At 72.4% G+C, this 54,798-nt stretch carries 56 protein-coding genes (2 of these 56 only partly in view); 23 read left to right on the top strand and 33 right to left on the bottom strand.

The window, feature by feature from the left end:
- The 5 genes from ACWEVS_RS09970 to ACWEVS_RS09950 form a co-directional block, all read left to right on the top strand.
- Nucleotides 1-497: the 3' portion of a response regulator transcription factor gene (locus ACWEVS_RS09970; RefSeq protein WP_452550888.1), read on the top strand. The gene continues 202 nt to the left of window position 1, outside the view; only the last 497 of its 699 coding nucleotides appear in the window; the start codon falls outside the window, past its left edge; it ends in the stop codon at nt 495-497.
- Nucleotides 494-1,861 (top strand): HAMP domain-containing sensor histidine kinase, encoded by a 1,368-nt coding sequence (locus ACWEVS_RS09965; RefSeq protein ID WP_449927366.1) that lies wholly within the window; start codon nt 494-496, stop codon nt 1,859-1,861. Before ACWEVS_RS09970 ends, ACWEVS_RS09965 begins: the two co-directional genes overlap by 4 nt.
- Before the next feature lie 45 nt (nt 1,862-1,906).
- The gene (locus ACWEVS_RS09960) at nt 1,907-2,218 is read left to right on the top strand and encodes a glycosyltransferase (RefSeq protein ID WP_452550885.1); all 312 of its coding nucleotides are present in this window, start codon (nt 1,907-1,909) and stop codon (nt 2,216-2,218) included.
- Nucleotides 2,219-2,411: 193 nt separating this feature from the next.
- Nucleotides 2,412-2,666, top strand: coding sequence for a hypothetical protein (locus ACWEVS_RS09955; protein ID WP_452550883.1), 255 nt, complete (start codon nt 2,412-2,414; stop codon nt 2,664-2,666).
- A 73-nt stretch (nt 2,667-2,739) separates the two neighbouring features.
- Nucleotides 2,740-3,381, top strand: coding sequence for a TetR/AcrR family transcriptional regulator (locus ACWEVS_RS09950; RefSeq protein ID WP_354907316.1), 642 nt, complete (start codon nt 2,740-2,742; stop codon nt 3,379-3,381).
- 60 nt (nt 3,382-3,441) lie between these two features.
- Here ACWEVS_RS09950 and ACWEVS_RS09945 read toward each other — a convergent pair whose 3' ends face one another.
- The 6 genes from ACWEVS_RS09945 to ACWEVS_RS09920 all read right to left on the bottom strand — a co-directional run bounded on the left by ACWEVS_RS09945 (nt 3,442) and on the right by ACWEVS_RS09920 (nt 8,466).
- Nucleotides 3,442-3,774: a hypothetical protein gene (locus ACWEVS_RS09945; RefSeq protein WP_449927375.1), complete on the bottom strand. Its 333-nt coding sequence runs from the start codon at nt 3,772-3,774 to the stop codon at nt 3,442-3,444.
- A 201-nt stretch (nt 3,775-3,975) separates the two neighbouring features.
- The gene (locus ACWEVS_RS09940) at nt 3,976-4,986 is read right to left on the bottom strand and encodes an AraC-like ligand-binding domain-containing protein (RefSeq protein ID WP_452413938.1); all 1,011 of its coding nucleotides are present in this window, start codon (nt 4,984-4,986) and stop codon (nt 3,976-3,978) included.
- A 245-nt stretch (nt 4,987-5,231) separates the two neighbouring features.
- Nucleotides 5,232-5,825, bottom strand: a complete 594-nt coding sequence (locus ACWEVS_RS09935; protein ID WP_452550881.1) for a TIGR03086 family metal-binding protein — start codon at nt 5,823-5,825, stop codon at nt 5,232-5,234.
- A 211-nt stretch (nt 5,826-6,036) separates the two neighbouring features.
- Nucleotides 6,037-6,483, bottom strand: coding sequence for an SRPBCC family protein (locus ACWEVS_RS09930; protein WP_449927384.1), 447 nt, complete (start codon nt 6,481-6,483; stop codon nt 6,037-6,039).
- Nucleotides 6,480-6,821 (bottom strand): ArsR/SmtB family transcription factor, encoded by a 342-nt coding sequence (locus tag ACWEVS_RS09925; protein ID WP_449927387.1) that lies wholly within the window; start codon nt 6,819-6,821, stop codon nt 6,480-6,482. The genes ACWEVS_RS09930 and ACWEVS_RS09925 overlap by 4 nt, the downstream gene beginning before the upstream one ends.
- 121 nt (nt 6,822-6,942) lie before the next feature.
- Nucleotides 6,943-8,466 carry an MFS transporter gene (locus tag ACWEVS_RS09920; RefSeq protein WP_452550879.1) on the bottom strand — a complete coding sequence of 508 codons (1,524 nt, stop codon included), beginning with the start codon at nt 8,464-8,466 and terminating at the stop codon, nt 6,943-6,945.
- Nucleotides 8,467-8,604: 138 nt separating this feature from the next.
- On the opposite strand from ACWEVS_RS09920, the gene ACWEVS_RS09915 reads away from it, so the two are divergent.
- Nucleotides 8,605-9,573, top strand: coding sequence for a LysR family transcriptional regulator (locus ACWEVS_RS09915; protein WP_452550877.1), 969 nt, complete (start codon nt 8,605-8,607; stop codon nt 9,571-9,573).
- A gap of 88 nt (nt 9,574-9,661) precedes the next feature.
- On the opposite strand, the gene ACWEVS_RS09910 is transcribed toward ACWEVS_RS09915, so the two are convergent.
- The 3 genes from ACWEVS_RS09910 to ACWEVS_RS09900 all read right to left on the bottom strand — a co-directional run bounded on the left by ACWEVS_RS09910 (nt 9,662) and on the right by ACWEVS_RS09900 (nt 14,059).
- On the bottom strand, nt 9,662-11,896 hold the full coding sequence (locus tag ACWEVS_RS09910; RefSeq protein WP_452550875.1) for a M9 family metallopeptidase: 2,235 nt from the start codon (nt 11,894-11,896) through the stop codon (nt 9,662-9,664).
- A 223-nt stretch (nt 11,897-12,119) separates the two neighbouring features.
- Complete coding sequence (locus ACWEVS_RS09905; protein WP_452550873.1) at nt 12,120-12,773, bottom strand: response regulator; 654 nt, start codon at nt 12,771-12,773, stop codon at nt 12,120-12,122.
- On the bottom strand, nt 12,770-14,059 hold the full coding sequence (locus tag ACWEVS_RS09900; protein WP_452550871.1) for a sensor histidine kinase: 1,290 nt from the start codon (nt 14,057-14,059) through the stop codon (nt 12,770-12,772). The genes ACWEVS_RS09905 and ACWEVS_RS09900 overlap by 4 nt, the downstream gene beginning before the upstream one ends.
- A gap of 141 nt (nt 14,060-14,200) precedes the next feature.
- Here ACWEVS_RS09900 and ACWEVS_RS09895 point away from each other — a divergent pair, with 141 nt between their 5' ends.
- Both ACWEVS_RS09895 and ACWEVS_RS09890 read left to right on the top strand, forming a co-directional pair.
- Nucleotides 14,201-15,709: an alpha/beta hydrolase gene (locus ACWEVS_RS09895; protein ID WP_452550869.1), complete on the top strand. Its 1,509-nt coding sequence runs from the start codon at nt 14,201-14,203 to the stop codon at nt 15,707-15,709.
- A gap of 147 nt (nt 15,710-15,856) precedes the next feature.
- Nucleotides 15,857-16,165, top strand: coding sequence for a DUF6355 family natural product biosynthesis protein (locus tag ACWEVS_RS09890; RefSeq protein WP_449927408.1), 309 nt, complete (start codon nt 15,857-15,859; stop codon nt 16,163-16,165).
- 55 nt (nt 16,166-16,220) lie between these two features.
- Here the strand turns inward: ACWEVS_RS09890 and ACWEVS_RS09885 are convergent, their stop codons facing one another.
- From ACWEVS_RS09885 to ACWEVS_RS09860, 6 genes are all read right to left on the bottom strand, one after another.
- A complete protein-coding gene (locus tag ACWEVS_RS09885) occupies nt 16,221-16,484 on the bottom strand; it encodes a hypothetical protein (RefSeq protein ID WP_354907301.1) in 264 nt (87 codons plus the stop codon).
- Nucleotides 16,485-16,577: 93 nt separating this feature from the next.
- A complete protein-coding gene (locus ACWEVS_RS09880; protein WP_354907300.1) occupies nt 16,578-17,408 on the bottom strand; it encodes a helix-turn-helix domain-containing protein in 831 nt (276 codons plus the stop codon).
- 67 nt (nt 17,409-17,475) lie between these two features.
- A complete protein-coding gene (locus ACWEVS_RS09875; RefSeq protein ID WP_354907299.1) occupies nt 17,476-17,679 on the bottom strand; it encodes a hypothetical protein in 204 nt (67 codons plus the stop codon).
- Between the two features lie 134 nt (nt 17,680-17,813).
- Complete coding sequence (locus ACWEVS_RS09870; protein WP_449927415.1) at nt 17,814-18,824, bottom strand: phosphotransferase family protein; 1,011 nt, start codon at nt 18,822-18,824, stop codon at nt 17,814-17,816.
- Nucleotides 18,825-18,855: 31 nt separating this feature from the next.
- Nucleotides 18,856-19,680 (bottom strand): GNAT family N-acetyltransferase, encoded by an 825-nt coding sequence (locus tag ACWEVS_RS09865; protein WP_452550867.1) that lies wholly within the window; start codon nt 19,678-19,680, stop codon nt 18,856-18,858.
- Between the two features lie 53 nt (nt 19,681-19,733).
- On the bottom strand, nt 19,734-20,567 hold the full coding sequence (locus ACWEVS_RS09860; protein ID WP_452550866.1) for a hypothetical protein: 834 nt from the start codon (nt 20,565-20,567) through the stop codon (nt 19,734-19,736).
- A gap of 34 nt (nt 20,568-20,601) precedes the next feature.
- On the opposite strand from ACWEVS_RS09860, the gene ACWEVS_RS09855 reads away from it, so the two are divergent.
- Complete coding sequence (locus tag ACWEVS_RS09855; protein ID WP_452550864.1) at nt 20,602-21,465, top strand: ROK family protein; 864 nt, start codon at nt 20,602-20,604, stop codon at nt 21,463-21,465.
- A gap of 223 nt (nt 21,466-21,688) precedes the next feature.
- Here ACWEVS_RS09855 and ACWEVS_RS09850 read toward each other — a convergent pair whose 3' ends face one another.
- The 7 genes from ACWEVS_RS09850 to ACWEVS_RS09820 form a co-directional block, all read right to left on the bottom strand.
- Nucleotides 21,689-23,545, bottom strand: coding sequence for an acyclic terpene utilization AtuA family protein (locus ACWEVS_RS09850; RefSeq protein ID WP_452550862.1), 1,857 nt, complete (start codon nt 23,543-23,545; stop codon nt 21,689-21,691).
- Nucleotides 23,536-24,309 (bottom strand): enoyl-CoA hydratase-related protein, encoded by a 774-nt coding sequence (locus ACWEVS_RS09845; protein ID WP_452413903.1) that lies wholly within the window; start codon nt 24,307-24,309, stop codon nt 23,536-23,538. Before ACWEVS_RS09845 ends, ACWEVS_RS09850 begins: the two co-directional genes overlap by 10 nt.
- Nucleotides 24,306-26,318 carry an ATP-binding protein gene (locus tag ACWEVS_RS09840; protein ID WP_452550860.1) on the bottom strand — a complete coding sequence of 671 codons (2,013 nt, stop codon included), beginning with the start codon at nt 26,316-26,318 and terminating at the stop codon, nt 24,306-24,308. The genes ACWEVS_RS09845 and ACWEVS_RS09840 overlap by 4 nt, the downstream gene beginning before the upstream one ends.
- Complete coding sequence (locus ACWEVS_RS09835; protein WP_452550858.1) at nt 26,315-27,937, bottom strand: acyl-CoA carboxylase subunit beta; 1,623 nt, start codon at nt 27,935-27,937, stop codon at nt 26,315-26,317. The genes ACWEVS_RS09840 and ACWEVS_RS09835 overlap by 4 nt, the downstream gene beginning before the upstream one ends.
- Entirely contained in the window at nt 27,901-28,764 is an 864-nt protein-coding gene (locus ACWEVS_RS09830) for a TetR family transcriptional regulator (protein ID WP_452550856.1), read from the bottom strand. Before ACWEVS_RS09830 ends, ACWEVS_RS09835 begins: the two co-directional genes overlap by 37 nt.
- 110 nt (nt 28,765-28,874) lie before the next feature.
- Nucleotides 28,875-30,977, bottom strand: coding sequence for a protein kinase domain-containing protein (locus ACWEVS_RS09825; protein ID WP_452550854.1), 2,103 nt, complete (start codon nt 30,975-30,977; stop codon nt 28,875-28,877).
- Between the two features lie 183 nt (nt 30,978-31,160).
- Nucleotides 31,161-32,516, bottom strand: a complete 1,356-nt coding sequence (locus ACWEVS_RS09820) for an FAD-binding oxidoreductase (RefSeq protein ID WP_354907289.1) — start codon at nt 32,514-32,516, stop codon at nt 31,161-31,163.
- A 57-nt stretch (nt 32,517-32,573) separates the two neighbouring features.
- Between ACWEVS_RS09820 and ACWEVS_RS09815 the strand changes: the two genes are divergently transcribed.
- Nucleotides 32,574-33,155, top strand: coding sequence for a hypothetical protein (locus ACWEVS_RS09815; protein WP_449927450.1), 582 nt, complete (start codon nt 32,574-32,576; stop codon nt 33,153-33,155).
- A 15-nt stretch (nt 33,156-33,170) separates the two neighbouring features.
- Here the strand turns inward: ACWEVS_RS09815 and ACWEVS_RS09810 are convergent, their stop codons facing one another.
- The 6 genes from ACWEVS_RS09810 to ACWEVS_RS09785 all read right to left on the bottom strand — a co-directional run bounded on the left by ACWEVS_RS09810 (nt 33,171) and on the right by ACWEVS_RS09785 (nt 39,954).
- A complete protein-coding gene (locus ACWEVS_RS09810) occupies nt 33,171-34,430 on the bottom strand; it encodes an aminotransferase class I/II-fold pyridoxal phosphate-dependent enzyme (RefSeq protein WP_452550851.1) in 1,260 nt (419 codons plus the stop codon).
- A 71-nt stretch (nt 34,431-34,501) separates the two neighbouring features.
- Nucleotides 34,502-35,590 (bottom strand): methyltransferase, encoded by a 1,089-nt coding sequence (locus tag ACWEVS_RS09805; RefSeq protein WP_452550849.1) that lies wholly within the window; start codon nt 35,588-35,590, stop codon nt 34,502-34,504.
- 169 nt (nt 35,591-35,759) lie between these two features.
- A complete protein-coding gene (locus ACWEVS_RS09800) occupies nt 35,760-37,169 on the bottom strand; it encodes an MFS transporter (protein ID WP_452550847.1) in 1,410 nt (469 codons plus the stop codon).
- Between the two features lie 82 nt (nt 37,170-37,251).
- Entirely contained in the window at nt 37,252-38,031 is a 780-nt protein-coding gene (locus ACWEVS_RS09795) for a TetR/AcrR family transcriptional regulator (RefSeq protein WP_452550845.1), read from the bottom strand.
- Nucleotides 38,032-38,350: 319 nt separating this feature from the next.
- Complete coding sequence (locus ACWEVS_RS09790) at nt 38,351-39,184, bottom strand: SMP-30/gluconolactonase/LRE family protein (protein WP_449927464.1); 834 nt, start codon at nt 39,182-39,184, stop codon at nt 38,351-38,353.
- Nucleotides 39,181-39,954, bottom strand: a complete 774-nt coding sequence (locus tag ACWEVS_RS09785) for an IclR family transcriptional regulator (protein WP_449927467.1) — start codon at nt 39,952-39,954, stop codon at nt 39,181-39,183. Before ACWEVS_RS09785 ends, ACWEVS_RS09790 begins: the two co-directional genes overlap by 4 nt.
- A gap of 283 nt (nt 39,955-40,237) precedes the next feature.
- On the opposite strand from ACWEVS_RS09785, the gene ctaD reads away from it, so the two are divergent.
- The 7 genes from ctaD (at nt 40,238) to ACWEVS_RS09750 (ending at nt 46,793) form a co-directional block, all read left to right on the top strand.
- The gene (gene ctaD / locus ACWEVS_RS09780; RefSeq protein ID WP_449927741.1) at nt 40,238-41,923 is read left to right on the top strand and encodes an aa3-type cytochrome oxidase subunit I; all 1,686 of its coding nucleotides are present in this window, start codon (nt 40,238-40,240) and stop codon (nt 41,921-41,923) included.
- A gap of 91 nt (nt 41,924-42,014) precedes the next feature.
- The gene (locus tag ACWEVS_RS09775; protein WP_449927470.1) at nt 42,015-42,248 is read left to right on the top strand and encodes a hypothetical protein; all 234 of its coding nucleotides are present in this window, start codon (nt 42,015-42,017) and stop codon (nt 42,246-42,248) included.
- A 3-nt stretch (nt 42,249-42,251) separates the two neighbouring features.
- Nucleotides 42,252-43,985, top strand: a complete 1,734-nt coding sequence (frdA, locus tag ACWEVS_RS09770; protein ID WP_449927473.1) for a fumarate reductase (quinol) flavoprotein subunit — start codon at nt 42,252-42,254, stop codon at nt 43,983-43,985.
- Nucleotides 43,986-44,088: 103 nt separating this feature from the next.
- Nucleotides 44,089-44,943 (top strand): succinate dehydrogenase iron-sulfur subunit, encoded by an 855-nt coding sequence (gene sdhB / locus ACWEVS_RS09765; protein WP_452550843.1) that lies wholly within the window; start codon nt 44,089-44,091, stop codon nt 44,941-44,943.
- Entirely contained in the window at nt 44,940-45,323 is a 384-nt protein-coding gene (locus ACWEVS_RS09760) for a hypothetical protein (RefSeq protein ID WP_354907276.1), read from the top strand. Before sdhB ends, ACWEVS_RS09760 begins: the two co-directional genes overlap by 4 nt.
- On the top strand, nt 45,320-45,661 hold the full coding sequence (frdD, locus tag ACWEVS_RS09755; protein ID WP_452550841.1) for a fumarate reductase subunit FrdD: 342 nt from the start codon (nt 45,320-45,322) through the stop codon (nt 45,659-45,661). The genes ACWEVS_RS09760 and frdD overlap by 4 nt, the downstream gene beginning before the upstream one ends.
- Nucleotides 45,662-45,854: 193 nt before the next feature.
- The gene (locus ACWEVS_RS09750) at nt 45,855-46,793 is read left to right on the top strand and encodes a diacylglycerol/lipid kinase family protein (protein WP_354907274.1); all 939 of its coding nucleotides are present in this window, start codon (nt 45,855-45,857) and stop codon (nt 46,791-46,793) included.
- Between the two features lie 75 nt (nt 46,794-46,868).
- On the opposite strand, the gene ACWEVS_RS09745 is transcribed toward ACWEVS_RS09750, so the two are convergent.
- Genes ACWEVS_RS09745 through ACWEVS_RS09725 form a run of 5 tightly spaced genes read right to left on the bottom strand, consistent with a single transcriptional unit; the run spans nt 46,869 to nt 51,538 of the window.
- The gene (locus tag ACWEVS_RS09745; protein WP_452550839.1) at nt 46,869-47,810 is read right to left on the bottom strand and encodes an NAD-dependent epimerase/dehydratase family protein; all 942 of its coding nucleotides are present in this window, start codon (nt 47,808-47,810) and stop codon (nt 46,869-46,871) included.
- A complete protein-coding gene (locus ACWEVS_RS09740) occupies nt 47,807-49,054 on the bottom strand; it encodes a nucleotide sugar dehydrogenase (RefSeq protein WP_452550837.1) in 1,248 nt (415 codons plus the stop codon). The genes ACWEVS_RS09745 and ACWEVS_RS09740 overlap by 4 nt, the downstream gene beginning before the upstream one ends.
- A gap of 2 nt (nt 49,055-49,056) precedes the next feature.
- Nucleotides 49,057-49,959, bottom strand: a complete 903-nt coding sequence (locus ACWEVS_RS09735; protein ID WP_452550836.1) for an endo alpha-1,4 polygalactosaminidase — start codon at nt 49,957-49,959, stop codon at nt 49,057-49,059.
- On the bottom strand, nt 49,956-50,816 hold the full coding sequence (locus ACWEVS_RS09730; RefSeq protein WP_452550834.1) for an NAD-dependent epimerase/dehydratase family protein: 861 nt from the start codon (nt 50,814-50,816) through the stop codon (nt 49,956-49,958). Before ACWEVS_RS09730 ends, ACWEVS_RS09735 begins: the two co-directional genes overlap by 4 nt.
- The gene (locus ACWEVS_RS09725; protein WP_354907268.1) at nt 50,813-51,538 is read right to left on the bottom strand and encodes a sugar phosphate nucleotidyltransferase; all 726 of its coding nucleotides are present in this window, start codon (nt 51,536-51,538) and stop codon (nt 50,813-50,815) included. The genes ACWEVS_RS09730 and ACWEVS_RS09725 overlap by 4 nt, the downstream gene beginning before the upstream one ends.
- Nucleotides 51,539-51,648: 110 nt before the next feature.
- Here ACWEVS_RS09725 and ACWEVS_RS09720 point away from each other — a divergent pair, with 110 nt between their 5' ends.
- The 6 genes from ACWEVS_RS09720 to ACWEVS_RS09695 all read left to right on the top strand — a co-directional run.
- Nucleotides 51,649-52,386 carry a class I SAM-dependent methyltransferase gene (locus ACWEVS_RS09720; RefSeq protein ID WP_452413870.1) on the top strand — a complete coding sequence of 246 codons (738 nt, stop codon included), beginning with the start codon at nt 51,649-51,651 and terminating at the stop codon, nt 52,384-52,386.
- Nucleotides 52,383-52,529, top strand: a complete 147-nt coding sequence (locus ACWEVS_RS09715) for a hypothetical protein (RefSeq protein WP_354907265.1) — start codon at nt 52,383-52,385, stop codon at nt 52,527-52,529. The genes ACWEVS_RS09720 and ACWEVS_RS09715 overlap by 4 nt, the downstream gene beginning before the upstream one ends.
- Nucleotides 52,530-52,825: 296 nt before the next feature.
- Nucleotides 52,826-53,524 (top strand): hypothetical protein, encoded by a 699-nt coding sequence (locus tag ACWEVS_RS09710; RefSeq protein WP_452550832.1) that lies wholly within the window; start codon nt 52,826-52,828, stop codon nt 53,522-53,524.
- Nucleotides 53,525-53,528: 4 nt separating this feature from the next.
- Nucleotides 53,529-54,422 (top strand): YihY/virulence factor BrkB family protein, encoded by an 894-nt coding sequence (locus ACWEVS_RS09705; protein ID WP_452550831.1) that lies wholly within the window; start codon nt 53,529-53,531, stop codon nt 54,420-54,422.
- Nucleotides 54,419-54,751, top strand: a complete 333-nt coding sequence (locus ACWEVS_RS09700) for a hypothetical protein (RefSeq protein ID WP_449927509.1) — start codon at nt 54,419-54,421, stop codon at nt 54,749-54,751. The genes ACWEVS_RS09705 and ACWEVS_RS09700 overlap by 4 nt, the downstream gene beginning before the upstream one ends.
- Before the next feature lie 10 nt (nt 54,752-54,761).
- On the top strand, nt 54,762-54,798 hold the 5' portion of the coding sequence (locus tag ACWEVS_RS09695; RefSeq protein ID WP_449927512.1) for a DUF1838 family protein. 677 nt of this gene lie beyond the right edge of the window; the window shows 37 of its 714 coding nt (coding positions 1-37); its start codon is at nt 54,762-54,764; the stop codon falls past the right edge of the window.

The following is a 54,798-nucleotide window of genomic DNA, read 5'->3' as shown; positions in this document are numbered from 1 at the left end:
GCAGGCTGCGCGCGATCGGCAACCACGTTCCCGTGCTCATGCTCACCGCCAGGGACGCTGTCGGCGACCGCGTCTCGGGACTCGACGCGGGCGCCGACGACTACCTGGTCAAGCCCTTCGAGCTGGACGAACTCCTGGCCAGGGTGCGGGCGCTGCTGCGGCGCGGCTCGCTCGGCGGGCGCGGCGCGGGCGGCGCCGCGCTGGCCTTCGGCGATCTGCGCATGGACCCGGCCACGCGCGAGGTCACCAGGGGCGGCCGCCGTCTCGACCTGACCAGGACCGAGTACCTGCTGCTCGAGCTGCTGCTCGCGCACCCGCGCCAGGTGCTGACCAGGGAGCAGATCCTCACCGAGGTGTGGGGCTTCGACTTCGAGCCGACCTCGAACTCGCTGGACGTCTACGTGATGTACCTGCGCCGCAAGCTGGAGGCCGAGGGCGAGCCCCGGCTGATCCACACCGTCCGCGGGGTGGGCTACGTGCTGCGGGCCGCCGCGTGAGACGGCGCAGCCTGCGCTCGCGACTGACACTGCTGGTGACGCTGGCGGTGGCGGTCGCGGTCGCGGTCTCGGCGGTCGGCTGCTACCTCATCGTCAAGCACGAGCTGTACGTGCAGATGGACCGCACCTTCGACGAGCAGCGCATGAAGCCGCCCGAGGCCAAGCGGTACGACGTCGAGTGGCTGCTCAAGCACTGCCAGCCGACGGCCCAGAGCACCGGGCACTACGGCCGGCCGCCCCAGTCGACCATGGTCGTCTACGCCGACGGGCGGCCCAACTGCTACGTCGGCCCCGGCCTGACCGTCACCCCCACGGTGCGGCGGATCGCGGCCCAGGGCGGCTCGGACATCTTCAACGGCACCACCGAGCAGGGCAAGCCGGTCCGCGTCTTCGTCGAGAGCCCCGTGCCAGGAATGGCGATCATGGACAGCCGGCCGCTCGGCGAGCTACTGGGCACACTGCGCACGCTGACGTTCCTGCTGGCCAGCGTCGCCGCCATCGGCGTGCTCGGGGCGGCCTGCGCCGGCCTGCTCGTCTCCCGTACGGCCCTGCGCCCCGTCGGCCGCCTCACCGAGGCCGTCGAGCACATCGCCAGGACCGAGGACCTCAACACCACCATCCCGGTCAACGGCACCGACGAGATCGCCAGGCTCAGCCGGTCCTTCAACGCCATGACCGGCGCCCTGGCCGGCTCCCGCGAGCGCCAGCAGCAACTGGTCGCCGACGCCGGCCACGAGCTGCGCACCCCCCTCACCAGCCTGCGCACCAACATCGACCTGTTGCTGCGCAGCGAGCACACCGGCAGGGCCATCGACCCCAAGGCCAAGCAGCGCCTGCTGGTCAACCTCAAGGCGCAGTTCGAGGAGCTGACCACGCTGGTCGGCGACCTGCTGCAGCTGGCCAGGGGCCAGTCCGACCACGAGCCGCACGTCGAGCACGCCTTCCACGACGTCGTCGGCGCCGCCGCCGCCCGTGCCAGGCTGCGCGGCGCGGACGTCACCACCGACCTCGACCCCTGGTACGTCGTGGGCCACCCCTCCTCGCTCGAACGCGCCGTCATGAACCTGCTCGACAACGCCGCCAAGTTCAGCCCGGGCGGCAAGGTCGAGGTGGAACTGCACGGCGGCGAGCTGACGGTCCGCGACCACGGCCCCGGCATCCCGGCCGAGGAGCTGCCGCATGTCTTCGAACGCTTCTGGCGCTCCCCGTCGGCGCGCGGCCTGCCCGGCTCGGGGCTCGGGCTGGCCATCGTGGCGCAGGCCGTCCAGGAGGCGGGAGGACAGGTACGGCTCGACAACGCCCCAGGCGGCGGCGTGATCGCGCGTGTCGACCTGCCAGGATCGCCGGTTCTCACTCACCCTTAAGAGCGGCCCCAGTCACGTTCAAGACGCTGTCGCGACCGTGGACCCATGAACACTGCACTCAGGACGCGCCTGGTCGAGGTGGTCGTCCCGGTCCACAACGAGCAGCGGGCGTTGCCGGATTGCGTCGCCAGGCTGCACGAGCACCTCACCACGTCCTTCCCCTACGGCTTCCGCATCACGATCGCCGACAACGCCAGCTCCGACGGCACCTGGCGCATCGCCCAGGAGCTGGCCGCGCGCTACCGGGGGTGCGGGCCGTACGGGTGGAGGAGAAGGGGCGCGGCAGGGCGCGTACGCGGTGACACCGCTGGGCGCGCCGGTCAACGGGACCAACCCGACGGCGGGGCCGTCCGGTGACGCCGGCCGTCTGGGCGGCGCCGACGGGCCGCAGGGCGGAGTCGGGTCCCCCGGTGGGGACGGGCCTTCGGGCGCGGACGGTTTTCCGGGCGGGGAAGGCGCGCCCGGACAGGAGGGGACGCCGGGTCAAGGGACGCCGGGACGAGGGGCGCCGGGTCACGGGACGCCGGGACAAGGGGCGCCGGGTCACGGGTTGCCGGGACGAGAGGCGCCGGGACAAGCGGGGGAGGGGGCGACGCAGGGGCAGGACGGGCCGGCGGGACGGGCGGGCGGCGGCCGGATGCCCGGAGGCGGCGGTGGTCCGGGCTGGGAGGCCGGCGATGAGCTGACCGCCTACCTGGAGGCGCACCAGGACGGCGCCACCTGGCTGGTCGCGGTCGACAGCGCGGGGCAGGCGTCGTCGCTCATCCTGAGGACCGGCAAGCCGGCGACCTCGGGCGCCGCGTGACCTCCGGGTGGGCCCGGGATGCCCCGGCGACCTCGGGCGCCGCCCGCGCCGCGGCATCGGCTAGTCTTGGCCGGTGCGACGTGCGGACGGTGCCCGAGGCAGCAGGGCGGACCAGGCTGACCAGCGCAGGGCCGAGCTGCTGGAGGCCACGCGCAAGGTCGTTCTCGAACGCGGCCTGGCCAACACGAGGGTCGCCGACATCGCCAAGGCGGTCAACGTCAGCGGCGGGCTCATCCACTACCACTTCGCCACCAAGGACGAGCTGATCACCGCCATGCTGCGGGCCACGCTCGACATCGAGAGCGCCCGGCTCGACCAGCTGGTCACCGGTGAGGGCAGCGCCGTCGAACGCCTCGACAGGGTGCTGCGCTTCTACATCCCGCAGTCGCGCTCCGACCAGAGCTGGCTGCTGTGGATCGATGCCTGGAACACCGCGCTCAGGGAGCCGGCCGTCCGCAAGATCGTGCTGGAGCTGGAGACGACGTGGCTGCGCGCCCTGGAGCAGGTGATCTCCGAAGGGGCCGACACGGGCGAGTTCAGCTGTGAGGACCCGGCGGGCGCGGCCGAACGCATCGACGCGATGCTCGACGGGCTGATCATCCGCTACACGCTCCACCCGAACGTCCTGTCGCGGCCCCGGCTGCTGGAGCACGCGCACATGGCCGCCGCCCGCGAGGTCGGCATCTCGCCCGACGCGTTCGCCCGCTCCTCGTGAGCGGCGGGCTCCCGGGCAACGGGGCCTTCGCGAGCGGTGGCGCCGCTCGTTCAGGTTCGATCACCAGGGGGCGTTGCTGCACCAGCGGGAGCTGAAGTAGGTGTCCGGCGTGTCACCGTCCGACCCGCCGTCGTTGTCCGCCCACCAGTCCCATATGTACATCCCGGAGTTGGTGTCCCGCCAGTAGCCGCGGACGTAGTGGTTGCCCGTGTTGTGGGAGTGACCACGGGCATCGGTCATGGGATCTCCGCCGGGGCTGTCGTTGATCCGGATCCACCTCCACTCGCACCGGGTGTCCGCCTGCGCCGACGTGGTCCCACCCGCGACCATGACGCCGGCCAGCAACACGGCCGCGGAGCCGAGGGCGCTCCATCGTTTGAGTGTCCGCTTCATTTCTCTCCCCTTGGGTGAGGCGTTCAGGAAACGTGCGGTGCCGGGTCCGCCCATGGCGATCGACCCGCTCAGTATCCTGACAAGCGGTTGCGGAAGTCTTTACCGCAGCGTGCAAGATTCCTTGGCGATGAGCGCACGTGCGGGCACGAAGGGCGACACCGTCGGCGCGGCTTGATCTCACCCCGCGAGAGGCCGTCCCTGCTACTCCGGACCGCCGGTACGCGTTGTCGCACCCAGGTCGCCGGCGTGTGCCGCATGACGGTATTCCGAAGGGGACACGCCGTACGCGGAACGGAACGCGCGGCTGAAGTCGGCAGGAGTGGCGAAACCTCCGCGCCGGGCGATGGCGCTGATGGGCAGGGCGCGCAGCGAGGCGTCGCCGAGGTCCGCGCGACACCGTTCGAGGCGTCGCCGGCGGATCCGGCCCATGACGGTCTCGCCCCGCTGCTGGAAGAGAAGTTGCAGGTAGCGGACCGATATGTGGTGCTGGGCCGCGATGGCGGCGGGCGTCAGGGCCCGATCGGCGAGGTTGTGCTCGATGAAGGCGTGAATGCGCAACAGCAGAGACCGCTGGCGCGTCTCCGGCGGGAGGGCGTCGTCGGCGTCCAGGGCTTGGGCGAACAACGCGGACACCAGGTCGACCGCGACCGTCCCCAGCCGAGGCCCGTCGGACGGCCGGTACGCGTCGGTTCCTCTCGCCAGCTGTCCGAGGAAATGGGTCAGCAGCGCGCCGAACCCCTCCCTCATCGACAGCTTGCGCACGACCAGGGTGTCGAGCGATTTCCCTGGGAGGTGCAGTAACGCCTTGGGGATCTCCACCCCTATTCCCGCGTGCCGGCCGGGGACGTCACCGGCCTGGAACTCGGCGGGCCGCGAGGTGTCGAAAATGCATAAATCGTATGGGCCGTATTCGATCTCGTGATGGCCGCGAGTGGTCCTGAGAGGGCCTTTCGTGGGCAGCGACAAGTGCACACCCTCGGGGTCGGACTGGCGGATCAGCCGCGGGGTCCGGCGAAAGCGCATCGGCTTGAAGGCCGTCAACCAGACGGAGACGGCGCCGAGATCCAGCAGACGCTGAGCGGCCCAGAAGTCCTTCCGGTGATCGCTCTGCATGTCCAGGGGTGCGTGCGTCCGGTTGACGAGGTCGTGCCAGTGATCGAACCGATCCGCCGCGGGCACATCGTCACTCCGGAACACCGTCTCGGACAACATCTCCATCTCCTCCACGTCTGGTCAGGACTCGTACCGCCGAACCCCACGCTGCCCGCAGGCTCAGCGCGTCCGGAGCGCCCCACTGATGAGCTCCACCATCACATTTCCGGCAGAGCCGGTCGAGGGTCCCGCCGGCCGGTCCCGTGCCATGCCGGCCGTCCGTAGCAGGACCGGCGGCGAAGGCGCGGGAATCCGGGAGCGCGACAGCCGGGGAGAATCCGGAGCGGGACAGCAGGGGAGCGCGGTCAGGGGCGGCGGCCGGTGAAGCAGAGGAAGGCCGTCTGCGGGTCGGCGCCGGCCGGCGGCTCGATCTCCTCTCGGAAGGCGTCGGTCGCCTGGAGCGCGGCATAGTGCGGGCGCAGCGCCTCATGGGTCCTGACGACGGCCTCGAGGTCCAGCCGCTCGTCCCCGCCGACGGCACGGGCCAGGTCCCAGGTGTGCACCAGCAGTTCGAGCGCGCCCACCACGTCGGCCGCCCGCTCCACGGGGACGGGGCCGATCGGGCTGAACGGCAGCGGCGTGGCGGCCAGCTCAGGGTCGGTCAGTACGGCCCGCAGACCGGCCCTGGCCTCGGCGTACGCGGCGGCGAGATCGGCGTGCGGCTCGACCGGCGGCGCCTCACCCATGCCTGAGACCCGCACCCCGTGAGAGGGCCGGGGCGGAACGCCGCGCACGGCCGCGACGATGCCGCGATGCCCGTTGACGACGTGGGCCACGACGTCGCGGGCGGTCCATCCCGCGCAGGGACTCGCCAGGGCCCATCGGTCGGCCGGGGTCGCCTCGATGCGGGCCAGGAAACCCGCCGCGAGGCGGTCGACGCGGTCGGCGACATCGGACATGACTGCTCCGTTCATCGGTGTTCGTGAAAGATCCGGCGGAGGGCTTCATCGGTGTTCGTGGGAGATCCGGCAGAGGGCTTCACCGGTGTTCGTGGGAGATCCGGTGGAGGGCTTCATCGGTGTTCGTGGGAGATCCGGTGGAGGGCGCGGTCGCGCCGTACGGCGTCCGGGTGCGGGCCGTGCGGCGTCCGGGAGAGGAGCGCGCCCCGGCTCAGAGTGAGTCGAGGAGGTCTTCCAGGCCGCGGATGACCGCCGAACGCCAGCCGCCGCCCATGATCCTGCGGGCCCGCTGCTGGAGCGGGTTGTCCGGGTCGAAACCGTCGTGGCGCAGGAAGAGCCGGGTGCCCGTGCCCTCCGGCTCCAGCGTCCAGGTGATCGTCCAGTCGGTGTCGTCGGCCGGATCGGCGTCCCGCCAGCGCAGGCGGAGCATCCGCTCGGGCTCGAAGGCCAGCACCTCGGCCAGGACCGTGCCCGAGAACCCGGTGGAAGGCATGGGTACGGCCCGCATGACGTAACGGTGGCCGACCTCGAGCCGGAAGTCGCCGGGCATCAGCCACCGGGCCAGCAGGTCCGGCTCGGTCAGCGCCCGCCACACCTTGGCAGGGGGATGCGGCAGGAACTGGTCGAGGTGGAGGGCGGTGAGATCGTCGTCGCTCATGGCTCTTCGTCCTCGAGCCGGTCGAGCAGGTCGCGCAGCCCGGTCAGCTTCTCGCGCCAGAACCTCTCGAAGGGCGTGAGCCACTCCTGCACGTCGAGCAGCGGAACCGGCTCCAGCTGGTACAGCCGTTGCCGCCCTGCCTTCCGCTCGGTGACCAGTCCCGCCTCGCGCAGCACCCGCAGGTGTTCGGAGAAGCTCGGCCGGGACATCTCGAAGCGCCCGGCCAGCGCCTGCACCGGTCGCGGGCCCTCCTCCCTGAGCAGCCGCAGCACCTCGCGGCGCACGGGGCTGGACAGGGCCGCGAAGACCTGGTCCTCGGTCGTCCGTTCGGCGATCACGGCAGGTCGGCGGCCGGAGGGAGCGGCGCGGGGATCGGCGACGCGGTCGCGAGGGTGAACCCGGTCCGGGCCCTCTTCGTGATGTGCATGCGCCCACTATAGGTAGGAAATTTCCTACGTGTCACGTCTTCTGTGACCGGCGATGCGGAGAAGGAGGTTCGGCGAGGTCGCTGCTGCCCGTACGCCCGGATGACGGGCCTGTCCTCCAACGGCCGGGCGAGCGCCGGGAACGCGCCCGGAGCGCGAGGACCACGGCCAGGCCAAGGGCCACGAGGAGGGCCGCGACGGCGAAGGTCCAGTGAGTCCCGCGGGCCACCTTCGCCGACGCCGCCGTCGTGACCTCGCTCGTCCCTGAGGCGAAGGCGAAGATCGCGCCCATGACCGACGCGCCGGTGATGAGGCCCAGGTTCCGGGAGAGGTTCACCATGCCCGACACCAGGCCCCGCTGGTGCGGGGAGACGTCCTTCATGACCGCGGTGTTGTTGGCCGCCTGGAACAGCGCGTAGCCGGCGGTGACGGTTCCCAGCGGCAGGACGTATCCGAGGACACCGGCGGCCACGGGCATCAAGGAGAGCGCCGCCGTGCCGCCGATGACGCCGCCGAGCCCGACGATCACCATGGCCTCGGGCCCGAAGCGATCGGTGGCGCGGCCCGCCGGGACGCCGGCCAGGGCGGCGACCGCCGGACCGGCCGACATCGCCAGTCCCACGGACGCCGGGTCCAGCCCGAGCGCCCGGGACAGGTGGAAGGGGCCGACCACGAGGGTGGTCATCATGACGGTCGAGACCAGCGCGCTGGTCGTCAGGCCGGTGGCCAGGACGGGATCGCGGAACATCGAGAGGGTCAGCAGCGGGGAGGCGACCCTGCGCTCGATGATGACGAACAGGCCGAGGGCCGCCCCGGAGACGACGAGCAAGCCGATGGCCGGCGGGCCGAACGCCGTGGGTTCGATCGTCATGGCCAGCGCGTAGGCGCCCAGGGTGAGGGCCAGCAACGCCGTACCCGCGGTGTCGAACCGCCCGCGCGCGGCGCTCGTCGCAGGTGCGGACGGCAGTCGCAGCGTCAGCGCGAACGCGAGAAGGCCCAGCGGCACGCCGATGAGGAAGATCGCCCGCCAGCCGGACACCGCGATGAGGACGCCACCCAGGGAGGGCCCCAGCGCGGTGCCGACCGCCGACATCGTCCCCAGCAGCCCCATGACGCTGCCGGTGCGCTCCTTGGGCACGCTCTCGCCGACGAAGGCCATCGTCAGCGCCATCATGCACGCGGCGCCGGCTCCTTGGAGCGCCCGGGCGGCGACCAGGAGGGGAAGGTTCGGGGCCAGACCGCACAGCAGCGTCGCGAGCGTGAACACGGCGATGCCGCCGAGCAGGAGACGGCGCCGGCCGGCGATGTCGCCGAGCCGGCCGGCGCCCACGATCAGGGTCGTGACGGCCAGCAGATAGGCGATCACGACCCACTGGACCTCGTTGAAGGCGGCCTCGAAAGCCGCGGCCATGGCCGGCAGGCCGACGTTGGCGACGCTGGTGCTCAGCGAGGGCAGGAGCATGGACAGCGACAGCGCGGCCAGCGTCCAGCCCAGTGGTGGCCGGCGCGCCGGCGATGTCCGCCGCGGTTCGGTGCCCGCGGGTGTCGATCGTCTCAAGACAAAGCCTCTTCCTGGAGTGGGAGGGGGTCGTCATGGACGGTAGGCCCCACATCGGGCCTGGCGGAAGGCGCACAGATGGAAAGTCATATGTGCATGCAACGCCATATATGGGGCGGCCTGTGAGATCGTGTGCGCATGGCACGGCCCGATCTGAACCTCCTGGTCACCCTCGACGTCCTGCTCGAGGAGGGGAGCGTGACGCGAGCGGGAGAACGGCTGGCGCTCAGTCCTTCCGCCATGAGCCGCGCGCTCGCGCGGTTGCGAAGAGCCACCGGTGACCCGCTGCTCGTGCGGGCCGGGCGCGGGCTGGTGCCCACGCCGCGCGCCCTGGAACTGCGTGACCGGGTGCGCGGGCTGGTGCAGGACGCCGAAGAGGTGCTGCGGCCGGCCAGGACGCTCGAACTGGCGACGCTGGAGCGGACTTTCGTGTTGCGCAGCAGCGACGGGTTCGTGGAGCGGTTCGGACCCGCGTTGGTGGCCAAGGTCGGCACCGAGGCTCCTGGCGTGCGGCTGCGGTTCGTGCGGAAGACCGGCAAGGACACCGGTCCCTTGCGGGACGGCGGTGCCGACCTGGAGACGGGCGTCGTCGAACACGATCCGCCCCCGGACGTGCTGACCACGCCCCTGTTCACCGACCGGTTCATCGGGGTGGTGCGGAGCGAGCACCCGCTGCGCACCGGGAAGGTCACGACGGCCCGGTACGCCTCCGCCCGGCACGTGCACGTCTCGCGGCGTGGCCTGACCGAGGGGCTCGTGGACGAGGCGCTTCGCCCGACAGGCCGCCACCGGCAGGTCGTGACGGTCGTGGACGGCTTCAGCGCCGCCCTGGCACTGGCGAAGGCCTCGGACCTGGTCGCCACGGTCCCGGCGCGTCACACCGCGAACATGCGGCGCGGGATGTACTCCTTCGAGCTGCCCTTCCAGGCTCCCGAGGTGACGGTGTCGCTGCTGTGGCACGTCCGGCTCGACGCGGACCCGGCGCACCGGTGGCTGCGCGCCTGCGTGCTCGAGGTGTGCCGGCACGAGAGCGGACCGGAAGGGCCGGACGAGGAGCCCGGCCACCCGGGTCCCTCCCGACGGCTCCGCATCGGCGCGGTGGACTGACCGCGATCAAACGGAGGCGAGGCGGCGGAGCTCCCGGGGGGACACGCACAAGCGCCTCCCCGTCGCGGGGAGGCGCTTGGCGGACAGGTCAGTACTCGGTCGTGAGGCGTACGCCGCTGAAGTCGGACACGCCGTGCAGGCTGATGAAGTTGTCGGTGCCCGGCGCGAGGTCGGTCACCGTCAGGGTCTCGCTGTTGTCAGGGTTCGTGGACCGGCTCTGGTGGGCTTGGGTCGTGGCCCATGCGCTCTTGTTGAAATAGAGGTCGGCGTTTCCGCTGCCGCCACTCGCGGTGATCTTGAGCTGTGTCACCCCTTCGGGGATCCTGATGTAGAAGTAGGCGTAGTCGCCCTTGACCGCCGTGATGTCGGTGCGGGTGCAGTCACGGCCCATGGCTCTGGTGTCGGGGGCGCTACAGGGCGTGGACGGATCCTGCTCGCCGCCGCAGGCGCCCGCGGCGCACTCGGTGAGCCAGGCGTCGAAACCGGCGTCGTGGTCCAGGGACTTCAGGAACGTGCGGGCGGTGTCCCACTCGCCCTTGCGGTAGTGCCCCAGCAAGGTCGTCACCTCGGCCGGGTTCTTCTCGAACATGTAGCGCACCGCGAGGTAGCCCCACGGGTAGACGCGGGTCTGGCCGTCGCCGTACGCCGTGTCGAACAGCGTGCTCAGCCGGTAGGTGCGCTTGCCCGCCTCGGCGGCGGCGTTGGCGTTGTCGAGCTCGCGGTAGGAGTACGAGACGTACTCCGCCACCCCCTCGACCCACCAGACCGTCGGCGTCTTCATGCCTTCGCCGAAGTCGCCGAACATGTCGAACCGGCCGTCGAGGTAGTGGGTGTACTCGTGGTTGAGGTTCCAGATCTCGAAGTCGGGACGCGCCCACTCGGCCTCGTAGGCGATGAACCTGGGCTGGTTGCCTGCCGCGGCCGGGTCGCCCTCGAGGTACATGCCGCCGTTGTTGGTGTCGATGCCGTAGATCACGCCGGCGTAGGTCTGGTAGTCGGTGGAGGAGTTGAAGACGACCACCTCGAGGCTGGTGTTGTTGTCGTCCGCGACCGGCCCGGAGTCCTTGACGAGGTTGTGGAAGAAGGCGTCCTGGCTCTGGAGGCTGGTGCAGGCTCCGGCGAGCTGTTCGGGGGTGATCTCCTGACCCAGGATGCGCAACGACGAGCCGCAGGTGTGGGCGACCGGCAGCACTGCTTCCTTCACCCGCTTCTGCAGGTCACAGACTCCGTAGTCGCCGCAGTGGGCCTTGTCGTAGGCGTCGGCCATCTCGGCCAGGCCCACCCACAGCCGCGCGGTCGGCCCCGAGATCGAGGTCTGCCCGAGCAGCGAGATCACCTTCGGCTTGGCCGCGTCCAGCAGCGTGGCGTGCTGGAGGAAGCGGCCGAGTTCCCGGCCCGCGTTCGCGGTGAGGAACGCGGACTCCGTGCCGAGCAGATCCAGGTGCTCGGCGGCGAAGTCGTGCAGGGCGTCCAGCACGCTGGTGTCGGCCTGCACGGCCGTGACGAACTCCGGCACCTGGTGGCCGCGGAACAGCACGGTGAAGACCGAGTTGACCGCGTTGCGCATCCACCACAGCTCGTTGTAGGAGCTGTCGTAGGCCTTGAGGAAGCGCTTCACGACCGGCAGGAAGGCGGCGTTCTGCTGGGCGCTGTCGATCAGGACGATCGACTCGCTGAGCGTCTCACCGTTGGCTTCGGTGACGTCGCCCGAGTGGCTGTTGGCGAAGAACGCCTCGAGCGCGGGTCTGATCGCGTTCTTGAGCGCGTCGCCGTAGGGGCCGACGTCGTCGGGGTGGTACCACTGCACGAAGTAGCCCGCACGGAGGTAGAGCACGAGCTGCGCGGTCGACGTGCTGTTGTCACCGGGGTAGCCGGTGGCGTTGGCGCGGTAGGCGTTGGCGACCCAGACCATCTGGGACTCGGCGAAGGCGCCGCGCGCGTCGCCGCCGGTCAGGGTGAACAGGGTGTTGACGCACCTGGTGTCCGCCGCTTTGATCGCCGCCACCAGCGCATCGCCGGTCTTGCCGGTGAACTCCGAGATCACGCACTCGGCGGCGGCTTTCCTGCGCAGCGACGGCCGCTTGTCCGTCTTCAGCGTGTGGGGGGCGTCGTAGTCGCGGCGGGCCTCGTCGCCGGACGCGGGCAGCGGGGGCCGCTCGTCGACTGGCAGCGGCTTGGCCTGCCGATGGTCAGGTTCGCCGCCGAAGTCACGTACGGGCGGGGGGTCCGTTCGGTCCGCCGTCGCGACGGCGCGGGCCGGGGTGGGGGTGTGAGTCGCCGCGATCGCGGTGGCCGGCATGCTCTGCGCCGTCAACGTGATCAAGGCAGCGAGGACTAATGGGGTGGCGATCCGCATCACCGCTCCTGGGGGATTGGGGGTTGGTCCGTAGGGGTGCTGTTCGGGCCAACTTCACGGTGTGATATGTAAAATGTCACATTGGGTATGTCATGGCAAGTGTCAATTTATGAACGTTCATACCGCCAGGTCACAGCGGCCGACCGGCGTCCTGGCCCCGTCCCCACCGCTCCGCCGCCACCGGAGCGGCTCAGCTGAGACCGCTCCGGTAGGCGAAGACGACGGCCTGCACCCTGTCGCGCAGCTCGAGCTTCTGCAGGATCCGGCCCAGATGGGTCTTCACGGTCGCCTCCGCGACGTGGAGCTCCCTGGCGATCTCGGTGTTGGACAGGCCGCGCGCCACTTCGGCGAGCACCTCGCGTTCGCGCCTGGTCAGCAGCCGCAGCCGTTCCTGCCGGGTCGCTTCGGCACCGGTGGGCAGCCGGTGGGCGAACGTCTCCAGCAGGCGGCGGGTCACGCGCGGCGACACCACGGCCTCACCGGCGGCGACCTCGCGGATGGCAGCGAGCAACTGTTCCGGCCTGGCGTTCTTGAGCAGGAATCCGGACGCCCCGGCCCGCAGCCCGGCGAAGGCGTACTCGTCGAGGTCGAAGGTGGTCAGGATGAGGACGCGGGCGGGCAGGCGGTCGGCGGCGATCCGGCGGGTGGCCTCGATGCCGTCGCAGCCCGGCATGCGCACGTCCATCAGCACGACGTCGGGCCGCAGCCGCCGCGCCAGCCGTACGGCCTCGGCGCCGTCGGCGGCCTCGCCGATCACCTCCATGTCGTCCTGCGTGCCCAGGACCATGGTGAAGGCCATGCGCAGCAGCGGCTCGTCGTCGGCGAGCAGGACGCGGATCGTCACGGCGCCGCCGTGCCGAGGTCGAGGGTGGCGCGGACCTGCCAGCCACGGCCGGGCAGCGGCCCTGCCGCCACCGTCCCGCCGTAGGCGCAGGCCCGCTCGCGCATGCCGATGATCCCGTGGCCGGCCGCCCGTACGGGAGCACGGCCGGAAGCAGTGCCCGAAGCAGCGCCGGAAGCACGGCTGGGGACACGGCTGGGGGCACGGCCATGAGCGGGGCCGCCGGTGTGGCCGTCGTCGGTGACCTCCACCGTGACGGAGGTGGGCGAGCAGTCCACCACCACCTCGGCGCGCGTGCCCGGCGGCGCGTGTTTGAGCGTGTTGGTCAGCGCCTCCTGGACCAGCCGGAAAACGGTCAGCTGGGCCCCAGGGGAGACGAGAGCCGGGTCGCCGCGCAGGTCGAGCCGGGTGGGCAGCCCGGCGGCGCGCATCTGCCCGGCCAGGTGGTCGAGCTGGGCGATGCCGGGCATCGGGTCAGCGGGCGGCGCCTCCTCGCCTCCGCGGCCGGCCTCGCCTCCGTCGCCGGTCCCGCCTCTGCGGCCGGCCTCCCCTCCGTAGCCCGCCTCGCCTGCGTACCCCGCCTCGCCTCCGTGGCCCGTCGCGCCTCCGTGGCCGGCCTCGGCGGCGCGCAGGATGCCGAGCGTGCGCCGCATGTCGGTCAGCGCCTGCCGTCCGGTCTCCGCGATCTGGCGTACGGCGGCCGCTGCCGTGGCGGGCGCGCCTTCCTGCGCGTACGCGGCGGCGTCGGCCAGCGCGACCATGACCGACAGGTTGTGGGTGACGACGTCGTGGATCTCACGCGCGATGCGGGCGCGCTCGTCGGCCACGCGCTCGCGGGCCAGCCGCGCCGCGCGCTCTGCCCGGATCCGCGCATTCACGCCGGCGATGGTGACGGCGGCGGCGACGGCCGTCAGGAAGACCGCCGAGGGCAGGAAGCTGCCGTACGGCGCGGCCCACCGTACCGAGGCCAGCACGACGCCGGCCTCCAGCACCAGCCACGCGGCCAGGGTGTGCCGCCAGGCGGAGCGCGCGGCCACGGTGTACACGGCGACCAGCAGCGCCACGTCCGTCACCAGCTGGACACCGGCCAGCCACTGGGCGAAGGCCGCCGTGCAGACGGCGCAGAACACGCTCACCGGTGCCCGCCTCCGCCAAACGAGCGGCAGCGCCAGCGCCACGTGCAGGAGCAGCGGCCCGGCCGGGTCCCGGTAGACGGCGGCGTTGAAACCCGCTCCGGCGAGGAAGACGGCGCCCGCCACCGCCACGTCGAACAGCAGTGGCCGATTCATGGTCGCACCCTAGCGGCCGCGGGGAGCGGCCCGCGTCATACCGCAGTCGTACTTTCCCAGGTCAGCACCGGTGCTCGGGAGCCGGGACGACCCCACCGCGGGCTGATGTGCGGTGATCGCCGCCGCATCTAGCGTCGTGGCATGCGCACAAGACACATGGGCCTGGCGATCCTGCTGGCCGGGATGACGCTGACGGCGGCGCCGCCCGCCCACGCGGACGTCCGGCAGATCACCTGGCACCGCTGCCAGAACGGCCAGGACGACGAGGCCGGCAAGCAGCTCGACGAGGCGGGCGCCCAGTGCGGTGAGCTCGCTGTCCCGCTCGACCACCGCCGTCCCGGCGGCCGGACCATCACGATCGCCATGTCCCGCTTCAAGGCCACCGATCCCGCGCGCAGGCGCGGCACGCTGCTGTACAACCCCGGCGGGCCGGGCGTGCCCGCGCTCTCCCTGGTGCTGCGGGTCAGGCAGGTGGCGCCCGCTGTCGCGGCGCGCTACGACCTGATCGGGATGGATCCGCGCTTCGTTGGCCGTAGCAGCCCGCTGAACTGCGGCTGGAGCACCGTGGCCGTCGGCTCGGCCGGTCCGGACCGGCGTGGCTTCGAGCACGCAGCGGCGCTGGCCAGGCAGATGGCGGGGCGCTGTGCCGTCCACGCGGACCTGCTGCCGTACGCCTCCACCCGCAACACGGCCAGGGACATGGACGCGATCAGGGCCGCGCTGGGCGAGGAGCGCATCTCCTACCTCGGCTCCTCGTACGGCACCTACCTCGGCGCGGTGTACCTGCAACTGTTCCCCAGGCGCGCGGACCGCTTCGTGCTCGACAGCGCCGTGGACACCGACCTGTTCGGGCCCGACCTGAGCCGGACGCAGGGGCCCGCCGTCAACGCGGCCCTGCGCGCCTGGGCGGCGTGGGCGGCCCGCCACGACCGGCGCTATCACCTGGGCGCCACCACGGCCGCCGTCCTGGCCACGGTGGACGAGATCGTCACGGCCGCCGACCGCGCCCCACTGCGGATCGGCCGGCACCAGGCCGACGCCCGGGTGCTGCCGCTGATCCTGTTCGCCGTCACCGCGGGGGACGACGACGCCTCCTACGGCGCCTTCGCCGCCGACGTCCGCGTGCTGAGCCAGGCCGCGCGCGGTCGCCAGGTCACTGCGACACCCGTGCTGGAGCAGGTGCTGGCCGGCCTGGCGGCGCCGGACGCCGACGGTTCGGCGAGCGCGCAGACCGCGATCATGTGCGCCGACCGGGCGGCCTCGCGTGATCCTGAGACGTACTACCGCGACATCCAGGCCCATCGCCGTGACGAGCCGGTCTTCGGGGCGCTCACCCGCAACCTGACGCCGTGCTCGTTCTGGCCTGCCGCGCCCGCCGAACCGCCGGTCAGGGTCGCCAATGACGTGCCCGTTCTGATGGTCGGCGCCACCGGCGATCCCGGTGCCCCGTACACGGGACAGCTTGTCACCCATCGGGCGCTGAGCGGCTCCCGGCTGGTCACGGTGCGCGGCGCCTTCCGCCACACGGTGTACGGCGGGCTCTTCGCGCCCAGGAACGCGTGCGTGGACGAGACGGTCAACCGCTATCTGGCCGACGGGGTGTTCCCGGCCAAGGACATGACCTGTTCCGAGCCGCATTCCGCCAGGTAGGCGGTGGTGAGGAGGTGCGGCCGGGCGGACAGCGGCCGTGCGTGACCGGCATGAACCGCGGCGAGGCAGCAGACGAAGCCCCGTTTACAAGTTGTAGTCATCTCGTTACGGTGTGTAAGTCAATGATCCTCTGGCGGAAGGCAGGACATGGCGTTCAGGACGCTCATCACCCTCGCGGCCGCGGCGGCGTTCGCCGTCACCCCCCTCACCCCCGTCTGGGCGGGTACGGTGACCGCCGCCCAGTGCGGCTACATACCGAGGACGCTCACCGACGACCCGGCCTACGAGCACTGCGCGACCGACACCAACGTGTGGATCCGCGTCGACCGGCTCTTCCGCGGCGACTACGAGCGCTGCGTGGGTCCCGGCCGGACCAAGCTCGACAAGGACGCGGTCGGCGCGTGGTACATCGGCCAGCTGTGCTCCCACCCCGGCGACACGCGCGGGGTGAGCTGACCGGCGTTCGCCGGTGGCCGAGGGCGGGCGGATCGAGGCGCCGTCCGCCCGAGGGTCAGGCGGGAAGGGCGGCCAGCAGGTAGGCCAGGCGGGCCGCGGCGCTGTCGACGTCGTCGACCGTGCCGAGCCGGTAGCCCCAGGAGGTGACGAAGGCGCCCTCGGGCGAGCAGGTGACGGTCTCGGCCAGGGTGAGCGAGAAGCGGTTGACCACGGAGACGAATGCCGGGTCGCTGGCCAGTGCGAGGCTCTGCACGCGCAGGTCGGCGTGGGTGCCGGCCGCCCTGGCGAATACCTCGAGGCACAGCATGGTGTCCAGCATCGTGCATCACCTCCGCATCAACTGGCGCTAGAGTTGCACGATCTTGGTCTGAAATGCAAGCAATTGTCGCGACAAATGTGCGGATTGTTTGACTTATCCGTTAAGGATGCGCATGATCAGCGCGCGGCCCGCCTCGTCGAACTCCGCCACCTTGCAGTAGTCCTCGAACAGGCGGCCGTAGAAGCCGATCTCATGGAGCTCGGTGAGCCGCACCTCCTTGGTGCGCGTCGGCACCAGCACGATCTCGTCGTCGAACATCCAGAAGCCGGTGATCGGCGCCGACGGCATCTCGTGCTCGAAGGGGATGATGCCGAGCCGCACGTTGGGCAGTGTGCTGACCGCGAGCAACCGGTCGTACTGGCCGCGCATCACGTGGTCGGGGGCCATCCTGGTGCGCAGCGCCCCCTCCGTCATGACGAAGCGGAACGTGCGCGAGGGATCGTAGAGGATCTCCTGCCGCTGCATGCGCACGCGGACGGAGACGTCGACCGCCTCGCTGGTCTGGAAGGCGTGCTTGAGGCGGAGCAGCACGTTGCGGGCGTACTCGGCGGTCTGCAGCAGGCCCAGGACGATGCCGCCCTCGAAGACCCGCATCGCCGTGGCCTTCGACTCCATCTCGCGGATGTCCTCCTGGATGGAGGCCATGCCGCCGCGGTCCTGCTGGCCCCAGTCGGCCTGGCGCACGCCGAGGGAGACGGCCAGCGCGAGCAGTTCGTCGATGCCGTCGGCCGGCGCGCCGACGGCCTCCGCCCAGGCCAGGACGTCCTCCTCGGTGGCCGTCTGGCGGGCGTTCTCCAGTCGCGAGACCTTGGAGGCCTGCCACTGCAGCCGGGCTGCCAGGTCCTTGCCGGACAGCTTGGCCGTCTCGCGTAATTGCCGCAATCGCAGCCCGAGGTCGATGCGCGCCTGCTGGAACGTCGTCACGCCGACAGAGAGTAGCCCCGGGCTCGGCTGTCGAACCAGGGGCAGTTTCGCAATCGTGATCAAGCGGTCAGAGCACGCGGCGGGCGATGTCGACCAGCAGCTCGCGCGGCACTTCCACCGCCCCTTCGCCGTCGAGGACGTCCCTGAGGTCGGCCAGCGCCTCCGGATCGGTGACCTGCAGGCCCTGGACGACGATGGTGCCGCGGTCGGTCTCGTAGAGGGTGGGGCAGGCGCCGCCCTCCGACGTGGATCCGAGGAACCGCATGCGCATGATGATCCTTCCCCGAACTGCTCGACAATTGCGCGCAATTGTAGGGGGTGGATGTCTGTTTAGACCGAAAAATCGCCGTATTTGGTCTTAAGTGGTGGTCGGTGGGTCTCCTCTCCGCGGGCCGGTCGGGACGCCTACCGCGACATCCAGCTCTGCGCGCCGGCGAACAGGTCGAGCGCCGTCTGATGCAGGAGGTCGCCGATGTCCTTGGGCGCCCTGCCCGCGCAGGCGCGCGCGTGCGTGCCCTCCAGGACGATGCCGAGCTTGAAGCAGGCCATGACCACGTACCAGTCGACCGCCGACAGATCCCGCTCGGACAGCTCGGCGTAGCAGGCGATCAGCTCCTCGGGCGCGGGCAGTCCGGGCACCTGCTCGCGCGCCGACGGCAGGGTGGCCACCAGCCAGCCGAGGTCGAGCAGGGGGTCGCCGATCGTGCACATCTCCCAGTCGACGATCGCGGCCACCCACGGCCCCTCGCGGGAGTACATCAGGTTGGCCAGGTGGTAGTCGCCGTGCATGATCCCCGGGGTGAACGTCGCGGGTCTGTTGCGCTCCAGCCACTCGGCCGTCTCGCGCAGCCGGGGGATCCGCGGGCCGGGGTAGCCGTCCAGCCTGCCGTACGAGTCGAGCTCGCCCATCCAGCGCGGCACCTGCCGTTCGAGGAACCCCTCCGGCCGGCCGAAGCCGGGCAGCACGTCGGGGGAGACCCTGCCGAGCGAGGCGAGCGCGACCGCCGCCTCCAGCCCCATCCGCTGCCTGATCACCGGATCGGAGGCGTGGGGCTCGGGCAGGCCGAGTGTCGGGTTGACGCCGTCGACCGGCTCCATCAGGTAGAAGACCGGCTCGCGCGCCGTCTGCGCGGCGACCAGTCGCGGCGCGGGCACGTCCGTGCCGCGCAGCGCCGCCAGCACCCGCGCCTCACGGCGCAGCGCCTCGTTGCTCTTCGCCCGCGCGTGCTGCGGCGGCCTGCGCAGCACGTACGGCACGCCGCCGCGCTCGAAGCGCACCATGACGTTCTGGGTGCCGCCCTGGACCGGCCGGACGTTCTCCAGGCGCCCGCCCGGCAGCCCCTCGGCGTCCATCCACGTGCCGAGCGCGTCGAAGTCGATCAGGCTGACGTCGATGTGCGAAGAGCTCGATGCCATCCCAGAACCGAACCATGTTCTGGTTTTCGGGTCAACCCAGCGCCTGCATCGTCGGCGTGAACAGGCGCGTGAAGTCGCCCGGCAGATCGCCCCCGTGGACCATCGCGGTGGTGGTGAAGAAGTGGCCCACGCCGTTGGCCTCCGCCCATGCCACCAGCTCCGGGTGGCGCACGTCGAGATCGAGACGCACCGGCAGCTCGGCGCCCGCCACCAGGTCGGCGATGAGCTCGCGTGCGGTGGCGGGGTCGTCGGCCACGACCGGACCGACCACGAGCGTGTCGTCGTTGCGCCACACGCCGCCGAACCCGGTCAGCTCGCCGTCGCGCTCGGCCACCCTGACCCGTTCGTGGAAGACCGGCATCGCGCGCAGTACCGCCGAGCGGTCGGCGCCGAAGCGCCCGGCGTCGAAGGCGACGACAGCCTCCAGGTCGGCGGGGTCCTTCACCTCGCGGGTGGTGCCGGACGCCTGACCGGTGAAGCGGCCCCGGTGGGTGACGACGGGGGTGACCGTGCGGAAACCGGCCTGCTCGTAGAGGGGGCGGCCGTTCTCGGTCGCGTGCAGCGAGACCGTCCTGCCGCTCGCCCGCCGCATCACGTGGTCCATGAGCCCGCGGGCCAGACCCTGCCTGGCGTACCTGGTGGCGGTGAGGACCATGCTGATCACGGCGTGGCCGTCGCCGTACAGGGTGACGATGTTGGTGGCGGCCAGGCCGTCGCCGTCGGGGGCGTCGATGCCGTAGGCCTCGCCGACCTCCAGCAGGAAGCGCCACTTGTGCCGCTCGGGGCCCCAGTCGCGGCTCACGGCGAGGGCGGCGCAGGCGTCGAGGTCGGATTCGTCGAGGCGGCGGATCTGCATGCGGTTCACCTTGGCGGACGGCGGCGATCGGTGACAAGTCGGCGGTGCGCCCTTCATCGACCGGCCGAACGCCGCCGGCCGTCGTGGTTGTTCCGCTCGTATCGCCAGACGACGCGCCTCGCCCTGACCCATGCGGGCAGCCATGAGGGGCACGCCGTCGGCCTGGCCGTCCCACCGGTCCCCGCGCCGACGGCCGCGCTACCCGCGGCGATGGCGGCGGCGTGGAAGGCGGGGAACCAGCCGACCGCCTGCAACAGCGCGAACGGCACGGCGGCCAGCAGCACGGCGATCGGGTACAGCGCCGCGGGACTGTCGTCCCCCCACTGTTTGACCACCAGCGAGGCCAGCACCAGCAGGGCGGCGGCCGGGGTCAGGAACAGCGCGCCGAACGACGCCGCGGCCTCCACCGCGGGCGGAAGCGAGACCGGATTGCCGCCCTGCCCCCCGTCGCCCCGCGGCCAGTCGTAGGTGGCGAGGAAGGCCGACGCGCACCCGATGACCAGCACCGAGAGCCAGGTCAGCCACGGCCAGACCGGTCGACCGTCCGGGAAGAGGGAGGTGACCAGCAGCAGCGGCGCCATCACCTGGGGCAGCCAGATCCAGAAGTGCAGCCAGGTCTCCAGGCCGACGTCCTGGCCGGAGTCGAGGCGCACCCCCGGCAGGTCGCTCACCAGCCCGACCAGCCCCAGCAGGCCGCCGAACATGAAGATCATGCCGATGGTCCTGGTCTCCCGCCGCGCTCCGGTCCACGCCCCGGCCAGGAGCATGACCGCCGCGCGTGCGGCCTCCGTCCACCGCTCCTCGGTGAGGAGGCCGTGTCCGGCCTGGATGGCGCAGCACGCCACCACCGTCGCGATGCCGAACGCCGTCACGATCCAGAACCGCATATCGTTTTTATAGCAAATGAGTAACGATATGCGAATGAAGTGTGTTGTAGCAGTTGATGTCGGTGGGACGACGATGAAGGGCGGGCTCGTCCGCGACGGCACCGTCCTCCATGCCGAGAGCCGCCCGACACCGCGGGCCGACGGGCCCGAAGCGGTGATCGCCGCGATCTCCGCCTTCGTCTCCGACCTGGCCGCGCCGCGCGGCGGGCTGCGGCCCACCGCCGTGGGCCTGGCCGTCCCGGGCCTGGTCACGTCCACGCACGCGGTCTTCTCGGCCGCCTTCGGCTGGCGCGACGTGCCCGCCGCCGCCTTCACGGACGTGCCGCTGCCCGTCACGCTCGGCCATGACGTGCGCGCGGCCGGCGCGGCCGAGCTGGCCTACGGCGCCGCCCGCGACGAGCCGAACGTGCTGTTCCTGCCCATCGGAACAGGCATCGCGGGCGCGATGGCGCTCGACGGAGCCCTGTACGGCGGAGCGAGCGGATGGGCGGGGCAGATCGGTCACATCCCGGTCCATCCGGACGGGCTGCCGTGCGGCTGCGGGCAGCGTGGCTGCCTGGCCGCCTACGCTTCGGCAGCGGCGATCGCCGCCCGCTGCGGGGAGACCTCGGCCGCGGCGGTGCTCGCCCGCACCGACGCGGCGGCGCGCCAGGTGTGGCAGGAGGCCGTGGCGGCCCTGGCCCTGGCCCTTGCCACCTACACGCTGCTGCTGGACCCGGCGATCATCGTCATCGGGGGAGGGCTCGCGCAGGCGGGGGAGGCGCTGGTCGCCCCGCTGCGCGCGGGCCTCGCCGGCCGCCTGGCCTTCCGGCACCCGCCGCGCGTGGAGGTGTCGGCGCTCGGCCCGCGTGCCGGACTGCTCGGCGCCGCCCTCCTCGCCGCCCGGGCCACCACCTGACGCCGCCGTCCAACGGGCCAGACGGCTCTCGCCGCGCCGGCTGGCGCGTCCTGCGGACCGATGGGTCTGGGCTTGTCGGCTGGCGCGTCCTGCGGACCGATGGGTCTGGGCTTGTCGGCTGGCGCGTCCTGCGGATCCATGGGTCCGGCCCCGTCGGCCGGCGCGTCCGGTGGAGCCTCGCCGGCTTCAGCCGGGCGCTGGAGAACCAGGCGGTCAGGGGCCGCTAGCGGTGGGCGCGCAGGAAGCTGTCCGGGATCTCCACCACCTGGGCGCGCAGTTCCTCACCGAGCGCTTTGGCCTGCGGGTCGAGCCGGGTGCTCGCCGCGACACCCCGGCCCAGCAGCCCGTGGACGACGAAGTTCAGCGCGTTGAGGTTGGGCAGCTCGTACCGCTCGATCGGATGGTCCCGCAGCGCGGGCAGCAGGGCCCCGAGCCGCTCGACGGTCAGCGTCTCGGCCAGCCACCGGTACTCCTCGGGGGTGCGCACCCACACGCCGAGGTTCGCGTTGCCGCCCTTGTCTCCCGACCTGGCCCCGGCCACCCGCCCCAGCGGCGCGGCGACCGTCGGCCTCCCGCCCCCGTCCCACCGCGACGGCCCCGCCTCGGCGCGGGCCCCGACGGCGGTTGGCTGGCCGGCCGGGGTGTCCCCGGTGAGCGGCGTGTCGGCCGGACTGCCCCCGGTGAGCGGCGTGTTGGCCGGACTGCCCGCGGTGAGCGGCGGACCGGCCGGGGTGTGCGCGGTGAGCGGCGTGTCGGCCGGGGTGTGCGCGGTGAGCGGTCTGCCGGCCGGGGCATCGACGGCGGGCGGCGGGCCGTCCCCCGGTGGGAGCTCGACCTCCTCACCGCCGACGAAGACCCTGGGACGCACCTCGGCCGCGGGGACGAGCGTCGGCCAGTACACGCCGTACGGCGTGGCGTCCCCCGGCGGCGTCAGGCCGTAGAAGCCCGGATAGCTGGCCAGGCCCGTCTCCACCACGGCTGAGGAAAAGGCCCGCCCCACCCGGCGGGGGTCACGGTCCATGACGGTGATCCGCAGCAGCGGCGGGTCGAAGGAGACGTCCACCGACTCGAACGACTCGCGCGGCACCCTGGCCCAGATCGCCTCCTGCGCCACCCGGACCTTGTCCTCCAGGTCGAGCCCCGTCAGCACGAGCGTCATCGTGTTGCGGTACCCGGCCAGATAGTTCACCGCCACCTTCAGCGTGCCGGGCGGCGGCTCGCCCTTCACCCCGGACACGCGCACCCGGTCGGGCCCCTCCTGCGCCAGCTGGACGGTGTCGAAGCGGGCCACCACGTCGGGCCCGAGGTAGCGCGGCGCGCCGATCTCGTACAGCAGTTGCGCGGTGACCGTGCCCACCGAGACCGTGCCGCCGGTGCCGGGATGCTTGGTGATCACCGACGAGCCGTCCTCGTGCAGCTCGACGAGGGGGAAGCCGCAGTGGGCCAGGTCGGGCACCTCGTGCAGGAAGGCGTAGTTGCCGCCCGTCGCCTGGCAGCCGCACTCGATGACGTGCCCGGCCACGACCGAACCGGCCAGGGCGTCGAGGTCGCCGGGCCGCCAGCCGTAGTGCCAGATGCCGGGACCGGTGACCAGCGCGGCGTCGGTGACCCTGCCGGTGACCACGACGTCGGCGCCGGCGGAAAGGGCGGCGGCGATGGGCCGGGCGCCGAGGTAGGCGTTGGCGGTCAGCACGGGCTCGGCGAGCTTCTCACCGGTGTCGAGGTTGACCAGGTCGAGGTCGTGCCCCGTGACGTCGTCGCCGGTGACGTAGGCGACCTTGGCGCCCAGCCCCAGGTTCTCGACCGCCGCGGCGCACCCCTCGGGATCGAGCCCTCCGGCGTTGGAGACGACCTTGATGCCGCGTTCGAGGCAGGTGCCGAGGACCTGCTCCATCTGTTTGACGAAGGTCGGCGCGTAGCCGGGGCGGCCCTTCGACCGGTTGCCCGCCAGGATCAGCATGGTCAGCTCCGCCAGCCAGTCGCCGGTGAGCACGTCGATCGGCCCGCCCTCGACCATCTCGCGGGCCGCCGACAGCCGGTCGCCGTAGAAGCCGCTGCAGTTGGCGATCCTCAGCACCACCTCGGCGGCCTCTTCTCCATGAAGGCGGCGATGCCCTCCTGGCCCTCCTCGGAGGTGAAGCGCTGGGCCGACAGCGCCGTCATCTGCCTGAGGCCCTCCTCGAAGGAGACCTGGGGCAGGTCGCGTACCAGGCGCTTGGTGATCGCCAGCGCCTCGGGGCCGCCCTTGACCAGCATCTCGGCGTAGTGGGCGACGGTGGCGTCGAGCTCCTCCATCGGCACCGCCCGGTTGATGAGGCCGATCTCCCTGGCCCGCGCCGCGTCGAACACCTCGCCCGTCATGAGGTACTCGGCCGCGGCCCTGGCCTCCAGGCGCCGCAGGACCGGCACCGAGATCATCGCGGGCACCACGCCGAGCCGTACCTCGGAGAAGGCGAACGACGCGGTCAGCGGGGCGACCGCGAAGTCGCAGGAGGCCACCAGGCCCAGGCCACCGGCGCGGGCGGTGCCGTTCATGCGGCAGATGACCGGCTTGGGGCTCTCCCAGATCAGCGTCATGATCTCCGGGAACGACGCGGTCACGGGCGCGTCGCTCACGCCGCGCGCGGGCTCGATGCGCTGCTCCTTCAGATCGGCGCCCGAGCAGAACACCGTGCCGGTGCCGGTCAGCACGATCACCCGCACCTCGGGCTCGGCCAGCGCCCAGTTCAGCCGGTCCTCGAGATCGCCCAGCAGCCGCACCGACAGCGCGTTGCGGTTGGGCGGAGAGTCGAGGGTGATGGTGGCGATGCCATCCTTCAGCTCCTTGTGGACCAGGCGCGTCATGCTTCCCCTTCCTCGATGACCGCCAGCACGGCGTCCGCCTCGACCTGCGAGCCCTTCTCCACCATGACGGCGGCGACGACCCCATCGGCGGGTGCGGCGATCTGATGCTCCATCTTCATCGCTTCGAGCGCCAGGACCACCTGCCCCTTGACGACGGCGTCGCCCTGCTCGACCTCGACGCGCAGCACGCTACCCGGCATGGGGGCCAGCAGGGAGCCGGGGGCGTGGTGCTCGGCGGGTTCGGGCAGGCGGGGGAGCGGCGTGAGCCTGGTGTCGCCGACGTGGACGCGGCCGCCGTGGTGGGCGACGGCGAACGCGCGGCGCACGCCGTCCACCTCGACGACCACCTGGTGCGGCGTCACGCTGACGACGGTCACCTCCTCCGGCACGGGGTCGTAGCAGACCTCGATCTCCTCGAACCTGGCCACCTGCGGCTGCGACCTGACGTTGCGCCATCCGGACGGCAGGCCGCGCTGCACGGTGGCCGCGCTCCTGTTGCGGGCCGCCATGGCCAGCGCCGCCGCCAGCGCCTCAAGGGCGGTGGGCGCGGCGGGACCCGGGAAGTCGTGCTCGTCGAGGAAACCCGTGTGCGTCTCTCCCGCCACGAACGCCGGGTGCCGCACGATGTCCAGCAGCAGCGACCGGTTCGTGGCCAGGCCGTGGACGCGGGCCTTGCCCAGCGCGGCGGCCAGCTTCCTGATCGCCTCGGTACGGCTCCCGCCGTACCCGATGATCTTCGCCAGCATCGGGTCGTAGTGCGTGGAGACGACCGTGCCGGACTCGACGCCGGAGTCGACCCGGACCGGCCCCGGGATGTCGAACAGCTCGACCACCCCCGACTGGGGCAGGTGGGCGGCGTCCTCCGCGTACAGCCTGACCTCGACCGCGTGCCCGCGCGGCGCCGGCCTGGCGTCCGGCAGCCGCTCGCCCTCGGCGACGCGCAGCTGCAGCTCCACCAGGTCGACGCCGTAGACCAGCTCGGTCACCGGGTGCTCCACCTGCAGGCGGGTGTTCATCTCCAGGAAGGCGATCGTGTCGTCCTTGACGAGGAACTCCACCGTGCCCGCGCCGACGTAGCCGATCGTCGTGGCGGCCGCGACCGCCGCCGCCTCCAGCCGCTCGCGCAGCGCGGGGGTGACGGCGGGGGAGGGGCACTCCTCCACCACCTTCTGGTGGCGGCGCTGGATCGAGCACTCCCGCTCGCCCAGTGCCCACACCGTGCCGTGGACGTCGGCGAGCACCTGCACCTCGATGTGGCGGGCGCGCTCGAGCAGCGGCTCGACGAACACGGTGCCGTCGCCGAAGGCGGACTCCGCCTCGCGTTCCGCGGACGCCAGGGCCGCCTCCAGCTCGCCGGGCGCCCTGACGACGCGCATGCCGCGCCCGCCACCCCCGGCCGATGCCTTGACCAGCAGCGGGTAGCGCCAGCCCGCGCCCTCCTGCGCCCCGGCCGCGTCCTCCTGCGCTCGGGCCGCGTCCTCCGGTGCCCCGGCCGCGTCCTCCTGTGCCCCGGCCGCGTCCTCCTGTGCCCCGGCTTCGTCCTCCTGTGCCCGGGCCGCGTCCTCCCGTGCCCGGGCCGTGCCGGGTGTCAGCGACGGCAGGACGGGCACGCCCGCCCCGGCCATCAGCCGCTTGGCCTCGATCTTGGAGCCCATCGCGGCGATCGCCTCCGGCGGCGGGCCCACCCAGGTCAGGCCCGCCGCGATCACGGCGCGGGCGAAGCCGGCGTTCTCCGACAGGAACCCGTAGCCGGGGTGCACCGCGTCGGCGCCCGCCCGCCGCGCCGCCGCGACGAGCGCGTCGGCGTCGAGGTAGGCCGACGGCCTGCCGAGCCGTACGGCCAGGTCGGCCTCCGCCACGTGCGGAGCGCCCTCGTCGGCGTCGGAGAAGACCGCGACCGTCTCGATGCCGAGCTCGCGGCAGGTGCGGAAGATCCTGCGGGCGATCTCGCCCCTGTTGGCCACCAGCAGCCTGGTGATGGCGGGCCGCCCGTTCGCGGGATGGGTCATGGCCGGAACACCCCGAATCCCGCCGCCTCGGGGACGGCCGCGCTGTTGATCGCCGACAGGCACAGCCCGAGGACCGTGCGGGTGTCGCGCGGGTCGATGACCCCGTCGTCGTAGAGCCGGCCGGACAGGAAGAACGGCAGCGACTCCTGCTCGATCTGCGCCTCCACCATGGCCCGCATCGCCGCGTCGGCCTCCTCGTCGTAGATCTGCCCGCGGGCCTGCGCCGCCTGCCTGCCGACGATCGACAGCACGCCGGCCAGCTGCGCGGGACCCATCACGGCCGACTTCGCGCTCGGCCAGGAGAACAGGAAGCGGGGCTCGTAGGCGCGCCCGCACATGCCGTAGTTGCCCGCCCCGTAGGAGGCGCCCATGACGACCGTCAGGTGCGGGACCGTCGAGTTCGACACCGCGTTGATCATCATCGCGCCGTGCTTGATGATGCCGCCCTGCTCGTAGTCCTTGCCGACCATGTAGCCGGTCGTGTTCTGCAGGAACAGCAGCGGCGTGCGCGTCTGGTTGGCCAGCTGGATGAACTGCGCGGCCTTCTGCGCCTCCTCGCTGAACAGCACGCCGCGCGCGTTGGCGAGGATGCCCACCGGGTAGCCGTGCAGCATCGCCCACCCGGTGACCAGGCTGGGCCCGTAGAGCGGCTTGAACTCCTCGAAGTCGCTGCCGTCGACCACCCGCGCGATCACCTCGCGCGGGTCGAAGGGCACCTTGAGGTCCTCGGGGACGATCCCCCTCAGCTCCTCCTCCGGGTACGCCGGCTCCCGTACGGCCCGCGGGCCGACGCCGAGCTTGCGCCACCGCAGCGACCTGACGATGCCCCTGCCGATGCGCAGCGCGTCGTGCTCGTCGGCGGCCAGGTGGTCGGCCAGGCCGCTGACGCGCGCGTGCATCTCGGCCCCGCCGAGCGACTCGTCGTCGGACTCCTCGCCGGTGGCCATCTTGACCAGCGGCGGGCCGCCCAGGAACACCTTCGCGCGCCCCTTGACCATCACCACGTAGTCGCTCATGCCGGGCACGTAGGCGCCGCCCGCCGTGGAGTTGCCGAAGACCAGCGCGATCGTCGGGACGCCCGCGGCCGACAGCCGCGTCAGGTCCCTGAAGATCTGCCCGCCGGGGATGAAGATCTCCTTCTGCGTCGGCAGGTCGGCGCCGCCCGACTCCACCAGGTTCACGTACGGCAGGCGGTTGCGCAGCGCGATGTCGGCCGCCCGCAGGGTCTTCCTGAGCGTCCACGGGTTGGACGCGCCGCCCCTGACGGTCGGGTCGTTGGCCGTGATCACGCATTCGACGCCCTCGATGACGCCGATGCCGGTCACCACGCTCGCGCCCACGGGGAAGTCGCTTCCCCAGGCGGCCAGCGGGGACAGTTCGAGGAAGGCGGAGTCGGGGTCGATGAGCAGCTCGACGCGTTCCCTCGCCAGGAGCTTGCCCCGTCCGCGGTGGCGCTCCACGTACTTCTCGCCGCCGCCCGCGACGGCCTTGGCGTGCTCGGCGTCCAGGTCGGCGAGCTTGGCGAGCATGGCGCGCCTGCGGGCCTGGTAGTCCGGATCGGTGGGATCCAGCCTGCTGATGATCACCTGTCCTCCTTTCCGCCGCTGCCGGACATGCATCCTCCGCCGCCGTCCGCCGGCCGGACGAACGGCGGCTCGGGCTCGGAAGCCGACGTCCCCTTCGATGGGGGGCCGGGCTCGTTCGATCGGGGGTCGGGCTCGGAAGCCGACGTCCGTGTCAGCGGCGGGTCGGGCTCGGAAGTCGATGTGCGTGTCAGCGGCGGGTCGGGCTCGGAAGTCGATGTCCGTGTCAGCGGCGGGTCCGGCTCGGAAGTTGACGGCCGCGTCAGCCCGATCGCCCTGGCCCAGAGCCTGGTCAGGTGGTCGACGGCGGTGCGCTCGTCGGCGCGCTCGCCGAGGTCCAGCCACACGTGGGCGAAGTGCTCCACCATGCCGCCCAGCATGATGGCCGTCAGCCTGGGGTCGAGGTCGGGATCGGCCAGCCCCTGCTCCTGCAGGCGGCGCAGGCCTTCGGCGCCGCGCCGGACGAACACCTCCCGCAGCTCCAGCAGCAGCCCGCGGAAGCGGTCGTCGCCGGTCGCGATGTGCTCCAGCATCCTGAGCAGGCGCGAGTTGGCCGCCCATGCCCGCAGGTAGAGCTGGTTGGCGGCCTCGACGCGGGCGTAGGGGTCGTCGGGGGCGGCGGGCCCGACGACGCTGGCGGCGAACATCTCGCCGACCGCCGCGCCCGCGACCTCGCCGAACAGCGTCTCCTTCGAGTCGAAGTAGGTGTAGAAGGTGCCGTGGGAGACCCCGGCCCTGGCGCAGACGTCGTCGATGCGCACGGCGTCGTAGCCGTGCTGCTCGAACGCCTCGCGCCCCGCCTGCAGGAGCGCGGCCCTGGTCCGCCGCCCGCGCGCGGTCAGCGTCTCAGACTTGACGATCACGTCAACAATGTAGCAACGGGGTGATGCCCGTGGAAGCCCCCGGCAACGCCGAGGGCCCGGCGGACGCGGGTAGGCGTCCGCCGGGCCCTTCAGGGGTCAGCGGGGGTGGCTCAGCCGCAGTGGCTCCAGCCGCTCTTCCACGACAGCGTGCCCCAGGAGCCGCCCCAGATCACGCACTTCTTGACCGCCGCCAGCCGCACCGGCCCGGCGTAGGCGGTGTACGAACCGGGGTTGGCGCCGCTGGCGCCGCCCTGCACCTGGAGGACGGCGTTCATCGACACCTTGGCGGGCACCACGTACTTGGACATGGTGATCACGCAGTTCTTGCCCGCGCTGGTGTTGTACAGCAGGTAGACCGTGGCCTTCGTGCCCAGCGCGTGCGAGTTGATCACCTTGTAGCCCGCGCCGCAGACGCCGGTCGCCGTGTAGGGGTTCGGCTTCGGCGACGGGCTCGGCTTCGCCGTGGTCGTCGGCTTCACGGTGGGCTTCACGGTGGGCTTCACGGTGGGCCTGGCGGTCGGCTTGGTGCTGGGCTGGCCGTAGGCGACGCCGGTCGTCGGCTCCGTCAACCCCGTCGGGTCGGGGTCGGGGTCGACCAGCCCGGTGCTCTTGGTCGGCTTGGCCGTCGGCCTCTTCCTGGTCGGCTCCGCCGTCGGCCGCGGCTGCTGGCGCTGGGTGGGAGGCGCCGTGGCGTGCGGCACCGTGGTGTGCGGCACCGACACCGACGGCACGTCCCGCTCCTTCGGCCCGGACGCGGTCGCCTCGGGCCCGGGCGTGGCCTCCACCAGCTCGGGGATGACGTCGGTTTCGGTCGGCTGCGCGTCGGGCGGCAGCACGTCGGTGGGCGCCACGGTGGTGTCCTGCCCCGGCTGGTTCTGCGCCGGCTGGTTCGGGCCCGCCTGGTTTTTGGCCGCCGGGTCCTGGTCGGTCCCGCTGGCGGGGGAGTCCACCGCGACAAGCTCCGCCGGGACCGCCTTGCCGGCGTTCGCCCACACGACGGTGCCGCCCAGCAGGAGCGCGCCGGCGGCGGCGGCCGACAGCGCCACGGTCACGGTGCGGCGGCGGGCGCTCGGGCCGCCGGAGGGCGCCGTGTCGCCGGACGGCGGGCGCTGGCCGGGGACGGCGGTGCCGGGCGGGGGAGCGCCGGGCGCGAAGGGCTGCGGCGGCACGGCGGGGCCGCCAGGCGGCACCGGCGGGCCCCCGGGCGCGCCGGGCGGCGGCACGGGCTGGCCGCCGACAGGGGCGGGCTGGCCACCGACGGGGGCGGCCTGGCCGCCGGCCGGTGCCGGGGGGTGCGCGGCGGGCTGTCCAGGTTGTCCGGATTGTCCGGATTGTCCGGGCTGGGGGAACGGCGGCGGCAGCGTGCTGCCGGTCTGGTGGACCCCGAGCGCCGTCTCGCCGGTCGTCTGGCCGGTGAGACGCGCGACCAGCTGCTCGGCCGTGGGCCGCAGCGAGGGGTCCTTGGACAGGCAGGCCGCCACGAGCCCGCCGAGCACCCCGTCCAGCCCGCTGATCTCCGGTTCCTCGTTCAGGATCCGGTTCATGACCACGGGGATGGAGTCGGAGCCGAAGGCGGGCTTGCCCGTCGCCGCGAACACCATCGTGACGCCCCAGGCGAACACGTCGGCCGCCTCCGAGACCGGCGCGCCGCTCAGCTGCTCGGGGGCGAGGTAGGCCGGCGTGCCCATGGCCATGCCCGTGGCCGTCGCGCCCGGGGAGTCCAGGGCGCGGGCGATGCCGAAGTCGATCACCACGGGGCCCTCCGGCCCCATGAGCACGTTCGCGGGCTTGAAGTCGCGGTGCAGGATGCCCGCGCGGTGGATGGCCGCCAGGGCGGTGGCCGTGCTGATGCCCAGCCGCTCCAGGGCCGCGCCCCTGCGCGGTCCCTCCTGGTCGACCAGCTGCCGCAGGGACGGCCCCGGCACGTAGTCCGTCACGATGTACGGCCGGCTGCCCTCCAGATCGGCGTGCAGCACGGGCGCGGTGCAGAACCGGGCCACCCGCTGCGCCACCGCAACCTCGCGCAGGAACCTCGTGCGCGCGTCGGCGTCGGCCACCAGCGCGTTGTGCAGGAGCTTGACCGCCACCTGCTCGCCTGCCGGGCCCTTGCCCAGGTAGACCACGCCTTGCCCGCCCTCGCCGAGCCGCGCGGTGATCTCGAACACACCCAGCCGACGCGGGTCGTCAGCCGCCAACGGCTGGAACTGAGTCACGTCGAACCCCCGTATTCCGTCATAGGTGGGGCAAAACGTTATCAGTGTGGTTCGTGGGTCGTCCCCCGGGTTTGACGATGTGTCCGGATTGCGATCGACTGGGCGCAGTCAGAGGCCGGCACGAACTCCGTACCGGCCTCCACCTCGCAGGTCACGCCCGCCCGGCGTCCGGCGCGACGACGCTCAGATCGCCTTGCCCGGGTTGAGGATGCCGAGCGGGTCGAAGACCTGCTTGATGCCCTTCTGCACCTCGGTCACGACCGGGCCGGCCTCCAGCCCGAGCCAGCGCCGCTTCAGCAGCCCGACGCCGTGCTCGCCGGTCAGCGTGCCGCCGAGCTCCAGCGCTGCCTTGAACACCTCGTCGGCCGCCGCCCACACGTTGGCGGGCGGCTCCAGCGTGCCGTGCTCGAAGATGAAGACGGGGTGCAGGTTGCCGTCGCCCGCGTGGGCCACCGTGCAGATCATCACGTCGTGGCGCGCGGCCGCCGCCTCCACCGCCGTGATCATGTCGGGCAGCTTCGACCGCGGCACGCACACGTCCTCCACCAGGCAGGCGCCGAGGCGCTCCTTGGCCTCGTAGGCCATGCGCCTGATCCCGATGAGGTCCTCGGTCTCCTCGGGCGAGGACGACACCGCCACGAACGAGGCGCCGTTCGCCTCGCACAGCTCCTGCATCACCGCCGCCATCGCCTGGCCGTCGGAGGCGTCCGACTGGCCGATCAGCATGGCCTGGGTGGCGTCCTCGAGGCCGATGTTGCGCCAGTCGTCGATCGCCTTCAGCGTGGCCCGGTCCAGCAGCTCCATCAGGGACGGCTGGCAGCCGGCCGCGATGATCGCCGAGACCGCCGCGGCGGCGTCGCGCAGCGAGCCGAACTCCGCGGCGATCGTCGCCGGCGGGGCGATCGGGGCACGGCGCAGCCGTACCGTCGCCGAGGTGATGACGCCGAGGGTGCCCTCCGAGCCGACGAACAGGCCGGTCAGGTCGTAGCCCGTGACGCCTTTGACGGTGCGGCGGCCGGTGTTGAGTATCCGGCCGTCGGCCAGCACCACCTCGAGCCCGAGCGCGGAGTCGCGGGTCACGCCGTACTTCACGCAGCGCAGCCCGCCCGCGTTGGTGGCCAGGTTGCCGCCGATGGTCGAGATCTCGTAGGAGGAGGGGTCGGGCGCGTACATCAGCCCGTGCTGCCTGGCCGCCCTGTCGAGGTCCGCGGTGATCACGCCGGGCTCGACGACGGCGATCTCGTCGGCGGGGTTCAGCTCGCGGATCGCGGTCATCCGGGCCAGCGACAGCACGATCGAGCCCTCGCTGGCGGTGGCCGCGCCCGCCAGGCCGGTGCCGGCGCCGCGCGGCACGACGGGCACCCGGTGCTCGGTGGCCCACCGCATGGTGGTCACGACGTCGTCGCGGCAGGTGGCCAGAACCACCCCGAGAGCCTTGCCAGGCTCGAGGAACGTGCGGTCGCGTGCATAGGAGTCGACCACGTCGGGGTCGGTCAGCACCCTTCCCTCGGGAAGGCTCTTCACAAGTGCCTCAATCACGTTGAGGACTTTACGGCCCGATTTGCGCCAGCCGTACGTCAGGGCCAGACTGCCCGGATGGATCTGTCCTGTCCGGAGTGCGGCTCTGCCGACAGGGTGACGTCGGTGCCGGGGGCCGTGGCCGAGGGCACGAGCTTCCACCTCGGGCGCGCCAGCATGCCCAAGGAACGCGCCGTCGTCGACCTTCCCGCCGCCTCGCTCATCGGCACCAGGAAGCACCCCATGACCAGGACACAGCTGGCGGTGTGGCTGTCCTTCCCTGCCAGGCACGAGGTGCCCCGCGCCCGCCACCAGGGTTACGTCATGCTCGGCTTCGCCGCGCTGGCGCACGTGGTGCTCGCGCTGACCCTGGCCATGACCGAGAAGACGAACCTGCTGGTGGACCTGCTGGGGCCGTTCTGCGTGACGGGCGTCTTCTGGTGGTTCGGGCTGATGTTCGTCCTCGGCGCGCACGGCGCGCGCAAACGCGACCAGGCCGAGGCGCCGGCCCGCGAGCAGGCGCTCCTGGTGTGGCAGGAGCTCTTCTACTGCTCGCGGGACAACGTCGCCTTCGAGCCGGGGGTCGGCGTCGCCTTCCACCCGAGCGAGACCCGTGAGTACATCTTCGGCTTCAGGTACGGCAAGCGGCCCCGCACCTGAAGCCCGAAGCGGCCGTCAGCCGCGCGCCAGCAGCTTCTCGGTCGCGACCAGCCGGACGCACACGGTCAGGCCGGTGATCGCCTCCTCCAGCTCCGCCAGGTCGGGGTAGGTGGGGGCGATGCGGATCGTGCGGTCGGCCGGGTCGTCGCCGTAGGGATGCGTCGCCCCGGCAGGGGTGAGCGCGATGCCCGCCGCCTTCGCCTTGGCGACGACCTCGCGGGCGCAGCCCTCGGGCACGTCCAGGCTGATGAAGTAGCCGCCCGTGGGCGCCGACCAGGTGGCCAGGTCCGTGCCGCCCAGCTCCTTGGTGAGGATCCTGTCGACGGTCTCGAACTTCGGCCAGACCAGCTCGGCGTGCCTGCGCATGTGCGCGGCCAGGCCCTCGGCGTCACGCAGGAACTCCACGTGGCGCAGCTGGTTCATCTTGTCCGGGCCGATGCTCTGCTTCGACAGGTTGCCGAGGTACCAGGCGACGTTGGCCGGCGAGGAGCCGAAGAAGGCCACGCCGCTGCCGGCCAGGCTCACCTTGGAGGTCGAGCCGTAGACGAAGGCGCGGTCGGGGTTGCCGTGCTCCTCGCACAGGGCCAGCAGGTCGGCCAGCTCGGCGGGCGTGTCGGTGAGGTGGTGCACCGCGTAGGCGTTGTCCCAGAAGATGCGGAAGTCGGGCGCGGCGGCCGGCAACGCGGCCAGGCGGCGCACGGTCTCGTCGCTGTAGGTGACGCCCGAGGGGTTGCTGTACTTGGGCACGCACCAGATGCCCTTGACCCGCGGGTCGTCGGCGACCAGCCGCTCGACGGCGTCCATGTCGGGGCCCTCGGCGGTCAGCGGCACCTGGACCATCCTGATGCCGAAGCGCTCGCACAGCGCGAAGTGCCGGTCGTAGCCCGGCACCGGGCACAGGAAGACGATCTCCTCCTCGTCCGCCCACCGGCGCGTGGCCCCCGGCAGCACGCTGAGCATCGAGAAGACGATCGTGTCGTGCATCATCGCCAGGCTGGAGTTGCCGCCCGCGAGCAGCTGCGCGGCGGGCACCTGCAGCGCAGCGGCGAACAGCTCGCGCACCTCGGCCAGGCCCTGCAGGTTGCCGTAGTTGCGGCAGTCGCTGCCGTCGGCCGCCAGGTGCGTCGAGGGCAGACCGGTCATCCCGTCGGCCAGGTCGAGCTGGCGTGGTGAGGGCTTGCCCCTGGTCAGGTCGAGCTTCAGGCCTCGCCGCACGAGGGCGTCGTAGTCGCTGGCGGCCTGCTCGCGCTGCGCGGTCAGCTCGTCGAGGGTCACGGGATGTTCCTTCCTAGGCTGGGACAACGAACAATAGTGGGTGTCGAAACGATAACGACGCACCAGCCCGGTCACCGGGTCAGCCGCCACAGCGAGGTCACCTCGGCGGCGCGCGCCGCGTGCAGCGGGTCGGCGGCGTCGGCGGCGCGCCGGTGGCGCGGCCGGGCCTCCAGCCGTCCCGCCACCCGCAGGCCCGCGCCGTCGAACGCGGCCAGCAACTCCCGCCTGGTGCGCAGGCCCAGGTGCTCGGCCAGGTCGGACAGGATCAGCCAGCCCTCCCCGCCCGGCGACAGGTGCCCGGCCAGGCCGCTGAGGAAGCCGTCGAGCATCCGCCCGTCCCCGTCGTAGACGGCGTGGTCGAGCGCGGTGCGCGGCGTGGCGGGCAGCCACGGCGGGTTGCAGACCACCAGCGGGACCCTGCCCTCGGGGAACAGCGAGCGCCTGCTGACCTCGACCCTGTCACCGAGGCCGAGGCGGTCCAGGTTGTCGCGGGCGCAGGCCACCGCCCGCTCGTCCACGTCGGTGGCCACCACCCGCCGGACGCCGCGCACGGCCAGCACGGCGGCCAGCACGCCGGTGCCGGTGCCGACGTCGAACGCGGCCGTCCGCGAGGGCAGCGGCGCGCGGGCCACCAGGTCCACGTACTCGCCGCGGACAGGGGAGAAGACGCCGTAGTGCGGGTGGATCCGGGCGCCGAGCGCGGGCACCGGCACGCCCTTCACGCGCCACTCGTGCGCGCCGATCACGCCGAGCAGCTCGGTGAGGGGCACCAGCACGGGGCCCGCGGGGCTGCCGTAGGCCTCCGCGCACGCCTGCCGTACGTCGGGGGCCCGGCGCAGGGGGACCGACAGGTCGGCGGCCAGCGGCACCAGCAGCCTGGCCAGCAGGCGGGCCCTGGCGGCGCGCGCCCGCCGGTACTCGTGGAAACCGGCGGGCGCCGTGCGGCCCGTGTCGGCGCGGCGGGCCAGGGCGCGCAGCAACTGCCTGGCGTTGTGGTAGTCGCCCCGCCACACCAGCCCGGTGCCCTCACGGGCCAGGCGGTAGGCGGTGCGGGCGTTCATCGTGTCGTCGGCGGGCACCAGGACGGCGGGCGGCGGCTCGGGCGAGAGCCATCCCGCCGCCTGGAGGCGGCCGTCCTCGGTCCAGTGGACGTCGAGCATCGCGTGCTCCTCTTGATCGATGGGAGATGTCGATGAAGAGCACTTCGACGCGGAGGGGACGGGTCAGCGGGTCACGGACCTCCGCGAGGAAGCGCGAGCCGCGGCGTCACCGAGAACACTGCCCAGCACGGCGAACGACATGATCAACCTCCTTGGGGTCCGCCCCATGCTAGCCGTGCCCGTGCCCGTGCCCGTGCCCGTGCCCGTGGTCCGGTCCGGCGGCCACGTCGTGTCGCACATGCCCGTGCCCGTGGCCGACGAGCGCGGCGGGCCGGCCCGCGGGCACCAGGGCGATCGCCGCGGCGGCCGCGACGGCCGCCGCGCCCGCGCACCAGGCCAGCGCCGAGGGGAAGCCGCCCACCGCGAGGCTGGAGACCAGGGCGACCCCGATCGAGCCGCCCAGCTCGTGGAAGGTGTTGATCACCCCCGAGGCCACGCCCGCCTCGCCGGGCGGGACGTTGGCCATGGTCGTCGCCGTCGCGGTGACGAAGGCGGGGCCGATTCCGAAGGCGGCGATCACGAATCCCGGCAGCAGCGTGGTGAGGACGCCCGCCTCGGGCGAGACGCGGGTCATGAGGGCCGCGCCCGCCGCGGTGAGCACGAAGGCGCCCACCGCGACCGGACGGCCGCCGACCCTGCCGACCAGCCGTCCGCCCAGGTGCGCGCCGAGCGTGATCGCGATCGCCACCGGCAGGAACAGCAGGCCCGTCTCCAGCGCGCCGTACCCCACTTCCCGCTGCAGGTAGAGCGAGCTGAGGAAGAACAGCCCGAGCATCAGGCCCGTCGCCGTCAGCATGACGAACGTGCCCGACAGCACCGGGCGCCTGGCCAGCGTCCCCGCGCGCATGAGCGGCGCCGCGGACACCCGCTCCACCCACACGAACGCCGCGTAGAGGGCGGCGGAGGCGGCCAGCCACAGCCCCGCCGTCCCCCATCCGGCCTCGCCCGCGGCGACCAGCCCGTAGATGAGCAGCGCCGTCGCGGCGGTGACCAGCAGCGCGCCGGGCACGTCCAGCCGTCGCCCGGCCGGGCGGGCGGGCGCGGACGCCGGCAGCACGGCGGGCAGGGCGGCCAGGACGGCCAGGCCGACGGGCACGTTCACGAAGAACGCCCAGGCCCACCCGGGACCGGCGGTCAGCAGGCCGCCGAGCAGCACGCCCACGGCGGCGCCCGTGCCGCCGATGGCCGCCCACACCGCCAGCGCCCTGGTACGGCGCTCGCCGTGGAAGGCGGCGGTGATGACGGCCAGCGCGGCGGGCGACAGCAGCGCCGCGCCGACCCCCTGCAGCGCGCGCCCGGCGATCAGCGGGCCGCCGCCGGGGGCCAGCCCGCACAGCAGCGAGGCCAGCGTGAAGACGGCGAGCCCGGTCATGAGCGTCCGCCGGGCGCCGAAGGTGTCGGCGAGCCGGCCGCCGAGGACCATCAGCCCGCCGAAGCACAGGGTGTACGTCGTGACGACCCAGGTCAGCGCCTCGCGGCCGAGCTCCAGGTCGGCCCCGATGGACGGCAGCGCCACCTGCACGACGGTGATGTCGATGATCAGCATGAACTGGGCCAGGCAGAGCAGGACCAGCAGCATGGGGGAACCCCTCCGCTAACTCGTACAGTAGTGTTCGAGTTATGAGGCAAGCATACGGAGGGCGGGTATGTCCAGCGTGATGTCAGGCGGCGAGCACCGAGCGGAGCGTCCTGGTCAGCACATCCGCGGCGACCTCACGCGGCAGGCGGCCCGCCTCGATCTCGCCCGCCGCGTTGTGCAGCAGCCCGAAGAACGTCGTGACCAGCCACGACAGCGGCAGGTCGGTGCGGAAGGCGCCCTCGTCCATGCCGCGCTCGACCAGCCGCTCCACCCGGGCGAGCGGCCTGCCGTGGCGCTCGCGGATGCGCTCGGCCGGCAGCGCCCTGTCGGCGGCCACGAACAGGCGGCGGTGCCGGTCGAGGATCTCCCACGAGGAGCCGATCAGCCTGTCCATCGCCTGAGCGGCGGGCAGGGCGTCGAGTTCGAGGCCGGACAGCGCCGCCTCGGCGTTGTCGACGGCCTCCTGCAGGACGGCGTCGACCAGCGACTCCCTGGAGGGGAAATGACCGTAGAGCGTGACCCTGCCGACGCCCGCCTCCTTGGCGATCTCCGCCACGCTGACGTTCGGGTCGGCGCTCAGCAGCCGCGCGGCCGTGGCCAGGATCGCCGCGATGTTGCGCTCGGCGTCGGCCCTGCGCGGCGAGCCCGCCTTTCCCGGTGTCTTCCCCGTCGTCGTCCCCATGGTGAAACTGTAGGACCCGGCGTACGCCGCGTCCGACGGTCGTCGCGTTCGCGACCGTGATGGAAATGACCGCATGGAGACGACCGCCATGGAGACGGCCGCCATGGAGACGACCGCCATGGAGACGACCGCCATGGAGACGGCCGCCATGGAGACGACCGCCATGGAGACGACCGCCATGGAGACGATCGCTGGGGCGGGGCAACCTCGGGGCGGGGCGCCGCCGATCGCTGTTCGGCTGATGCCCTGGCCGGCGGCACGAGGGCCGGCGAGGCCGTCAGGTGATGCCCGCCACCAGGTGCTCGACGAGACCGGCGCGGACGGGGCGCCGGCCGAGGTCGCCGCGTTCATGACCGGGCGCCGGAAGGAGGCGCGGTCAGTGGAGGGGCGCAGGGAACAGACGCGTTCGTCGACCAGGCGCCCGGAAGGAGGCGCGTTCATCGACGAGGCGCCCGGGAGGCGGCGCGGTCGGTGGCCGGGCGCCCGGGAGGAGGCGCGGTCAGTGGGTGGCGAAGTCCGTCCGGCCCTGCCAGGGGGTGGCGGGCAGGCCGGTGATGCCGGCGTCGGCCGCGAACAGCCCCCCGCCCGCGGTCGTGACGACCAGGGTGGTGCCGACGAAGGCCGCGCTGGAGGTCTTCGGCGCGCCGACCTTCACCGCGCCGAGCAGCCGCCCGCCGGGTGAGTACCGGCGGACCTCGCCGACGCCCCAGACCGCGATCCACAGGTTGCCCTCGACGTCGACCGCCATGCCGTCGGGCAGCCCGTCGTTCACCTCGAAGGCCACCGCGCGCGGGCCGACGCGGCCCGACTCCACGTCGTACGGTTGCGCCCACACCACGCCCGGGATGCTGTCCACGTGGTACATCGTCCGCCCGTCGGGCGACCAGCCCAGGCCGTTGGAGACGGTCAGGCCGTCGGCCGGCACGCTCACCGTGCCGTCGAGCTCCAGCCGGTAGAGCCGTTCCTGGCCCTGCCGGTCGTCCTTGGCGAGGCTGCCGGCGAGGAAGCGTCCCGCCGGATCGCACCGGCCGTCGTTGAGCCGGCTGGCCACCCCTTCCGGCAGCACCCTCGGCCCCATCGTGATCCGCTCGCCGATCGTGGCGAAGCCGTCCCGGGCCGCGACCAGCAGGGAGCCGTCGGCGGCCGGCGTGACCGCGCCCACGGTGCCCGGCAGGGTGTGCGTCCTGGCCACCCGCAGGTCGCCGGCCGTGAAAGCGCCCTCCAGGACCCTGCCGGTCGGGATGTCGACCCAGAGCAGCCGCTCGGCCACGGGGTCCCACAGCGGCCCCTCGGCCAGCTCGTAGGTCTCGGTGGACAGCCGGTCGGCGATCATCGCAGCTCCTTCACGATGGCGTGGATGTCGGGCAGCGCCTCCACCAGGGAGGTCAGCGGGGTGCGGTAGGCCAGCGCGCTGACGCTGACCGCTCCGCTCGGCGTGGTCGCGGAGGTCAGGAAGGCGGGGACGGCCACGCAGGTGACGCCCTCCTCGTTCTCCTGGTCGTCGAGCGCGTGGCCGCGCTCGCGCACCGCCGCCAGCTCCGCGCACAGCTCGGCGAGGCCGGTCCTGGTGCGTGCGGTGCGGCGCTCCAGCGGGGCCGCGCGCGCCCAGGCCGTCACCGCGGCGTCGTCGGGCAGCGCCCAGGCCAGCAGCAGCTTGCCGACGCCGGTGCTGTGGGCCGGGTTGCGGCCGCCGACGGTGGAGGTGAGCCGCACCGGGCCGGACGGCGGATCCACCTTGGCCCGGTAGACGACCTCGTGTCCGTCGAGCACCGCGTAGTGCGCGGTCTCGCCGAAGCGGGCCGCCAGCCGCTCCAGCGCCGGCCTGATCCTGACGTGGTCGGGCCGCGCCTCGTGGTGGGTGAAGGCGAGCCTGAGGAACTCGTCGCCCAGCAGGTAGCGGCCCCGGCCGTCCTGGACGGCGAGCCCCGCGCGGCGCAGCGCGGCCAGCGCCCGGTGCGCGGTGGGCTTGGGGCTGCCGACCGCCCTGGCCATCTCCTCCAGCCCGACACCCTCGGGCCGCTCGGCCAGCAGCCGCAGCACCGCCAGCACCCGGTCGGCGCCGACGAGGCGGTCTTCACCTGGCGGCGTTCCAGGGTCGATCATGTTCCGAAGATTAGACCAGTGTTCCGACTGATGGAAGACGGCCGCCGAGACGGTCATCAGGCCCAGGTCCGCCGCCGGAGTCGCACAGAGGGAGTCGCACAGAGAGTGTGTCGTCACGCATCCCCCGTGACCGCCGGGGTAGTGAGGAAGCCCAGGTCAGCACGACCACGAGAAAAACGAGCAGATGGCTTCCGGTACGGCGGGCATTGGCGTCAAATGGAGTGATCGGGGCAACACTCCGCGTGGAGGGGGAGCAACCGTGACGACAGTTCGCGAGACCTCGATGCAGCAGGTCAGACGACGCCACACGGGCACCGTCATCGCCGCGTGGCTCTCGACGACCGACCACAAGGTCATCGGGTACCTCTACCTGATCACCTCGTTCGTCTTCTTCCTCGTCGCCGGCGTCATGGCCATGATCATCCGGGCCGAGCTGGCCCAGCCGGGCCTGGAGTTCGTCACCCAGCAGGTGTACAACCAGCTGTTCACCATGCACGGCACGATCATGCTGCTGCTGTTCGCCACGCCGCTGTTCGCCGGGTTCGCCAACGTCATCATGCCGCTGCAGATCGGCGCGCCCGACGTGGCCTTCCCGCGGCTGAACGCCGTGGCGTACTGGCTGTTCCTGTTCGGCGGCATCATCGTGCTGGCCGGCTTCGCCACTCCCGGCGGCGCGGCCGACTTCGGCTGGTTCGCCTACGCCCCGCTGTCCACCGCGACGTTCTCGCCGAGCCCCGGCGGCGACCTGTGGATCATGGGCCTGGCGATGTCCGGGCTCGGCACGATCCTCGGCTCGGTCAACTTCATCACCACCATCATCGGCATGCGAGCGCCCGGCATGACGATGTTCAGGATGCCGCTGTTCACCTGGAACACGCTGCTGACCAGCATGCTCGTGCTCATGGCCTTCCCGGTGCTGGCCGCCGCGCTGCTCGTGCTGGAGTCCGACCGCAAGCTCGGCACCCACGTCTTCGCCCCCGAGAGCGGTGGCGCGATGCTGTGGCAGCACCTGTTCTGGTTCTTCGGCCACCCGGAGGTCTACATCATCGCGCTGCCGTTCTTCGGCATCGTCACCGAGGTCATCCCGGTCTTCAGCCGCAAGCCCATCTTCGGCTACATCGGCCTGGTGGGGGCCACCATCGCCATCGCGGGCCTGTCGATGACCGTGTGGGCGCACCACATGTTCGCGACGGGCCAGGTCCTGCTGCCGTTCTTCTCGTTCATGACGTTCCTCATCGCCGTGCCCACGGGGGTGAAGTTCTTCAACTGGGTCGGCACGATGTGGCGCGGCCATCTGAGCTTCGAGACCCCCATGCTGTTCGCGATCGGCTTCCTCGTCACCTTCCTGCTCGGCGGGCTGACCGGCGTCATCCTCGCCTCCCCGCCGCTGGACTTCCAGATCAGCGACAGCTACTTCGTCGTCGCCCACTTCCACTACGTGGTCTTCGGCACCGTGGTGTTCGCCATGTTCTCCGGCTTCTACTTCTGGTGGCCGAAGATGACCGGGCGGATGCTCGACGACCGGCTCGGCAAGGTGCACTTCTGGTCGCTGTTCATCGGCTTCCACACCACCTTCCTCGTCCAGCACTGGCTGGGCATGGTCGGCTTCCCCCGCCGCTACGCCGACTACAGCCCCACCGACGGCTTCACCACCCTGAACCTCATCTCGTCGGTGGGCGCCTTCCTGCTCGGGGCCTCCACGTTGCCGTTCCTCTACAACGTCTGGAAGACCTGGCGCACCGCGCCCAAGATCACCATCGACGACCCGTGGGGCTACGGCGGCTCACTGGAATGGGCCACCTCCTGCCCGCCGCCCCGGCACAACTTCGTGAGCATCCCGCAGATCCGCTCCGAACGGCCCGCCTTCGACCTGCACTACCCGCGCGTGGCCGCGCAGTCTCGCCAGGTCGACGAGGTCCGGGCGGCCGAGCTGGGCGCCGAGGAACGCGGGCCCGGCGGCCCACCATGACGTGGCGGGCCGTACCAGATCGGGGCTGGCCCGATCCCCGGCCCGGTGCTTACGTGGAAAAGGACGTTTCGCCAATCTAGGGAGATCGGCGATGACAGGTACACGCACTCCCTTCAGTCCGGAGACCGCGCCCTGCGGTCGCCAGTCCGGCGGTGAACGGCTGGTCGACGACGACGGCTACGGCCTGGTGATCAAGGACCAGTACTTCGACTGCGGATGCCGCAGGATCCGGCACGAGTATCACGACGGCAGCATCCACCTCAGCGTCATCCGCCACGACGGCAGGCGCATCCGGGATCAGGACCAGCCCGACCACGGGAGCTGACACATGATCGACGTGCTCATTGTCGGGGGAGGCGGAGCCGGTCTGCGGGCGGCGATCGCGGTCGCCGAGACCGACCCCTCGTTGACGGTGGCGGTCGTGTCGAAGGTCTACCCCATGCGCAGCCACACGGTCTCGGCCGAGGGCGGCGCGGCCGGGGTGATCGGCATCGGAGACACCCTCGACGAGCACGCCTACGACACCATCTCGGGCGGCGACTGGCTGTGCGACCAGGACGCGGTGGAGGCGTTCGTCGCCGAGGCGCCGCGCGAGCTCATCCGGCTCGAGCACTGGGGCTGCCCGTGGAGCAGGGAGCCCGACGGGCGCGTGGCGGTCCGGCCGTTCGGCGGCATGAAGCGCCTGCGCACCTGGTACGCCGCCGACAAGACCGGCTTCCACCTGCTCCACACCCTCTTCCAGACCACGCTGAAGTACCAGGAGATCGTCAGGTACGACGAGTGGTACGTCACCCGGCTCATCGTCGACGACGGCCGCGTCCACGGCGTGGTCGCCATCGAGATCAGGACGGGCCGGGTCGAGGCGATCGCGGCCAGGACCGTCATCCTGGCCACCGGCGGCTGCGGGCGGGTCTTCCCGTTCACCACCAACGCGGCGATCAAGACGGGCGACGGCATGTCGCTGGCCTACCGGGCGGGCGCGCCGCTGAAGGACATGGAGTTCGTCCAGTACCACCCGACCGGCCTGCCGTTCACCGGGATCCTCATCACCGAGGCGGCCCGCGCCGAGGGCGGCTGGCTGGTCAACAAGGACGGCTACCGCTACCTGCAGGACTACGACCTCGGGCAGCCCACCGACACGCCCCGGCTGCGCAGCATGGAGCTCGGCCCCCGCGACCGCCTCTCGCAGGCCTTCGTCGGCGAGCAGGAAAGGGGCCGCACCGCCGAGACGCCCTACGGCCCCGTCGTCTACCTGGACCTGCGCCACCTCGGCGAGGCGAAGATCGAGGCGCGGATCCCGTTCGTCAGGGAGCTGTGCAGGTGCTACCAGAACCTCGACCCCGCCACCGACCTGATCCCGGTCCGGCCCGTCGTGCACTACATGATGGGCGGCGTCCACACCGACCTCGACGGCGCCACTCCGATCGCGGGCCTGTTCGCGGCGGGGGAGACGGCGTGCGTGAGCATCAACGGGGCCAACCGGCTCGGCTCCAACTCGCTGCCCGAGATCCTCGTCTTCGGCGCGCGGGCGGGCGCGGCGGCGGCCAGGTTCGCCGCAGCCCACCGCGGCGGCGAGGTCGCGGCCGTCCGCGGCCAGGGGGAGGACGAGCGGCGGCGGCTGCGGCGCGCGCTGGACGGCGGCGGCACCGGGCCGAGGATCGCCGACCTGCGCGAGGAGATGCAGCAGACGCTGGAGGGCGCGGCGGGGATCTACCGGACGGGCGAGACGCTCGCCAAGGCGGCGCAGACGCTGGCGTCGCTGCGGGAACGCGCGGTGGACGCCCGGGTGGACGACGACAGCACCACGTTCAACACCGAGCTGCTCTCGCTGCTCGAACTGCACGCGATGCTCGACGTCGCCGAGACGATCGTGGCGTGCGCGCTCGGCAGGACCGAGTCCAGAGGCGCGCACCAGCGGCTCGACTTCCCGGCCCGCGACGACGCGCAGTTCCTGGCCCACTCCCTGGTCCAGCGCGCGCCGTCCGGCCTGCCGTCGGTCGGCCTGCTGCCCGTCACGCTCACCCGCTGGCCGCCCGGCCGGCGGGTGTACGGCCGTGACTGAGCCGCCGGTGGCGGAGCGAAGGGTCGACAAAAGACGGGGCGATTGAAGACGGGGCGATTGAAGACGGGGCGATTGAAGACGGGGCGATGGGGAAGGGAGGCCGATGAGCACCAGGTCGAGCCAGGAGCCGGCGCCGACCGGCGGGGACGGCACGCAGGACACCGCGCGGGACACCGGGCCGGACACCGCGTCGGACACCGGGTCGGACACCGCCCGGCCCGCCGTGCGGGACGCCCCGGCCACGATCAGGCTGGAGATCAGCCGGTACCGCCCCGAACGGGACGAGAAACCGGTGTTCGAGTCCTTCGACGTGCCGATGCGCGACGACTGGGCCGTCCTCGACGGCCTCAACCACGTCAAGGACCGGCTGGACGGCACGCTGACGTTCCGGTGGTCGTGCCGGATGGGCGTGTGCGGGTCGTGCGGCATGAACGTCAACGGCAAGCCCAGGCTCACCTGCGGCACCTTCCTCACCGAGTTCGGCGGCGGACCGGTCAGGATCGAGCCGCTCAAGGGCTTCCCCGTCATCCGCGACCTGGTCGTGGAGATCGACGACTTCCTCGCCAAGCTCTCCCACGTGCGGCCCTGGCTGATCAGGGAGGGCGAGGAGCTGCCGCTGACCGCCGAGTACGCCCAGACGCCCGAGCAGCTCGAGGCATACAAGCAGTACTCGATGTGCATCAACTGCATGCTGTGCTACTCGGCCTGCCCGGTCTACGTGCTCAACCCCGACTTCCTCGGCCCGGCGGCCATCGCGCTCGCCCAGCGCTACAACCTCGACTCGCGCGACCAGGGCGACCGGCTCGACCTGCTCGGCGGCGACGAGGGGGTGTGGGGCTGCACGTTCGTGGGCGAGTGCACCAGGGTCTGCCCCAAGCACGTCGACCCCGCCGAGGCGATCCAGCGCTACAAGGTCACCGCCGCCATGCGGTCGGTCCTGCCGTGGAGCAGGCGATGACGGCCGCCGGCGCCTACCGGCCGCCCCGCGACCGGCTGTGGTTTCTGCGCTCGCGCTCCTACGCGCTCTTCGTCGCCAGGGAACTGACCAGCCTCTTCGTCGCCTGGACGGTCGCCTACCTGCTGCTGCTGGTCGCCGCCGTCACCGGCGGCACGCTGCAGGAGTTCGCCGCCCTGGCCGCGCGGCCGTGGATGATCGCGCTCAACGTGCTCGCCCTGGCCGCCACCGCCTTCCACGCGGTCACCTTCCTCAACCTGGCGCCCAAGGCCACCGTCGTCAGGCTGGACGGCTGGCGGGTGCCCGCCTTCATGATCCAGGGCGGCAACCACACCGCGTGGCTGCTGGTCTCGGCCGTCCTGGCGTGGGCGGTGCTGCGATGAGACGCACGCCGGAGCCGTACCTGTGGCTGCTGTTCAGCGCCGGCGGCGTGGTCGCCGCGCTGCTGCTGCCGGTGCTGGTCCTGCTGTTCGGGGTGCTCATGCCCCTGGGCGTGCTCGACTGGCCGGCGCAGGCGCGGCTCGCCGCGCTGCTCGACCCCGTCCCGGTACGGCTGGCGCTGGTCGTCGTCGTGGCGCTCTGCCTGTCCCACGCCGCCCACCGCATCAGGTTCACCAGTGAGGAGATCCTCGGCATCGCCAGGTTCGACCGCGCCCTCGCGGTCGCCTGCTACGGCGCCGCGATCGCCGGCACGGTCGTCGCCGCCGTGCTGCTGTTCTGACGGGGCTGTGCTGACAGAGCTGTTGTGACAGGGCTGTTGTGACAGGGCTGTTCTGACGTTGCTGTTCTGGCGTTGCTTCTCCGGCGGGGGCTGCTCTGAGAGGGCGCCGGCGGCGGCCATGCCGGGATCCCCATGCGCACGCGGCGATCACCGGCCGCCGGGCCAGGCGCCCGGCGGCCCTACCATGTCAACCATGACCGAGCTCCGCAGCAAGGCTGAGCACACCGAGGCCATCCGCAGGGACCGCAGGATCGCCGTGGTGATCAACACGCGCTCCCGCCGTGGCCGCCGCCATTACTTCGAGGTGCTGGACCAGATCCACGCGCTCGGCTTCGAGCCGCTGGCGGAGTACTCCGTCGTCAACCCCAAGCGGCTGCGCGCGCACCTGGACAGGGCGCTGGAGACCAAGCCCGACCTGCTGGTGGTCGGCGGCGGCGACGGCACGCTGTCGTCGGCGGTCCGCCACGTCGCCCACCGCGACGTGGCCCTCGGCGTGCTGCCGCTCGGCACCACCAACAACTTCGCCCGCAGCCTCGGCCTGCCGCTCGACCTGGCGGGCGCCATCCGGGTCTTCGACACCGGCAAGGTCGCCGACATCGACCTCGGCATGGCCGAGGACCGGCCGTTCGCCAACCTGGCCAGCTTCGGCGTCTCGGTCGAGGTCGCCGGCACGGTCAAGCCGTGGCTCAAGCGCATCCTCGGCCGCCCCGCCTACCCGCTGACCGCCCTGACGATCATCCCGGGCCACAAGCCGTTCCGCGCCGTCCTGACCGTCGACGGCAAGCGGCACGAGCTGCTCACCGACCAGCTCAACATCGCCAACGGCCGCTTCCACGGCGGCTGGCAGGTGGCCCGCGACATCAGCATCGACAACGGCATGCTGGTGGCCTACCAGCTCGGTTCCGGCAAGAAGCTGCGCCTGCTCGGCGAGACGCTGGTGCGCGCCACCACCGGCAGGTGGCGCAGCCTGGCCGGCGGGCCGTTCGTGATGGGGCGCGAGATGCTGCTGGAGACCGAGCCGCCGATGGCCGCCGACGTCGACGGCGAGGTACGGCTGCGCACCCCGATCAGGCTGCGCGTGGTGCCCAACGGGGTGCGCGTGATGGTGCCACCGGACTTCCAGGACAGCTGAGCGCCGCCCGCCGCCCGGCCGGACCCGCGGCCTGCCGGGACGGGATCGCGGTCCCGGCAGGCGCGGCCACGAGGGTCAGGCGCCGGGCGAGATGCGCCGGTACCAGTCGAACGTCCGCCTGACCCCCTCCTCCAGCGGCACCCGCGGCTCGAAGCCCGTCAGCTCCCGCAGCAGGGAGATGTCGGGACAGCGGCGGGCCACCGAGCCGGCCGGCGCGGGCACCGGGTCGATGACCGGGTCTCCGCCCGCCAGCCGCAGCACCAGCTTGGCCAGGTCGGAGATGGTCGTCTCCTCGGTGTCGTCGCCGATGTGCACGATCCGCCCGAAGGCCGCGGGTGTCGCCATCAGCCGCACCATCGCCTCCACCGCGTCCTCGACGTGGCAGAACGCCCGGGTCTGCTCGCCGCCGTACAGCCGGAACGGGTTCTCGCCGCGCAGGGCGCGCAGCGCGAGCTCGGGGATCACGTGGTCGGCGCCCATCCGCGGCCCGTACACGTTGTGGAAGCGGCCCACGACGGCCTGCGCGCCGTGCAGGACCGCCGCCTCGCCGTGCAGCTTGCTGATGGCGTAGGAGAAGCGCGGCGCCGCCACGTCCTCGATGACCAGCGGGACGCTCTCGGGCGTCGGCACCGGCACCAGCCCGGCGGTGACGCCGCCCGCGTACGCCTCGCTGGTGGAGGCGTAGAACAGCGGCTCGCCGGGCCTGATCCAGTCCAGCAGGTGCATCAGCGCCAGGGTGTTGACGCGCAGCACCCTGGCGGGGTCCCGCTCGACGTTGCGGACGCCGACGACGGCGGCCAGCAGGTAGATCTGGTCCCAGCCGTGCTCCAGCGCCCGGTAGGAGGCGGGATCGGTGAGGTCGGCGTCGCGCACGTCCAGCGGCATGCCCTCCAGGTCGCGGTCGCGCCTTCCCCTGGAGAAGTCGTCGACGACGGTGACGGCGTGGCCGTCGGCCAGCAGGCGCCTGGCGAGGTGGAGCCCGATGAAGCCGGCGCCGCCCAGCAGAAGGACTCTCATCGCGTGTATCCGATCCCCGCGTAGCGGATGCCCCGTCCGGTGAGCCCGTCGGCGTCGAGGATGCGCCAGGAGTCGAACAGCACCCTGATCGGGGTGTCGCCGACCGTCATCCCGCGGTAGTCGGGGTGGTCGTTGACGATCAGCATCGCGTCGGACTCGGCGAAGGCCTTGTCGAGGCTGACGGGTCGCCCGCCGTACCGGGCGATGACCTCGTCGGCGACCAGCGGATCGTGGCCGAGGACGGTCAGCCCCGCCCTGGTGAAGACCGGCATCATGTGCTCGACGGGGGTGCCGCGCATGTCGTCCGTGGCCGGCCAGCCCTTGTAGGCCCAGCCGAGCACCGACAGGATGACGCCGTCCGTCTCGCCGAACGTCTCACGGATCAGGGCGACCAGCCGTTCGGCGACATGGGACGGCAGGCGCTCGTTGAGCGCGCGGGCGTGGCCCACCAGCGAGGTGCTGGCGCTCGCCCGCATGAGGTACGGGTCCTTGGTGAGGCAGCCCCCGCCCACGTAGCCGGGCTTGGCCAGGTCGGGGCGCGGATAGCCGAGGTTGGCCGCGCCGATGACCTCCAGCGGGTCCAGCCGGTGCTGCTCGGCGATCAGCGCCAGCTCGTTGCCGTAGGCGTAGATCAGGTCGGTGTGGCAGTTGTTGGCCAGCTTGACCATCTCGGCCGCCTCGAGGCTCGAGACGGGGACGATCCGGTCGGCCAGCCCCTCGAACAGCTCGACCCCCGCATCGAGGCTGTCCTGGTCGAGCCCGCCGATCACCTGGGGCAGCTCGACCAGCTCCCGCAGCGCCTGCCCCTGGATGGTGCGTTCGGGCGCCATCACCAGGCGGGTGCCGGGCCCGAGGCGGGGCAGCACGACCGAGCGGCTGGTGCCGATCGGCACCGTCGATTGCACCACCACCAGGCGCTGCCGCCCGCACGCCTCGGCGGCGGCGGCCAGGCCGTCCAGGCGCGGTGTCCCGGTGGCGAGGTCGACGGGCGTGGACACGCACAGGATCACCGCGTCCAGCGGCTCGCCGGGCAGCGCCGCGCCGATGCGGACGCGGCCGCCGAGGTGCTCGTCGAACACCTCCTGCACGCCCGGCTCGAACACGTGGATCCGCCCGCGCGACAGCGCCTCCACGACGGCAGGGTCGACGTCCACGCCGTGGACCGTGAAACCCTTGCGGACCAGTGCCGCGGTGAGCGTCAGGCCTACGTATCCCATGCCGACAACGCCGACGGTCTTCGGCATCGTCACTCCTTTCCTTCCCGAGGAAAAACCCCGCAGGGGGGACTCACCAGGTCCAGGTCGACCGTGGTGACGTTGCCCGCGAACCCGTGCCGGCGGTAGGCCGCGCAGGCGGCGCGGCGGTTGCCGGGGGCGGCGGCGTAGTCGGTGGCCAGGACGGCCTTGCCCGCGGCGCGCAGGGCGGCGGCCTCGGCGAGGTTGCCGGCGCACCACTCCTTCGCGCAGGCCCGGTCGGTGGCCCTGAAGAACAGCTCCTCCATGCCGATGCCGTCGATGGCGGCGGTGTAGCCGCCGTGGTGCCGCAGCTCGGGCGAGTTCTGCGGGACGACGAGGAAGCCGGGGCGGACGGCCTTGGCGTAGGCGCTGATCCGGACGATCAGGTCGGCCATCTTCCTGCCGAGGCTGTGGCGGGTCTCGCCGGGCACGCGCGCCAGGTCGATCTCCTCGTACGCCAGGGGCGTGTCGAGGTAGACGCCGTCGAAGCCGGCCCGCAGGGCCTGGTCGACCCGGGGCCTGATCACCCGGTCCCACCACCACGGGTCCCAGTACTTGACGAAGTGCTCGTCGGGCCAGTCCGGCCAGACGTTCAGCCGCAGCCCGGCGGGCAGGCTCGCGAACTCCGTCCTGAACTCCTCCAGCGAGCCGATCTCGAAGTAGCCCAGCACCGTCTTGCCGCTCTCGCGCACCGCGGCGATCTCGGCGGCGGTGAAGTAGCCGGCGGCGGTGCCGTCGCGCGACAGGTCCACGACGGCCAGCCGGTGCGGCGCGGCGGCCACCGTGTCCAGCCGGCCGCCGGGATAGCCGGTCAGCACGTAGGTGAAGGAGGTGACGTCGAGCAGTCCCCCGGCGCCAGGGGCGGAGGCGCAGGCGCTCACCGTGAGCAGCAGGGCGAGGGCGAGCCGCCTCATCGCTCCTCCGCCATGGCCGCGACCGACGCGGCCAGGCCGTGGACGGGACGCCAGCCGAGGACCTTGATCGCCCGGGTGATGTCGGCCTGGCTCCACGGCGCCGCCCCCGACCGGTCGGATCCCCCCGCCATCTCGTGGATCCCGCCGTCGAAGCCCAGCGCGCGGGCCAGCAGCGCCACGGCGTCGCGGACCGGCACCGCCCGCCCCGACCCCACGTTGAGGACCCGCTCGCCGCCCAGGTCCGCGAAGGTCGCGGCCACCACGGCGGCGGCGACGTCGCGCACGTCCACGAAGTCGCGCATCGCGCCGAGCGGGCCGAGCGTGATGTCGTCCTTCCCCTCGCGCAGCAGCCGGGCCGCCCGGCCCAGCACGTTCACCGGTGTGAGGCCGGGCCCCACCGGGTTGAAGACGCGCAGCGACACGCCGTCCACCGGTCCCGAGGCGACCAGCCCGGTTCCGGCCAGGTGGCTCACCCCGTAGGCGGTGACCGGCCTGGCCGGGTCGTCCTCGCGGACCGAGCTCCCGTACGGCGTGGGCCCGTACTCGGCGGCCGAGCCGAGCCGTACCAGCCTGGCGGCGGGCGCGACCGCGGCCATGGCCTCCACGAGCAGGGCGACCACGCCCGCGTTGCCGCGCAGCAGCTCGTCGGGGCCGCCCGCCATCCGCCCCACGCAGCTGAGCACCGCGTCGGGCCGGACGCGGGCCAGCAGGCCGGTCACGGCGGCGACGTCGGCGGCCAGCAGGTCGAGCCGCTCCCGCCCCGCGCAGACGACCTCCCCGACCCGGGGGTCGTTGTCCAGCAGTAGCCTGACCTGGCGGCCGAGGAACCCCGAGGCGCCGAGCAGCAGCACCCTCACAGCGCCCGCTCCGGCTCAGGCAGCAGCAGCGGCCTGATCTCCTCGAAGCGGGCGTTCGCCTCGTCGTAGTCGTCGGGGCGGCCGATGTCGAGCCAGTAGCCGTCGAACTCGAAGACCGCCGGCGGCCGCTCGCGCGCCAGCAGGTCGAGCACCAGGTCGTCGAAGCCGAAGGCCATCCCCTCGGGATAGCCCTCGATGCAGCCGCGCGACAGGGCGTAGACGCCCATGCTGACCAGGTAGCTGAGCAGAGGCTTCTCCCTGAAGCCCGTGATGTGCCCGCCGGCGGCCTCCAGCACCCCGAAGTCGATCTTGACGACCCGCGGGGCCGTGGCCACCGTCAGCGGCGCCGTCGAGGCGGCGTGGCCGCGCAGCAGGTCGGCGTAGTTCAGCGTGGTCAGGACGTCGCCGTTCATGACCAGGAAGTGCTCGGGCAGCCGGTCCCTGATCGAGAACAGCGGCCCGATCGTCGACAGCGGCGCGACCTCCTCGGTGTAGTCGACGGCCAGCTCCCACCGGGCGCCGTCCCCGACGAACGCCCTGATCAGCGGGGACAGATGGCCGACGGCCAGGGTGACGCTGGTGAAGCCCTGCGCCGCGAGCTGGCGCAGGATGATGTCGAGGATCGCGTACTCCTCGCCGATCGGCACCAGCGGCTTGGGCAGCGCCGAGGTGTACGGCCGCAGCCGCACTCCCTTGCCGCCCGCCAATATGACGACATGCATGAACATCCCTTTCAGGGGTGGGACAGGCGTGCGATGCAGCGAGTGTCGTCGCGCCGGGTTTCACTTCGGTTCCTCTGCGGTTTCTCCCGCAGGGGCTAGGGTCGGTAGGCGTGGGGTTCGAGAACGCCGAGGACCGCTGGCGGCACCGTCTCGGCGAACTGCGCAACGTCGTCCGCCAGGAGCTGGTCACCCGGCAGCTCGACAGCCACCTGCCCGCCGCGCCCGCCCGCGTGCTCGACGCCGGATGCGGCCAGGGCACCCAGGCGCTGCGCATGGCCGAGCGCGGCCACGACGTCACCGGCGTCGACACCTCCGCGGACCTGCTCGGCCTGCTGCCCCCCGGCAGGGTCACGACCGTGCGCGCCGACCTGTCCGAGCTGCCGGCGCTGTTTCCGCCCGCCTCGTTCGACGTGGTGCTGTGCCACGGCGTGCTGATGTACTTCGCCGACCCCGGTCCGCTGCTCACCGACCTGGCACGGCTGGTCCGGCCGGGCGGGTTCCTGTCGCTGCTGGTGCGCAACGGCGACGCGCTGGCCATGCGGCCCGGCCTGGCGGGCGACTGGCCGGCCACCCGGGCCGCCTTCACCGCCGACGCCTACACCAACAGGCTGGGCGTGCGCGCGCGGGCCGACCGCCGCGCCGACCTCACCGCGGCGCTGGCGGCGCGCGGCCTGGAGGTGACGCACTGGTACGGCGTGCGCGTCTTCACCGACCCGGCCCCCGACGCGACGCCCACGCCGGACGACCTGGACGCGCTGATCGACTGCGAGGAGATCGCCGGCCGTACCGACCCCTACAGAGCAGTGGCCGCGCTGACACACCTCATCGGTGGTAGACAGGAAGCATGAAACGTCCCGGCAACTGGTGCGAGCGGCCGCGACCACCCCAGCCGTGGTGCGAGCGACCGGCTCCTCCCGCCCCGTGGTGCGAGGTGCCGGGCTCCTCGGTGCTCGGCGTGCTCGACGCGCTGCTGAAGGCCGCCAAGCGCTGAGGTTTCCCCGCCGCGGGGCGGGTAGTCGCTCCCTCCATGAACACCGAGCGGCACCGTTGCACGGCTGAGCCGGCCGGCGACCCGTCCGTGTCGCCGGCGTCGTCTTCGTCGCGCTGCCGCCGCCACGGGCCACGGCCGCAATCGTGGCCGGAGTTTTGCTCATCCTTGCCGCCGTACTTGGTCTTATCGGTAGGAAGCAGGGCGAACAGGTGGCATCGCCGGCGCCCGTGGCGGCGAACGAGAGCGTCAGGACCGACATCGACGTGGATCGACGTGGTGAGAGAGAGGGGACGACGATGACCGAGACCGATCCGGGCTTCAGCGACGCGCACGCCGGCGACGTGGGCGCGCGCAGGGCCACGGTGGGCACCCCGACCGACCACGAGTCCGTCAACGTCCCGCCCACCAGGGCAGGGGCGGCGGAGAACGCCGAGGCCGCGGCCGAGGCGCGCAGGCCGCACGAGGAGTTCGTGCCCGAGGGCCCGATCCCCGACGACAGGGCCGGCGAGGCGGACAAGTGGGACGACGAGCCCGCCGAGGTCTCCGGTGGCCAGGCCCCCGGCGACCAGGTTCCCGGTGGCCAGGCTTCCGGCGGCCAGGACTCCGGTGGTGACCAGGTCTCCGGCGGCCCGGGCCCGGGCGGCCGGAGCGGCGCGAGCGCCGCGGCCACGCCGCGGCCGAGCACCGACCGGCTGGTGGCGGGCGGGCCCGGGCAGGGCGGCGGGCGCGACGAGATCGCCGGGACCCGCGGGGAACTGGGCGGCACCGTCGAGGCCATGGTGAACAAGGCCGACCTCAAGGGCAGGGCGAGCGGGGTGGCCGGCGCGGCCAGGGACCGGGTCGTCGCCGTCACCGACCGGATGCCGGACCCCGTCAGGGACGCCGCCGACAAGGTGGGCGCGCAGGCGCGGCGCCGGCCGGGCCTGGCGGCCGTGGCCGCCGGCGTCGTGGCCCTGCTCGTGGCCCGGAGGCTGATGCGGCGAGGCAAGAAGTAGGCGTATGTGGTGGAACGCGCTCAGGCGGGCGTTCGCCGAGTTCCGGCGCGACGGCGTGCAGGACTGGGCGGCGGCGCTCACCTACTACGGTGTCCTGTCGATCTTCCCCGCCCTCATCGTGCTGGTGTCGCTGCTCGGCATGGTCGGAAGGGACGACGCGGCCACGGTGCTCGGCGGCATCGCCGTCCTGGCCCCGGCCGAGGTGCGTGACCTGCTGCTCCAGGGGCTTGCGGGGGTGCGCAGCACCGGCGCGGGAGCGCTGGCGATCGTCGGCCTGCTCGTGGCGCTCTGGTCTGCCTCGGGGTACATCGCGGCCTTCATCCGCGCGGCCAACGCGATCTACGACATCCGGGAGGGCCGTCCGTTCTGGAAGCTGACGCCGCTGCGCCTCGGGCTGACGCTGCTGGTCATGGTGCTGCTGGCGGCCGGGGCGGTCGCCGTCACCCTGACCGGCCGGGTGGCCGAGGTGGCAGGCGACCGGCTCCGCGTCGACGACACGCTGGTCACGATCTGGGACATCGCCAAGTGGCCGGTGCTCGCCCTCATCGCCGCGGGGCTCATCATGGTGCTGTACTGGGCGGCGCCGAACGTGCGCCAGCCGGGGCTGCGCTGGATCACCCCTGGCGGGCTGGTCGCGGTCGTGCTGTGGGTCATCGTCTCCGGCGGTTTCGCCCTGTACGTGGCCAACTTCGGCTCCTACAACAAGACCTACGGCACGCTCGCCGCGGTCGTGGTGTTCCTGATCTGGCTGTGGCTGTCCAACATGGCGGTGTTGTTCGGCGCGGAGTTCGACGCCGAGCTGATCAGGGGCAAGCGCATGGCGGAGGGGCACCCCGCGGACGCCGAGCCCTATGCGGTTCCGCGGGACCCGCCCGCGCCCGATACGCTGCCGACATGATTCGTCGTGCGGTGGTGGCCGTGATCATCGCGCTCGGCCTGGCCGGGTGCGGTGGCGGTGGCGCGGTCAGCGACCTCGGCAAGGTCGTCGAGGGCGTCCCGGGCGCGACCACGCAGGTCCAGGTCGGCAAGGGGCAGCGCTTCTCGGTGGCGCTGCCGCACGGCGACTGGGAGCTGAAGCAGGTGCCCGACGCCAAGGTGGCCTCCTTCATCAGCGAGGAGCACGCCGACGACCGCTCCTACTTCGTCTTCAACGCCAAGCACCCCGGCAGCACACGCGTCGAGATCACCGGTCAGGGAGCGGCGACGGTGGCGATCACCGTGCAGTAGGGTGCCGCGCATGAGCGATCTCCGGGAGTTCATGCGCGTACGGGCCA

The sequence above is a fragment of the Nonomuraea sp. NPDC003754 genome, from assembly GCF_053605785.1.
The sequence above is the reverse complement of the archived record's forward strand: the minus strand, read 5'-3'. Positions and strand labels throughout refer to the sequence as shown.

Excerpts from the sequence above, each read along its gene's own strand:
- ACWEVS_RS09960 (WP_452550885.1), top strand. The coding sequence starts at position 1,907 with ATGAACACTGCACTCAGGACGCGCCTGGTCGAGGTGGTCGTCCCGGTC.
- ACWEVS_RS09945 (WP_449927375.1), bottom strand. The coding sequence starts at position 3,774 with ATGAAGCGGACACTCAAACGATGGAGCGCCCTCGGCTCCGCGGCCGTG.
- ACWEVS_RS09940 (WP_452413938.1), bottom strand. The coding sequence starts at position 4,986 with ATGTTGTCCGAGACGGTGTTCCGGAGTGACGATGTGCCCGCGGCGGAT.
- ACWEVS_RS09935 (WP_452550881.1), bottom strand. The coding sequence starts at position 5,825 with ATGTCCGATGTCGCCGACCGCGTCGACCGCCTCGCGGCGGGTTTCCTG.
- ACWEVS_RS09930 (WP_449927384.1), bottom strand. The coding sequence starts at position 6,483 with ATGAGCGACGACGATCTCACCGCCCTCCACCTCGACCAGTTCCTGCCG.
- ACWEVS_RS09915 (WP_452550877.1), top strand. The coding sequence starts at position 8,605 with ATGGCACGGCCCGATCTGAACCTCCTGGTCACCCTCGACGTCCTGCTC.
- ACWEVS_RS09900 (WP_452550871.1), bottom strand. The coding sequence starts at position 14,059 with ATGAATCGGCCACTGCTGTTCGACGTGGCGGTGGCGGGCGCCGTCTTC.
- ACWEVS_RS09895 (WP_452550869.1), top strand. The coding sequence starts at position 14,201 with ATGCGCACAAGACACATGGGCCTGGCGATCCTGCTGGCCGGGATGACG.
- ACWEVS_RS09890 (WP_449927408.1), top strand. The coding sequence starts at position 15,857 with ATGGCGTTCAGGACGCTCATCACCCTCGCGGCCGCGGCGGCGTTCGCC.
- ACWEVS_RS09885 (WP_354907301.1), bottom strand. The coding sequence starts at position 16,484 with ATGCTGGACACCATGCTGTGCCTCGAGGTATTCGCCAGGGCGGCCGGC.
- ACWEVS_RS09875 (WP_354907299.1), bottom strand. The coding sequence starts at position 17,679 with ATGCGCATGCGGTTCCTCGGATCCACGTCGGAGGGCGGCGCCTGCCCC.
- ACWEVS_RS09870 (WP_449927415.1), bottom strand. The coding sequence starts at position 18,824 with ATGGCATCGAGCTCTTCGCACATCGACGTCAGCCTGATCGACTTCGAC.
- ACWEVS_RS09865 (WP_452550867.1), bottom strand. The coding sequence starts at position 19,680 with ATGCAGATCCGCCGCCTCGACGAATCCGACCTCGACGCCTGCGCCGCC.
- ACWEVS_RS09860 (WP_452550866.1), bottom strand. The coding sequence starts at position 20,567 with ATGCGGTTCTGGATCGTGACGGCGTTCGGCATCGCGACGGTGGTGGCG.
- ACWEVS_RS09855 (WP_452550864.1), top strand. The coding sequence starts at position 20,602 with ATGAAGTGTGTTGTAGCAGTTGATGTCGGTGGGACGACGATGAAGGGC.
- ACWEVS_RS09845 (WP_452413903.1), bottom strand. The coding sequence starts at position 24,309 with ATGACGCGCCTGGTCCACAAGGAGCTGAAGGATGGCATCGCCACCATC.
- ACWEVS_RS09840 (WP_452550860.1), bottom strand. The coding sequence starts at position 26,318 with ATGACCCATCCCGCGAACGGGCGGCCCGCCATCACCAGGCTGCTGGTG.
- ACWEVS_RS09835 (WP_452550858.1), bottom strand. The coding sequence starts at position 27,937 with ATGCATGTCCGGCAGCGGCGGAAAGGAGGACAGGTGATCATCAGCAGG.
- ACWEVS_RS09815 (WP_449927450.1), top strand. The coding sequence starts at position 32,574 with ATGGATCTGTCCTGTCCGGAGTGCGGCTCTGCCGACAGGGTGACGTCG.
- ACWEVS_RS09805 (WP_452550849.1), bottom strand. The coding sequence starts at position 35,590 with ATGCTCGACGTCCACTGGACCGAGGACGGCCGCCTCCAGGCGGCGGGA.
- ACWEVS_RS09800 (WP_452550847.1), bottom strand. The coding sequence starts at position 37,169 with ATGCTGCTGGTCCTGCTCTGCCTGGCCCAGTTCATGCTGATCATCGAC.
- ACWEVS_RS09795 (WP_452550845.1), bottom strand. The coding sequence starts at position 38,031 with ATGGCGGTCGTCTCCATGGCGGTCGTCTCCATGGCGGCCGTCTCCATG.
- ACWEVS_RS09790 (WP_449927464.1), bottom strand. The coding sequence starts at position 39,184 with ATGATCGCCGACCGGCTGTCCACCGAGACCTACGAGCTGGCCGAGGGG.
- ACWEVS_RS09785 (WP_449927467.1), bottom strand. The coding sequence starts at position 39,954 with ATGATCGACCCTGGAACGCCGCCAGGTGAAGACCGCCTCGTCGGCGCC.
- ctaD (WP_449927741.1), top strand. The coding sequence starts at position 40,238 with ATGCAGCAGGTCAGACGACGCCACACGGGCACCGTCATCGCCGCGTGG.
- ACWEVS_RS09775 (WP_449927470.1), top strand. The coding sequence starts at position 42,015 with ATGACAGGTACACGCACTCCCTTCAGTCCGGAGACCGCGCCCTGCGGT.
- frdA (WP_449927473.1), top strand. The coding sequence starts at position 42,252 with ATGATCGACGTGCTCATTGTCGGGGGAGGCGGAGCCGGTCTGCGGGCG.
- sdhB (WP_452550843.1), top strand. The coding sequence starts at position 44,089 with ATGAGCACCAGGTCGAGCCAGGAGCCGGCGCCGACCGGCGGGGACGGC.
- ACWEVS_RS09760 (WP_354907276.1), top strand. The coding sequence starts at position 44,940 with ATGACGGCCGCCGGCGCCTACCGGCCGCCCCGCGACCGGCTGTGGTTT.
- frdD (WP_452550841.1), top strand. The coding sequence starts at position 45,320 with ATGAGACGCACGCCGGAGCCGTACCTGTGGCTGCTGTTCAGCGCCGGC.
- ACWEVS_RS09750 (WP_354907274.1), top strand. The coding sequence starts at position 45,855 with ATGACCGAGCTCCGCAGCAAGGCTGAGCACACCGAGGCCATCCGCAGG.
- ACWEVS_RS09745 (WP_452550839.1), bottom strand. The coding sequence starts at position 47,810 with ATGAGAGTCCTTCTGCTGGGCGGCGCCGGCTTCATCGGGCTCCACCTC.
- ACWEVS_RS09740 (WP_452550837.1), bottom strand. The coding sequence starts at position 49,054 with ATGCCGAAGACCGTCGGCGTTGTCGGCATGGGATACGTAGGCCTGACG.
- ACWEVS_RS09735 (WP_452550836.1), bottom strand. The coding sequence starts at position 49,959 with ATGAGGCGGCTCGCCCTCGCCCTGCTGCTCACGGTGAGCGCCTGCGCC.
- ACWEVS_RS09725 (WP_354907268.1), bottom strand. The coding sequence starts at position 51,538 with ATGCATGTCGTCATATTGGCGGGCGGCAAGGGAGTGCGGCTGCGGCCG.
- ACWEVS_RS09715 (WP_354907265.1), top strand. The coding sequence starts at position 52,383 with ATGAAACGTCCCGGCAACTGGTGCGAGCGGCCGCGACCACCCCAGCCG.
- ACWEVS_RS09710 (WP_452550832.1), top strand. The coding sequence starts at position 52,826 with ATGACCGAGACCGATCCGGGCTTCAGCGACGCGCACGCCGGCGACGTG.
- ACWEVS_RS09705 (WP_452550831.1), top strand. The coding sequence starts at position 53,529 with ATGTGGTGGAACGCGCTCAGGCGGGCGTTCGCCGAGTTCCGGCGCGAC.
- ACWEVS_RS09700 (WP_449927509.1), top strand. The coding sequence starts at position 54,419 with ATGATTCGTCGTGCGGTGGTGGCCGTGATCATCGCGCTCGGCCTGGCC.